We start from the raw sequence: 57396 nt of genomic DNA, 5'->3' as shown, positions 1-57396 counted from the left end.
CCAGGGCGGGGACGACGAAGCGATCCTCGTCGACCTGCAGCGCGTCCCGGTCCACATCGACCAGATCGTCTTCACCGTCAACTCCTTCACCGGCCAGACTTTCCAGGAGGTCCAGAACGCCTTCTGCCGCCTCGTGGACGAGACCAACGGCCAGGAGATGTCGCGGTACACGCTGGACGGCGGCGGTCAGTACACCGCGCAGATCATGGCCAAGGTGCACCGCACCGGCTCCGGCTGGTCCATGACGGCCCTCGGCACGCCCGCCAACGGCCGTACCTTCCAGGACCTGATGCCGTCGATCCTGCCGCTTCTGTAAGGGCGTACGGACGGCCCGTATGGGCGTACGGGCGGTCGGCGAAGACGGTAACTTCCGTCCTGCATACGGGAGTTGACCCGAAGAACAGTGCAACGAGGGGAACGAAGGCGATGACGGCCGAGCTGGTCAGGGGCCAGAACCAGGTACTGCCCCAGACCCGACTGGAGATCCGGGTGTCGGCCGGCAAGCCGATCGTGGCAGGCGCGACGCTCAGCGACGAGCAGGGCAAGGTGCGCGGCGCCGACTGGGTGGCGCATCCCGCGTCCCCCACGATGCCGGGCCTCGAAGTCTCCAAGCAGGCCGCTGCCGACCACCGCTTGGCCGTGGACCTCGGCGCGCTGCCTCCCAGCGCGGACCGGGTCAACATCCTCCTCGCCCTGCCCGTCGCCGACTCCGCCCAGGACGTCGAGGACCGCCCGGCCCGGTTCGGCGCGTTGGCCGCGCCGTTCGTCGCGGTGACCGGACTCGACGGTTCCGAGATCGCCAGCTACACCATCACCGACCTCGACGCCGAGTCGGCGGTGGTCGCCCTCGAGCTGTACCGCAGGCAGGGCGCCTGGAAGGTGCGCGCGGTGGGCCAGGGGTACGCGGGCGGGCTCGCCGCCATGCTGTCCGACCAGGGGCTGTCCGACGGTCCGGCGCTCGCCGCCGAGATTCTGGAGGCGGTGGCGAGCGGTATGGCCCGTTCCGTCGCGCCGCCTCCGCAGCGGATTGCCGAGGCGGACCGGATGCGGCACGCCTCCACGCCGCAGGGCCAGAGCGCGGCGCAGGGCGCGGCTCAAGGCGCGACTCAGGGAGCGGCTCAGTCTCCCGTCCAGCCCATGCAGGAGGCCCAGGTCTCGGCACAGACACAGGCGCAGGCACAGACTGGGGCGGGGGCGGGCGACGCGCATGCTCCGGCGCAGGCCGCCGGGCCCAGGCCCGAGGCGCACACCGAGTCCGTGCCGCACACCGAGGCCGAGGCGCACACCGCGCCCGCGCCGCACACCGCGAGCCCGGGCTCGCCCGCACTGCCCGGTTCCGACCAGCCGGAAGATCCGGCAGACGAGCTCGGCCGCGAGCACATGGACGAGCCCGGGCCCCAGGCCCACGCCGGCCCCGTCGACTACACCCACCCCCGTCGCCGTACCGCCGCCCCGCCCACGCCCGCGCCCGTTGCGCCGCCCGCGCAGGCGGGACAGCCCGCGCAGCCCGTCGCCGGGGACGCGACCGGCTGGTCGATGGAGGAGCGGCTCTACAACCAGGTGTGGGGCATGTTCGAGGACCTGGCCCGCACGGCCGCCGCGTACCGCAGTGCGTGTGACTTCGCCGAGTCCCGTATGGAGCAGGAGCTCGACCAGGTCCTCACCGACCCGCGCAGCCGGATCAGCGGCCAGGGCGACGCCGCGCGTGAGGCCGCCCGCGCCAAGCAGGCGAAATTGGTCGAGCAGGCCAGGGAAGTGCTCGACCGGGACCTCGCGCAGCTGGCCGCCGAGGCCGACGTGGTCGAGCCCGCGCTGCCCCCGTCGTTCGCGTCCTGGGACAACCCGGTCTGGCAGGCGTACCGCGTCCCGATGGAGCCGCCGATGGCGCTGCGCCTGGGCGATCTGCACCTGCCGGAGAGCACCGACCTGCGCATCCCGATGCTGATCCGGCTGCCCCTGGAGCGCGGGCTCTGGATCGACAGCGGGCGTACGGCCTCGTCGGCGACCGCGTCCCTCGCCGACAGCGACGAGCTGCGCCGCCTCGCCATGGACACGGCCGTCGCGCACGCCGCACGGCTGCTCGCCGTGTACCCGCCGGGGGACTTCGCGGTGCACGTCGTCGACCCCGCGGGAGCGGCGGCCGGTTCGCTCGCGCCGCTGCGGGACGCCGGCGTGCTCGCCGAGCCGCCCGCCGCGGGCGCCGAGGGGGTCTCCGAGGTGCTCGCGCGGCTGACCCGGCGCGTGGACCTCGTGCAGATGGCGGTCCGGGCGCGCGCCACGGACTCGCTGCCGCCGGACGTGGACACCGCCGAGCAGCTCCTGATCGTCAACGACTTCCCGCACGGCTTCGATGACCGCGCCGTGACCCAGCTGCGGTACCTCGCCGACGAGGGCCCGCGCGTCGGCGTGCACCTGATGATGGTCGCCGACCGCGAGGACGCCGCGGAGTACGGCCCGATCCTCGACCCGCTGTGGCGCTCGCTCCTGCGCCTCACCCCGGTGCCCGACGACCACCTCGCGGACCCGTGGGTCGGTCACGCCTGGACGTACGAGCCTTCGCTCACGCCTCCCGGCAGCGATGTGCTGAGCGACGTCCTCGCGCGGGTCGCGGACGCGCGCAGAGCCTGGGGGCGCTGAAGGGCGCGCGGGGCGCCTTGGGGTGGGTTTTGCTCGCGGCCTCAACGGCAAAACCCCTCTGACCTGCACTTTTGGTTTGTGCTTTACTTCACTCTTTACCTTCCCTTGGTAATTCGCGTAGTCTTCATCCCGCGGAGGGGAGTACTCCCTGAATGCGGCGTTCCCGTCAGTACGGACCTGGTCGGTCCCGGGGCGTCGGCCCGTGGCGCTGCCGCTGAATGCGGCGCTCGGGTGGAAGAGACCTCCGGCAGCGACGACGCTGTTCGTGCCGTTACGTACTGCCGGAGGCGCAGTGGATGTTTCCGTGACCCTTTGGGTCCTCACCATCGTGGGTCTGTGCGCCCTGATCGGTGCCGACTTCTTCATCGGGCGCAAGCCCCATGACGTGTCCGTCAAGGAAGCCGGAATCTGGACGATCGTCTGGATCGTCCTCGCCGGCCTCTTCGGACTCGGCCTGCTGATCTGGGGCGGCGGCCAGCCCGCGGGCGAATTCTTCGCCGGCTACATCACCGAGAAGTCGTTGAGCGTCGACAACCTCTTCGTCTTCGTCCTGATCATGGGCAAGTTCGCGGTGCCCTCGCAGTACCAGCAGAGAGTCCTGCTGGTCGGCGTCCTGATCGCCCTCGTGCTTCGCGCGATCTTCATCGCCGCCGGCGCCGCGATCATCGCGAGTTTCTCCTGGGTGTTCTACATCTTCGGCGCCTTCCTCATCTGGACCGCCTGGAAGCTGATCCAGGAGGCCCGCGCGGACGAGCCCGAGGAGGAGTACGAGGAGAACAAGCTGCTGAAGGCGGCCGAGAAGCGCTTCGGCGTGGCCGACCGCTACCACGGCACCAAGCTGTGGATCCAGCAGAACGGCAAGAAGGTCATGACGCCGATGCTGGTCGTCATGCTGGCGATCGGTACGACCGACGTCCTCTTCGCCCTCGACTCCATCCCGGCGATCTTCGGCCTGACCCAGGACCCGTACATCGTCTTCACCGCCAACGCCTTCGCCCTGATGGGTCTGCGGCAGCTGTACTTCCTCATCGGCGGCCTGCTGAAGAAGCTGGTCCACCTGAGCTACGGCCTGTCGATCATCCTCGGCTTCATCGGCGTGAAGCTGGTGCTGCACGCACTGCACGAGAGCGGCGTGCACGTACCGGAGATCTCGATTCCGTTCTCCCTGGGCGTCATCTGCGCCGTGCTGATCGTCACGACGATCACCAGCCTGATCGCTTCGAAGAAGCAGGAGAAGCAGGAGGCGCAGGCGGCCGAGAGCGGTGCGGAGCTGACGAAGTCCGAGCCCTCGAAGGCCGACTCCTCGAAGTCCGAGTCCTCGAAGGACGACGTGCAGGCCTGACCCGCGCGGTCGGTCGCTCGGCCGGCCACAGCGGTGACAGCCAAGGAGCCGAGGACAGCCCGCCTTCGCCCCGTACGGGGTGTAGGCGGGCTGTCGCCGATCTGTCGACGCGACGCGAGAGCGTCGGGACATGACCTCGTACGAGACAACTCTCCCGGTCCGATTCCTCCATGTCGTCCGCACGCGACGCCTCACTCCGCGCATGGTGCGCGTGACCCTCGGCGGCGCCGATCTTGCCGACCTCCGCCTCGACGGGCCCGACCAGCAGGTCAAGCTGTACTTCCCGAAGCCCGGCCGACGGCGGCCGCGGCTGCCCGAGCGCGGCGTCGGGGGCGGCGACGTGATGCGCTGGTACGAGGAGTTCAACGCCATTCCCGAGGCCGAGCGGCCCTGGATGCGCAGCTACACCGTGCGCGCCCACGAGCCGGGCCGCGGGCCGGCCGACGCCACGATCGACATCGACTTCGTGCTGCACGGCGACGGCGCCGCCGGTCCCGCCACACGCTGGGCGGCCGGAGCCCGACCCGGCGACGTCCTCGGCATGTTCGGGCCCTCCGCCCACTTCGCCAAGCCGCTCCCGCTCGCCACGGCCGACTGGATGCTCCTCGCCGGGGACGAGACGGCACTCCCGGCGCTCGGCACGATCATCGAGGCCCTGCCCGAGGGGGCGGAGGCGGTCGCGTACATCGAGGTGCAGGACGCGGCCGACGAGCAGGTGTTCACGACGCGGGGCGCGCTGACCGTGCACTGGCTGCACCGCGGCACGGTTCCGCCCGGACGAGCGGGCCTGCTGCTCGAAGCGGTACGGGCGGCGTCGCTGCCGGTGGGTTCCGGTTCTGGTTCCGGTACCGGTACCGGTGGCGGTTCTGGCTCTGGTTCCGGTGGCGGCCCTGGTCACGGCTCCGGCTCTGGCTCCGGTTACGCGTGGTTGGCCGGTGAGGCCGGGGCCGTGCGGGAGCTGCGGCGCCATCTGGTGGGGGAGCGGGGCATGGCCAAGCAGAGCGTCGACTTCGCCGGCTACTGGCGCCTCCGCCTCACCCAGGACGACGCCCCGACGGCGGACGACCTGGCCGACGCCCAGGAACTCTTGGCGCAGGCGCAGGCGCAGACGCGGGGCTAGGTCCAGGAGATCCAGGTCCCGGTCCCGGACCCGGGTGCTGGGCGGGGCGAGGGAGACGGCGCCCCGCCCCGCCTCACACCAACCCCACCTCGCCCTTCACACCAACCCCGCCGCCTCCCGCACCGACAGCCCCGTTCCGCGTGCGTGCGCCGCCTCGTACGCCTCCGAGCCCAGGGCGGCGCGCAGTTCGGCTTCCGCGCGGGCCCGCACGGCCGACGCGTCGGGGAAGGGGCGGAAGCCGAAGCTGCCGCTCAGCCCGTAGCCGTCGTACGCGCCGAGCAGCCGTGCCCCCTCGTCGGCCGCCGTGCCCGTGCCGAGGCGTGCCTTGGCCCAGGCGGCGACGAGGAACTGGTCGGCGACCAGCCACGGCGCGACCAGGTACGCCACGTTCGCCATCGCCCGCACCGCCCGCCCCACCTGGTCCGCGGCCTGCTCGAACCTCCCGTCCAGGCAGTCCAGCCAGGCCCGTTGCCCGGCGAGCGCGCCCTCGAACAGCGCCGACACCCCGCCGGGCAGCGACCGCTCCAGCTCGCGCAGCTCCTCCCGGGCCGACCCGGTCCGCCCGGACGCGCCGTAGTGCTGGACGAGCAGCAGCCGGGCGGTGCTGACCGGCTCGCCGCCGAAGCGGTCCGACTCCAGCGCCGCCTCGCGCAACAGCCGTTCCGCGTCCGCCCGTTCCTGCTCGCCTGCCGCGGTGCGCAGCCGCACGTCGGCCAACCGCGCCTTGAACAGCGGCACTTGGTGGCGCGCGCCGATGCGCTCGGCCTCGGCCATCGCCCGCGCCAGGTCCGCGGCAGCCTCGCCGTACCGACCCCGCCGCGCATGCTGGTCGCCGCGTGCCGCCAGCGACTCGGCGATGCCCCACGGGTCCTCGGCCCGTTCGAAGCACGCGAGGGCCCGGTCGGCGTCACGCTCGGCCGGATCCGGCGACTCCGGCCGGTCGCGCGCAAGCCGCGTACGCATCAGGTACGTGAACCCCAACTCCCAGGCGTGCTCCTCCCGCCAGCGCTCGCCCAAGGACTCGATGTCCCGCACGACCGCGTCCATGGTCTCCTCGACCCCCGCGAACTCGCCCGTCATCAGCCGCGCGAAGTACCACACCGACCCCGGCTGCCGGCCGACCTGAGGCATGCCCGGGCGGTACGCCGACACGACCCGCCGCAGATACGCCTGCGCGTCCGGCCGCGTCAGCGCGTCCGCGTCCCCCTCGGGGCTGGTGGCCCGCACCAGCAGCCGCACCCCGCGCCGGGCCTCCCACAACTGCTCCTCGTCCCAGGGCGGAGGCCGGTCGGTGCACCGCTCCTCCAGCGGTACGGCGACCCGCACCGGATCGTCGAAGGGGTCCGGGCCGAGCGCGGCGACGGCTGCGGACCAGGTGCGGGCGTCCGCCTGGTGGCCCCGCAGCTGCCAGAACCAGCTCATCGACAGCGCCAGGCACAGCCCGTCCTGCTCAGCACCCAGCTCGACGGCCGTGCGCAGCGCCGCGCGCACGTTGTCGTGCTCGCGCTCGAACCGCCGCAGCCAGCCTGCCTGTCGCGGCCCGCGCAGCGCCGGCTCGCCGACACGCATCAGCTCCCGGTACGCGGTCATGTGGTGTCGTACGACGGGCTCCCGTTCCTCGGCCTCGACGAGACGCTCGGCCGCGTACTCGGCGACCGTTTCGAGCAGGCGGTAGCGCATGCCGCCGTGACCGGAGGTGTCTCGCTCGGCGTTCCAGGGGCCGCCCTCCTCTCCTTCCGTTCCCTGCGGCGTCGCCACCACGAGGGACTTGTCGACCAGGGACGCGAGCGCCTCCAAGGTGCCCGCACCGCACACTTCTTCCGCCTGCTCCACCGCACAGCCGCCCGAGAAGACGGACAGCCGGCGCAGCACCGTCCGCTCCGCCTCGTCCAGCAGGTCCCACGACCAGTCCACGACCGCGCGCAACGTCTGCTGCCGGGGCAGCGCCGTCCGGCTGCCGCTGCCCTTGCCGAGCAGCCGGAACCGGTCGTCGAGCCGGTCCGCCAACTGCCGTGGCGTGAGCAACCGCAGCCGCGCGGCGGCCAGTTCGACCGCCAGCGGCAGTCCGTCGAGCCGCAGGCAGACCTCCGCGCAGGCCTCCGGATCGTCCTCGACGCGAAAGCCCGGCCGGGCGGCCGCACCGCGTGCGGCGAGCAGCCGCAGCGCCACGTCCTGCGGCAGCGGATCGACGGGACGCACCACCTCACCGGGCACGGCCAACGGCTCCCGGCTGGTGGCCAGGACCGTCACGTCGGGGCACTCCGTGAGCAGCGCGTACGTCAACTCGGCGGCCGCGCCGAGCAGATGCTCGCAGTTGTCGAGGACGAGCAGCATCCGCCGGCGTCGGCAGTGCTCCACCAGCTGCGCCGACGGGTCGCGGGGCGCGGGCTGCAGCTCCTCGGTGGACGCACCGGGCCCGCGCACCGTCGTCTCGCGGGCGCCGAGGGCCGTGAGCACCGCCTCGGGGACGGTCTCCGCCTCACGCACGGGGGCCAGCTCGGCCACCCACACGCCGTCCGGCCACACCTCCTTCCCCGCTGTCTCGCGCCCTGCCCGGGCTGCTTCCGTCGCCAGTCGCGTCTTGCCGACACCGCCGGGGCCGAGCAGCGTGACAAGTCGCTGCTTCTGCAACTCCCCGGCCAGATCCCGGAGTTCCGACTCGCGGCCGACGAAGGAGGTGAGGGGAGCGCGCAGATTCCCCAGGGCGCGCGCCCCGGGCGCGGGGGCGTACGACGGGTCGCTGGCCGCGGGCCCTGACGACCCCGCGGCACGGAGTGGGTCAGCAGGCGACCGAGCCCCCGCAGGCGACTGAGCCCCCGCAGACCACCGCGCCCCCGCAGGCAACTCCGACTTCGCAGGCCCCGTGGGCCCCGCAGACCCCCCAGGCCCCGTAGGTCGCCCCGGCTCCGCAGGCCGTCGCGGCTGCGCGGCGGGCCGCAGCAACTCCCCGTGCAGCGCCTGGAGTTCAGGCCCCGGATCCGTGCCGAGCCGTTCGGCGAGCCCGACGCGCACCTCCTCGTACGCCGCGAGCGCCTGGGCCGTACGGCCCGCAGCGTGCAGGGCGCGCAGCCGGAGGGCCTGCAGTGGCTCGTCCAGCGGTTCCTCGGCCGCCAGCGCGGTGAGCTCGCCGAGCACCTGGTCGGCGTGACCGAGGGAGACTTGCGCGGCGAGGCGTTTGCGGTGCGTGGTCTCGCGCAGCCGCTCCGTGCGTACTGCCAGCGGGTCCGTCGTACGCCCCGGCAGGTCGAGCAGGGCGGGACCGTTCCAGAGGGCGAGTGCCTCGTCGAAAAGCGTCACCGCGCGTGTGGCGTCGCCCTCGTCCGCTGCGGCCGATCCCGCTGCGGCGAGCCGTTGGAAGCGGTGGAGGTCGACGTCGTCCGGGTCCGCGGCCAACCGGTAGCCGCCCGGCGCCGAGACGACAGCTTCGCGTCCGAGTGTGCGCCGCAGTCTGCCGACCAGCGCCTGCAGGGCCTTGACCGCGTCCGCCGGAGGCTCCTCATCCGGGCCCCACACCTGGGCGATCAGCTGCCCCGTGGTCACGGATCTGCCGCAGTCGGCGGCCAGCGCGGCCAACAGGGCCCGCAGTCGTGCACCGCCCAGAACGGCCTCACCGCCGTCCGAAAGCAGCACACGCGCGGGGCCGAGTACGCGGTAGTGGGGAGTCACCCGACCATTGTCCAAGTCGCCCGGACCCGCTGCCCTCGACGGGCAGAAGCCACCGCCCGAGCCGAGCACTGGGCACTCCGCGCGAGCCGGCCAATGAGCACCACCGCCCGAGCCGAGCCCCAGGCATGACCGCCCGCGACGCGAACCGGCCCCGCCGCGGCAGTGCGCGACGGGGCCGGAGGAGTCAGTTCCGCGGGCGGATCACCAGCCGCGGCCGCGCCACTCCGGAAGATGCGGACGCTCGGCGCCCAGCGTGGTGTCGTTGCCGTGGCCCGGGTAGACCCAGGTCTCGTCCGGAAGCGGAGCGAAGATCTTGGTCTCGACGTCGTCGATCAGGCTCGCGAAGGCCTTCGGGTCGTTGTGCGTGTTCCCCACGCCGCCCGGGAAGAGGCAGTCGCCGGTGAACACGTGCGGGTGACCGTGCGGGTCGTCGTAGACGAGGACGATCGAGCCCGGAGTGTGACCGACCAGATGGCGGGCGGTCAGCTCCACGCGGCCCACCTTGATCGTGTCGCCGTCCTCGACCGCCACGTCCGTCGCGACCGGGATGCCGTCCACGTCGAACCGGCCCGCGTACGTGCGCGCGCCCGTGGCGTCCACGACCTCCTGCAGGGCGCCCCAGTGGTCGCCGTGCCGGTGGGTGGTGACCACCGCGGTGATGCCGCTCGGGCCGATGAAGTCGAGCAGCACGCCCGCCTCCGCAGCCGCGTCGATCAGGAGCTGCTCGCCGGTGGCCCGGCAGCGCAGCAGATACGCGTTGTTGTTCATGGGGCCGACGGCGATCTTGGAGATCATCAGGTCCGCGAGTTCGTGCACGTCCGCGGGTCCGCCGACCTTCACCGCTCCGCTGTACGTCATGGATTCACCCTACAGAGCGGGCAGTACGGGGAGCAGTCCGCCGTCGCAGTCCAGGCCGGTGCCCTCCCGGCGGCCCGCGAGCCAGCCGAGCAGGTCTGCGGACGGGCCGATCACCGAGATCACCCCGCCGTTCGGGCGGCCGGTCGTCCACTGCCCGCCGTCGGTGGCGGTGATCGCGATCTGCGGCACCGTGGAGTTGCCGGAGAAGCGGTCCGCGAGGAACGTGATCTCCCGCTGCCGGAAATCGGCCGGCAGGTCCTCCAGCTCGTAGCCGACGTCCAGGTCGACGTGGTGCAGCTCCACCTCGATCAGACGTCGGAACGGCACCCGCGACGCCGTGTCGGTGACACCGTTGCGGAGCTCGACCGTCCGCGACCAGTCGGCGTCCGCGGCAGCCGCCTCCTGGAACCGCTCGGCGCTCGCGCGCAGGTCGGCCAGCTGCTCCTGCTGCGGGCGCGGGGCGTCCCGCTCGATGTCGCCGTCGCGGGCCTCGGCGCTCGCGTACATGGGGCGGCCCGCGAGGACGTTCACCAGGGCGTCCGCGTTGCGGGAGAGGTGGGCGAGGACGTGCCCGCGGGTCCAGCCCGGGAGCCGTGACGGTGCGGCGATCGCCGCGTTGTCCAGTTTGCCGACTGCGGTCAGGAGACGATCGGTCGCTTCACGCAGAGTCGCCAGGTCACGCACATGATCACTCATGGTCCCGACGATAGTCCCGCCACTCGTACGGGTGAAGGTGCCAGACCGTGGCCTTAAATCGAATGCGCGTGCTATAGCCTGGGTCGAGGCACTCTTGGACTGTAGGAATGCGAAGCGGTGCCGAGGAGTTTCAATCAGTGCAGTCCTTCGCTGTGGTGGCCCCCATAGTCTGTCGAGACGGGGGCCCCGCCCCCGCTTCTCTAGTGAAAGGTGCGGACCGGCGTGGCCGACCGTCTCATCGTCCGTGGCGCGCGCGAGCACAACCTGAAGAATGTCTCGCTCGACCTTCCGCGCGACTCGCTCATCGTCTTCACCGGTCTGTCCGGTTCCGGCAAGTCCTCGCTCGCCTTCGACACGATCTTCGCCGAGGGCCAGCGGCGGTACGTGGAGTCCCTGTCCTCGTACGCCCGGCAGTTCCTCGGGCAGATGGACAAGCCCGATGTCGACTTCATCGAGGGCCTCTCGCCCGCGGTCTCCATCGACCAGAAGTCGACCTCGCGCAACCCGCGCTCCACGGTCGGCACCATCACCGAGGTCTACGACTACCTGCGCCTGCTGTTCGCACGCATCGGCAAGCCGCACTGTCCGGAGTGCGGCCGGCCCATCGCCCGCCAGTCGCCGCAGGCCATCGTCGACAAGGTCCTGGAGCTCCCCGAAGGCAGCCGCTTCCAGGTGCTCTCGCCGCTGGTGCGTGAGCGCAAGGGCGAGTTCGTCGACCTCTTCTCCGACCTCCAGACCAAGGGCTACAGCCGCGCGCGCGTGGACGGGCAGACCGTCCAGCTCTCCGAGCCGCCCAAGCTGAAGAAGCAGGAGAAGCACACCATCGAGGTGGTCGTCGACCGCCTCACCGTGAAGGACTCCGCCAAGCGCCGCCTCACCGACTCCGTGGAGACCGCCCTCGGCCTCTCCGGCGGCATGGTCGTGCTCGACTTCGTCGACCTCCCCGAGGACGACCCCGAGCGCGAGCGGATGTACAGCGAGCACCTCTACTGCCCGCACGACGACCTCTCCTTCGAAGAGCTCGAACCCCGCTCCTTCTCCTTCAACTCGCCCTTCGGCGCCTGCCCCGACTGCACCGGCATCGGCACGCGCATGGAGGTCGACCCCGAGCTGATCGTCCCCGACGAGGAGAAGTCGCTCGACGAAGGCGCCATCCACCCCTGGTCGCACGGCCACACCAAGGAGTACTTCGGCCGCCTGACCGGAGCCCTCGCCGACGCCCTCAGCTTCCGTACGGACACCCCTTGGGCAGCGCTCCCGCAGCGCGCGAAGAAGGCCCTCCTCAACGGCCACAAGACCCAGATCGAGGTCCGCTACCGCAACAGGTACGGCAGGGAGCGGGTCTACACGACGCCCTTCGAAGGCGCCGTCCCGTTCGTCAAGCGCAGGCACAGCGAGGCCGAGAGCGACGCCAGCCGCGAGCGCTTCGAGGGCTACATGCGCGAGGTGCCCTGCCCCACCTGTGACGGCACGCGTCTCAAGCCGATCGTCCTGGCCGTCACCGTGATGGGGAAGTCCATCGCCGAGGTCTCCGCCATGTCGATCGCCGACTGCGCGGACTTCCTCGCCGAGCTGACGCTCAACGCCCGCGACAAGAAGATCGCCGAGCGTGTCCTCAAGGAGGTCAACGAACGCCTCCGCTTCCTGGTCGACGTCGGCCTGGACTACCTCTCCCTGAACCGCGCGGCAGGCACCCTCTCCGGCGGCGAGGCCCAGCGCATCCGGCTCGCCACCCAGATCGGCTCCGGCCTCGTCGGCGTGCTGTACGTCCTGGACGAGCCGTCCATCGGCCTGCACCAGCGGGACAACCACCGCCTCATCGAGACCCTGGTCCGCCTGCGCGACATGGGCAACACCCTGATCGTCGTCGAGCACGACGAAGACACGATCAAGGTCGCCGACTGGGTCGTCGACATCGGCCCCGGCGCCGGTGAGCACGGCGGCAAGGTCGTCCACAGCGGCCCCATGAAGGAGCTGCTGAAGAACGCCGAATCGATGACCGGGCAGTACCTCGCGGGCAAGAAGGCCATCCCGGTCCCCGACATCCGCCGCCCCGCCGACCCGGCCCGCCGCCTCACCGTGCACGGCGCCCGGGAGAACAACCTGCGGGACATCGACGTGTCGTTCCCGCTCGGCGTGCTCACCGCCGTCACCGGAGTCTCCGGATCCGGCAAGTCCACGCTGGTCAACGACATCCTGTACACGCACCTGGCCCGCGAGCTGAACGGCGCCCGCAACGTCCCGGGCCGGCACACGCGCGTGGACGGCGACGACCTCGTCGACAAGGTGGTGCACGTCGACCAGTCACCCATCGGTCGTACGCCGCGCTCCAACCCGGCCACGTACACCGGGGTCTTCGACCACGTCCGCAAGCTGTTCGCCGAGACCACGGAGGCGAAGGTCCGCGGATACATGCCGGGACGGTTCTCGTTCAACGTCAAGGGCGGCCGCTGCGAGAACTGCTCCGGCGACGGCACGATCAAGATCGAGATGAACTTCCTCCCGGACGTGTACGTCCCGTGCGAGGTCTGCCACGGCGCGCGGTACAACCGCGAGACCCTGGAAGTGCACTACAAGGGCAAGTCCATCGCCGAGGTCCTGGACATGCCCATCGAGGAGGCGCTCGACTTCTTCGAGGCGGTCCCGACCATCGCCCGGCACCTCAAGACGCTCAACGAAGTCGGCCTGGGGTACGTGCGGTTGGGCCAGTCCGCGCCGACCCTCTCCGGCGGTGAGGCGCAGCGCGTCAAGCTCGCCAGCGAACTGCAGAAGCGCTCCACGGGCCGCACGGTGTACGTCCTGGACGAGCCCACCACCGGTCTGCACTTCGAGGACATCAGCAAGCTGATCACCGTCCTCTCCGGCCTGGTCGACAAGGGCAACACGGTCATCGTCATCGAGCACAACCTCGACGTGATCAAGACCGCCGACTGGGTCGTGGACATGGGCCCCGAAGGCGGCAGCGGCGGCGGCCTCGTCATCGCCGAAGGCACCCCCGAGGAAGTGGCCGGCGTCCCGGCCAGCCACACCGGCAAGTTCCTGCGGGACATCCTCGGCGCCGACCGGGTCAGCGACGCCACGGTGCCCCCGGCCCGTAAGCGCACCACCAAGAAGGCCGTGAACAACACGGTGGCGGCCAAGGCCCCCGCGCAGAAGACCGTCACGGCGAAAACCGGCACTACAAAGGGAGCGGCGAAGAAGACGACCAAGTCCGCCGCCACCGCCCCCGCCAAGAAGACGGCCCGCACCCGCAAGGCCTGACGCACGGCAACCCCGCCGGGCGGGCTCGTACGCAGCGACAGACGTACGGGCCCGCCCGGCGGCGGTAGGCCGAGGGACCCGTGCGGCCGCGCGCGCCCGGAGGGGCGCCGGGAGGCTCCGCGGGCACGGGCCTGCCCTGCGAGCACCTGGAGGCCCGCCGGTCACCGTGCTGATCTGCACCGGTATCGTCGGGTGTGCGTCACCGACCCGCCGCACGACGCGTGCTGCGCGGTGCCGCACCCCCACCCGCATCGGCCCCCGCCTTCGACGATGTGCGCCGATGCCCCGACCACCCGTGGAGACCCCATGTCCGGCAAGGCCGCCGCCCGTCGTACCGTCCTCAAAGGCGCAGCCCTTGCGGGTACGGCAGGCCTGGGCGCAGCGGCCTGCTCCACCGAGTCCAAGGTCGGTCACGCCAAGAACCCCACGCCCACCGCGCCCGTCGACCTCGGCGACGCGGAGGCGGTGCCGGTCGGCGGCGTCAAGCTCTACCGCGAGCAGCGCCTCCTCGTGACGCGCTCCGCCAAGGGCGAGTACAAGGCGTTCAGCGCCCAGTGCACCCACGCCGGCTGCGTCCTCGACAAGATCGAGAAGGACGAGGGCAACTGCCCCTGCCACGGCAGCAGGTTCAGCGTCCACACCGGCGAAGCCCTCAAGGGCCCGGCCACCGTGCCGCTCCCGAAGGTCCCGGTCAGGACCGAGAACGGCAAGCTGATCGCCGGCCCCGAGGCCTGACCCGGCCGCACGCCGAACACGCACAGCCCGGACCGCGTACGCCCCCGCCGCGCACCATCCCGCCGACGTACGCCCTGCCGTGCACCGCCCCGGCCGTGCACCATCCCGGCCGCGCCCCGCCCCGACGGCGTACCCCTCACTCCCAGTCCCACCCGATCCCCAACAACCCCGCCCGCACCTCCGGCTCCACCAGGTGCACGAAGCGGTGTCTGCCGCTCAACGTGAGGTCCTGCAGACCGCTGCGCCGAGAGCCCGCCGAATGCTGCGCGAAACGGTGGCAGCGCACCGGCAGCGCCTTCGGATGGAACCGGACCTGCAGCGCGTACTGCCCGCCCGCAAAACTGAACCCGCGGACGTACTCGCTGCTCGGGCCCGCCGTGCCGTCCTCGAACGCGTAGTGGAACAGAAACGTGTCCCCGATGCGCAGCCGGGCGTCGAAAAGCAACTCGGTCACGAGAATGCCCGAGTCACGATGCCAACGCACCCGCCCCGTACGGCAGTTCTCCACCGCCCTGACCCGCACCCGCTCCGGAGAGCACCCCGGGTCGCCGTGGTGGATCGCCACATAGCGGTCCACGCCGTCCCGGTGGGCGCGCACGACATGCTGCGAATCCCGCCCCAGCAGCTCCCGCCGAGCGCCGATCCGCACCCGCTCCTGGTGGCCCACGGTGTGCAGCCCGCCGTCCAGCGGCGCCCCGAGGTCACCGAGCAGCGACTCGATCACGCCGGACACGTCGAGCAGTGAGCGGTACGAGCGGGTCGGAGGCCGTTCCGGGGCGGCGCTCGGGTCGAGCAGCCGCAGCAACGACTCCTCCGGCAGCCGCAGCACCTCCTCCAGGGCGCGGACCGCGCGCAGCGACTCGGGGCGCTGCGGCCGACGGGCGCCCTGCTGCCAGTAACACAGGCTCGTCACACCGACGTTCACACCCTTGCCGGCGAGATGGTGCCGGACCCGGTGCAGCGGCAGCCCGCGCACACTGATCGCCGCGCGCAGGGCGACATGGAACGGACCGTCGCGCAGCGCGGACGCCAACTCGGCCGCCTCCGGGGTGTTTTCACCGGTGCTCGGCATGGGCCAGCCCTCCCTGTGAACGTTCACGACGACGCTGTGACCGAGGCACGTGCGGCTGCCATCGGTTCCTGGTCGTCGCGGGGGACGTGTTCACACCCGTACGCCCCCGTTCACGTCCCGTGCCACCCCGCATTGAAGCGGGTTGACCTGCTCCGGACAACACCTGATGCTCCTGCACAGCGTCCGGACGCGCTCCTCCACTCCCCACCCCTGCTCAGGGAGGAACGCGATGCGCAACCGAAAGAGACGGCTGCTCGCCGCCGCCGCGATCGCCGTGACAGCCGTCCTCGGCACCCCCACCGCCCACGCGGACCCCAACGCCCCCACGGCCGCCACAGACCGGCAGAGCGCCGCCACGGCCCCGTCGGACGGCGTCTCCGCGCTCGCCGCGCGCCGGCTCGACATCACGATGCAGGCGCAGCAGAAGTCCAACTGGTGCTGGGCGGCGGCCGGCAACACCATCGCCGCCCACCTGGGCGAGAACTACACGCAGAACCAGTTCTGCAACGCCGCCTTCCACCGCCAACAGGGCACCGACTGCCCCAACGACCAGGCGACGCTGGGCAACGTGCAGAACGCGCTGCGCTGGATGGGCGTCAACCCCGGGTCGTACGTGAACGGCTGGCTGCGCTACCCGACGGTGCAGGGCGAGGTGAACGCCGGACGCCCCGTGGAGACCCGCATCCAGTGGTCGAACGGCGGCGGCCACATGCACGTCCTCTACGGCTACGACGACGCGAACAGCTGGGTCTACTGGGGCGACCCCTGGCCCACCAGCGACCGCTACAACTGGGCCTCGCACGCCTGGTACGTCGACAACAACACCTTCTCCTGGACCCACTCGCTCTACCGGATCGGGGCGTGACCGCGATGAGCCGACCCGTAGCCGTACCCGTACCCCTCAAGGCCGTGCTCGCCGGTGCGGCGGCCACGCTGCTGCTCGGCCTCGGCGCGCCCCGGGCGGCCGCCACTCCCGCACAGGGCGAGACGCCGCCCCCACGGGACGAGACGCCGACCGCCGCCGCACGCGCGGCAGCGCACGAGGCGGCCGTCTCGCCCGGCACCAGGGCGACCCTGTCCCGCTTCTTCGCCCGCGAGGGAACCGTCACAGCGACGGCCGCCGAACCGCGCATCAAGGGTGACGCCGTCCCCGTGTACTACTTGGCGCCGGATTTCGTCGCAGGAAAGAAGGGCGCCCCCGTGGCCCGCCTGGAGTTCCTGGCCAGCAAAGCCGTCTCGTCCGACGGTCAGGAGGCCTCCCTGTGGACGGTGAAGCAGGACGGCGCCTGGAAGGTGGTGAACATCGCCACAGGGGACGACGAGACGCACTACGCGCGCGTGGGCGCCGAGAAGCTCCCCGGAGGCACCGTCTTCCACGAGCCGCAGATCAACGCCTGGTACGTCACGCACCACGCGCGCGTGCTGCCCCTCGACCAGGACGCCGCCCGCGCCATCGGCCCCGACGGGACCTCACTCTCCGCCTACCGCGAGCGAGTTGAGCAGTCCTACGGCGACAAACTGCCCGGCTCGGCGTACGCGAAGTCCGGCAAGGCGGGCGGCTATGCGGCACAGCCCGACGCCGCACCGGAATCCGGCCCTCCGACCGCGACCGCGACCGCAACGGCGACGACGGCGGCCGTGACCGTGGCCTCCACCGCCGCGGGCCTCGGCGCGTGCACGGCCCTCGGCCTGGCCGTCGTACGCACCGTACGGACGCGACGAACCCACCGCCGGGCCGCAGCGGAGAGCTGACTCGTCCCTGAGCTGACTCGTCCATGAGCTGAGCGGCGCGCAAGCTGAGCGACCCGTGATGCCGTCCACACCCGTGGGCGGCATCACGGTGCACGGCCCCGGCTGTCGGTCCCCGCCAGTAGGGTGAGAGTCATGGCTGACCCCTCCACCTACCGCCCCAAGCCGGGACAGATCCCCGACTCCCCGGGGGTCTACAAGTTCCGCGACGAGCACCGCCGGGTGATCTACGTCGGGAAGGCCAAGAGCCTGCGCCAACGGCTCGCCAACTACTTCCAGGACCTGGCGAGTCTGCACCCGCGCACCCGCTCGATGGTCACGACGGCCTCCTCCGTCGAGTGGACCGTGGTGACGACCGAGGTCGAGGCGCTCCAGCTCGAGTACACGTGGATCAAGGAGTTCGACCCGCGGTTCAACGTCAAGTACCGCGACGACAAGAGCTACCCGTACCTGGCGGTCACCCTCAACGAGGACTACCCGCGGGTCCAGGTCATGCGCGGCGCCAAGAAGAAGGGCGTGCGCTACTTCGGCCCGTACGGACACGCGTGGGCCATCCGCGAGACGGTCGACCTGATGCTCCGCGTCTTTCCGGTGCGCACCTGCTCGGCGGGCGTCTTCAAGAACGCCGCCCGCACCGGCCGCCCCTGCCTCCTCGGGTACATCGGCAAGTGCTCGGCGCCCTGCGTGGGCCGCATCAGCGCCGAGGACCACCGCGAACTGGCCGAGGACTTCTGCGACTTCATGGCCGGCCGCACGGGTGCGTACCTCCGCCGCCTGGAGAAGGAGATGGCCGCCGCGGCCGACGAGATGGAGTACGAGCGGGCGGCCCGCCTGCGCGACGACATCGAGGCGCTGCGCCGCGCGATGGAGAAGAGCGCGGTCGTCCTCGCCGACGACACCGACGCGGACCTGATCGCCCTGGCCGAGGACGAGCTGGAGGCGGCGGTGCAGATCTTCCACGTCCGCGGCGGCCGGGTCCGCGGCCAGCGCGGCTGGGTCACCGACAAGGTCGAGGCCGTCACCACGGGCGACCTGGTCGAGCACGCCGTGCAGCAGCTCTACGGCGAGGAGAGCGGGGACGCCGTCCCCAAGGAGGTCCTCGTCCCGGCCCTGCCCGACCCGGTGGCGCCCGTGCAGGCGTGGCTCGCCGAGCGCCGCGGCAGCGGGGTCGACCTGCGTGTGCCGCAGCGGGGCGACAAGCGCGCCCTGATGGAGACGGTCCAGCGCAACGCCCAGCAGGCCCTCGTGCTGCACAAGACGAAGCGGGCCTCCGACCTGACGACCCGCTCCCGCGCCCTGGAGGAGATCGCCGCGGCGCTCGACCTGGACAGCGCGCCGCTGCGCATCGAGTGCTTCGACATCTCGCACCTCCAGGGGGACGACGTCGTCGCGTCCATGGTGGTCTTCGAGGACGGCCTCGCCCGCAAGAGCGAGTACCGCCGGTTCCAGATCAAGGGCCGCGTCGGCGACACCCAGGTCTGGCACGGCGAGGGCCAGGACGACGTCCGCTCGATGCACGAGGTGATCGCCCGCCGCTTCAAGCGGTACATCGCCGAGAAGGAGAAGACCGGCGAGTGGGCAGAGGAGACGACCCCCGAGGAGGCCCTCACCGAGGAGGACGGCCGCCCGAAGAGGTTCGCGTACCCACCGCAGCTCGTCGTCGTGGACGGCGGAAAGCCGCAGGTCGCGGCGGCCAAGCGGGCCATGGACGAGCTGGGCATCGACGACGTCGCGGTGTGCGGCCTGGCCAAGCGCCTGGAGGAGGTCTGGCTGCCGGACGAGGACGACCCGGTGGTCCTGCCCCGCTCCAGCGAGGGCCTGTACCTGCTCCAGCGGGTACGTGACGAGGCGCACCGTTTCGCGATCGCCTATCAGCGAAAGAAGCGGGCCAAGAGGTTCCGGGCGGGGCCTCTCGACGCGGTGCCCGGTCTCGGGGAGACGCGCAAACAGGCGCTCATCAAGCACTTCGGTTCCGTGAAGAAACTGCGGTCCGCCACAATTGAGCAGATCTGTGAGGTCCCCGGGATAGGCCGCAAGACGGCCGAGACGATCGCCGCGGCTCTCGCCGGAGCGGCCCCCGCCGCCCCGGCGGTGAACACGGCGACCGGAGAGATCATTGAAGAAGAGGCACCCGTGACGGCGGAGGCCGCAGAGGCACCCGCGGGCGCCGTGGAGAGACGGGGGCAGGAGACATGACAGAGCGCGAAGAAGACGGAGCACAGGTGAGTACGGGTACGGGCATCGTCGAGCCCGGCGAGGCCGCGGAGGCCGCCATCCCCGAGCTGGTGATCATCTCCGGCATGTCCGGGGCAGGCCGCTCCACCGCGGCCAAGTGCCTCGAGGACCTCGGCTGGTTCGTGGTGGACAACCTGCCGCCCGCGCTGATCCCCACCATGGTGGAGCTCGGCGCCCGCTCGCAGGGCAACGTGGCGCGCATCGCGGTCGTCGTGGACGTCCGCGGCCGCCGCTTCTTCGACAACCTCCGGCAGTCCCTCGCGGACCTGGAGGCGAAGAACGTCACGCGGCGGATCGTGTTCCTGGAGTCCTCCGACGACGCCCTGGTGCGCCGCTTCGAGTCGGTGCGCCGCCCGCACCCGCTCCAGGGCGACGGCCGCATCGTCGACGGCATCGCCGCCGAGCGCGACCTGCTGCGCGAACTGCGCGGCGACGCCGACCTGGTGATCGACACCTCCAGCCTCAACGTCCACGAGCTGCGCGCCAAGATGGACGCCCAGTTCGCCGGCGACGAAGAGCCCGAACTCCGCGCCACCGTCATGTCGTTCGGGTACAAGTACGGCCTGCCGGTCGACGCCGACCTGGTCGTCGACTGCCGCTTCCTGCCCAACCCGCACTGGGTCCCGGAGCTCCGTCCGTACACGGGCCTGAACGAGGAGGTGTCGGGTTACGTCTTCAACCAGCCCGGCGCCAAGGAGTTCCTCGACCGGTACAGCGAGCTGCTCCAGCTGATCGCGACGGGCTACCGCCGCGAGGGCAAGCGGTACGTCACGATCGCCGTCGGCTGTACGGGCGGAAAGCACCGCTCCGTCGCCATGTCGGAGAAGCTCGCCGCGCGCCTCGCCACCGAGGGCGTGGAGACCGTCGTCGTCCACCGGGACATGGGGCGCGAGTGAAACCCCAGCCCCGTCGGGCCCGGCTCAGCCGCCTCAGCCGCAGGCGCTCGGCCCAGCCCAAGGTCGTCGCGCTCGGCGGCGGAATGGGCCTGTCGGCCTCGCTCGCCGCCCTGCGCCGGATCACCGGCGACCTGACGGCCGTGGTCACCGTCGCGGACGACGGCGGCTCCAGCGGCCGGCTCCGCGACGAGCTGGGCGTGCTCCCGCCCGGCGACCTGCGCAAGGCCCTGGCCGCGCTGTGCGGTGACGACGACTGGGGCCAGACCTGGGCCCGCGTCATCCAGCACCGCTTCCAGTCCCAGGGCGAACTGCACGAGCACGCGGTCGGCAACCTCCTGATCGTCGCCCTCTGGGAGCAGCTCGGCGACCATGTCCAGGCCCTCGACCTGGTGGGCAAGCTCCTCGGCGCGCACGGCCGGGTGCTGCCCATGTCCGCCGTGCCGCTCGAACTGCAGGCGCTGGTCAAGGGCCACGATCCGGAGCGGCCGGGCGAGGTGGACACGGTGCGCGGGCAGGCCAATGTGGCGCTGACCCGTGGCGAGGTGCAGTCCGTGCACCTGGTGCCGAACGACCCGCCCGCCGTGCCCGACGCCGTCGCCGCGGTGCTCGACGCGGACTGGGTGGTGCTGGGCCCCGGCTCCTGGTTCTCCTCGGTGATCCCGCATCTGCTGGTGCCGGAGCTGCTCGAGGCGCTCACCGAGACCAAGGCTCGCAAGGTGCTCTCCCTCAACCTCGCGCCGCAGCCCGGAGAAACCGAAGGTTTCTCCCCGCAGCGTCATTTGGAGGTTTTGGGACGACACGCCCCTAAACTCGCCCTGGACGTGGTGCTGGCCGACGAGGCCGCCGTGCCCGACCGGGACAGCCTCACCGACGCCGCCAAGCGTCTGGGGGCGGCGGTCGAGCTGGCGCCGGTGGCCGAGGCCGTGGGTTCTCCGAAGCACGACCCGGAGCTGCTGGCCGCCGCGTACGACCGTATTTTTCGGATGCATGGAAGGATCGGCCCATGGCGATGACGGCAGCGGTGAAGGACGAAATCTCCCGGCTCCCCGTCACCCGGACCTGCTGCAGAAAAGCAGAGGTCTCGGCGATTCTTCGGTTCGCCGGTGGCCTTCACCTGGTCAGCGGCCGCATCGTGATCGAGGCGGAGCTGGACACGGGCGTCGCGGCCCGGCGGCTCAAGAAGGACATCCTGGAGATCTTCGGGCACAGCTCGGAGCTCATGGTGATGGCCGCGGGCGGCCTGCGGCGCGGCTCCCGCTTCGTCGTACGGGTGGTGGCGGGCGGCGACCAACTGGCGCGCCAGACCGGCCTGGTGGACGGTCGCGGCCGGCCGATCCGCGGTCTGCCCCCGCAGGTCGTCTCGGGCGCCACGTGTGACGCGGAGGCCGCCTGGCGCGGCGCGTTCCTGGCGCACGGTTCGCTGACGGAGCCCGGCCGCTCCTCCTCCCTAGAGGTGACCTGCCCCGGCCCGGAGGCGGCGCTCGCCCTGGTGGGCGCGGCCCGCAGGCTGTCCATCGCAGCCAAGGCCCGCGAGGTGCGCGGCGTGGACCGCGTCGTCGTCCGCGACGGCGACGCGATCGGCGCGCTCCTCACCCGGCTCGGCGCGCACGACTCGGTGCTCGCCTGGGAGGAGCGCCGGATGCGCCGCGAGGTCCGCGCCACGGCCAACCGCCTGGCCAACTTCGACGACGCCAACCTGCGCCGCTCGGCCCGCGCCGCGGTCGCCGCGGGCGCCCGTGTGCAGCGCGCCCTGGAGATCCTGGGCGACGAGGTGCCGGAGCACCTCGCGGCGGCCGGCCGGCTGCGCATGGAGCACAAGCAGGCCTCCCTGGAGGAGCTGGGCGCGCTCGCCGACCCGCCGCTGACCAAGGACGCCGTCGCGGGCCGCATCCGCCGCCTCCTGGCGATGGCCGACAAGCGCGCCCAGGACCTCGGCATTCCGGGTACGGAGTCGAACCTGACGGAGGAGATGGCCGACAACCTCGTCGGCTGACCGCCCCGCCTCGTCGGCCGACCACCCTCGGGCGGCCGCTCGTAGCATCCGAAAGCCGTCGGTGTCCGGAGAGATCCGGACACCGACGGCTTTTGCGTGCCGTACGCGCCGGATACGGCCAGGTCGGGCCGCCGCCGGAAACCGTCCCGTCTCACAACCTGAACGCGATCGTCATCCGAAAACCGTCGATCCGGCGTGCACTGGGTGTCACTTGACGTCGTCGGCACTTTCACTCTCGGAGCGCTCCGACCGGCCCCCGAAAGGGTGCGGAGGGTACCTCCGGATGAGCCCCGGAAGGTTGCCCTCCGGAGGCTCGGAGGCGACTTCCGCAGGCCTCGCGCGGTCGTTACGGGGCGTGACAGCGGAGGTGTCGGAGGCGGTCCGGAAGGGCACTCAAATGAGGCCGCTTGCGCCCGTCTGATGGGCCAAGCGCTTGCTTCGCCGCCCTGTTGACTCTGAGTGACGAACGGAGGTCCGTATCCGCAAACACGGTGCGCGCCGCCGCAACTCGTACGGACCCACTCGATGTCACTCGAACGTCTCAGGAGAGGTAGGGTCGAAGGCGGTCGGGGACATCCCATTCAGCTCGCCGGCGCACAGACCGGCGTACCAACGAGGAGATCGGTTCGTGACGATCCGCGTAGGCATCAATGGCTTCGGTCGCATCGGCCGCAACTACTTCCGGGCGCTCCTGGAGCAGGGCGCGGACATCGAGGTCGTTGCCGTCAACGACCTGGGTGACACCGCGACCACGGCCCACCTGCTGAAGTACGACACCATCCTTGGGCGCCTCAAGGCCGAGGTCACCCACACCGAGGACACCATCACCGTCGACGGGCACACCATCAAGGTGCTGTCCGAGCGCAACCCCGCCGACATCCCGTGGGGCGACCTGGGCGTCGACATCGTCGTCGAATCGACCGGCATCTTCACGAAGAAGGAGGACGCCGCCAAGCACATCGCGGGCGGCGCGAAGAAGGTCCTGATCTCGGCTCCGGCCAAGGACGAGGACATCACGATCGTGATGGGCGTCAACCAGGACAAGTACGACCCGGCGCAGCACCACGTCATCTCCAACGCCTCCTGCACCACCAACTGTGTGGCGCCGATGGCCAAGGTTCTCGACGAGAACTTCGGCATCGTCAAGGGCCTGATGACGACGGTGCACGCGTACACCAACGACCAGCGCATCCTGGACTTCCCGCACAAGGACCTGCGCCGCGCCCGCGCCGCCGCGGAGAACATCATCCCGACGACCACCGGCGCCGCCAAGGCCACCGCCCTCGTCCTGCCGCAGCTCAAGGGCAAGCTCGACGGCATCGCCATGCGCGTCCCGGTCCCCACCGGCTCCGCCACGGACCTGGTCGTCGAGGTCTCCCGCGAGGTCACCAAGGACGAGGTCAACGCCGCGTTCAAGAAGGCCGCCGACAGCGGCGACCTGAAGGGCATCCTCTTCTACACCGAGGACCCGATCGTGTCCTCGGACATCGTCAGCGACCCGGCTTCCTGCACGTTCGACTCCTCCCTGACCATGGTCCAGGAGGGCAACTCGGTGAAGATCCTCGGTTGGTACGACAACGAGTGGGGTTACTCGAACCGACTGGTCGACCTCACCACCTTCGTCGGCGGCCAGCTCTGACCCGGATTTGATTCGGACAGGCAATTCGATGTGAGCTACGGGGCTCGGGCAGCGCGATCTCGCGCCGTCCGGGCCCCGTAGCTGTTGCTCGGAAGCTTTCAAGGAGTCCCTGAGAAATGAAGACGATCGACGAACTTCTCGCCGAAGGCGTCGCCGGAAAGCGGGTATTCGTCCGCGCCGACCTCAACGTGCCGCTGGACGGCACCACCATCACCGACGACGGCCGCATCCGCGCCGTGCTCCCGACCGTGAAGGCGCTCGCCGACGCGGGCGCGCGCGTCGTCGTCGCCTCCCACCTGGGCCGTCCCAAGGGCGCACCGGACCCGGCGTTCTCCCTCGCCCCGGCCGCGACCCGGCTCGGTGAACTCCTGGGCGCCGACGTGCAGTTCGCCACCGACACCGTCGGCGACTCCGCCAAGTCCGTCACGTCCGGCCTCGCCGACGGCCAGGTCGCCGTCATCGAGAACCTGCGCTTCAACGCCGGCGAGACCTCCAAGGACGACGCCGAGCGCGGCGCCTTCGCGGACCAGCTGGCCGAGCTCGCCGACCTCTACGTGGGCGACGGCTTCGGCGCCGTGCACCGCAAGCACGCCTCGGTGTACGACCTCCCGGCCCGGCTCCCGCACGCCGCGGGCTACCTCATCGCCAAGGAGGTCAGCGTCCTCAAGAAGCTCACCGAGGACGTCAAGCGCCCGTACACCGTGGTCCTCGGCGGCGCCAAGGTCTCCGACAAGCTCGCCGTCATCGACGAGCTGCTCGGCAAGGCCGACCGCCTCCTCATCGGCGGCGGCATGGCGTACACCTTCCTCAAGGCCAAGGGGCACGAGGTCGGCATCTCCCTGCTGCAGGAGGACCAGATCCCGGCGGTCAAGGAGTACATGGAGCGCGCCGAGAAGAACGGCGTCGAGCTCGTCCTCCCGGTCGACGTCCTGGTCTCCACCGACTTCCCGGACCTGAAGACCAAGGCCCCGGCCGACTTCGACACCGTCGACGCGGACCAGATCCCCGCGGACAAGGAGGGCCTGGACATCGGCCCGAAGTCCCGCGAGCTGTTCGCCTCCAAGATCACCGACGCCGAGACGGTGTTCTGGAACGGCCCCGTCGGCGTCGCCGAGCACCCCGACTACGCTGGCGGCACGACGGCCATCGCGCAGGCCCTGCTGGACAGCAAGGGCTTCACGGTGGTCGGCGGCGGCGACTCGGCCGCCGCCGTCCGCAACCTGGGCTTCGACGAGTCGAAGTTCGGCCACATCTCGACCGGTGGCGGTGCCTCCCTCGAATACCTCGAGGGCAAGACCCTGCCCGGCCTCGCCGCACTGGAGGACTGACCCTTAATGAGCACGCGTACGCCCCTGATGGCGGGCAACTGGAAGATGAACCTCAACCACCTCGAGGCCATCGCCCACGTCCAGAAGCTCGCCTTCGCGCTCGCCGACAAGGACTACGAGGCCGTCGAGGTCGCCGTCCTTCCGCCCTTCACCGACCTGCGCTCCGTGCAGACCCTGGTGGACGGCGACAAGCTCAAGATCAAGTACGGCGCCCAGGACATCTCGGCGCAGGACTCCGGTGCGTACACCGGCGAGATCTCGGGCCCGATGCTGTCGAAGCTCAAGTGCACCTATGTCGCCATCGGGCACAGCGAGCGCCGCCAGTACCACAACGAGAACGACGAGATCTGCAACGCCAAGGTGAAGGCCGCCTACAAGCACGGCCTGACCCCGATCCTGTGCGTCGGTGAGGGCCTCGACATCCGCAAGGCCGGCCAGCAGGTCCAGTACACGCTGAACCAGGTCGAGGGCGGCCTCAAGGACGTCCCCGCCGAGCAGGCCGAGTCCATCGTGATCGCCTACGAGCCGGTGTGGGCCATCGGCACCGGCGAGGTCGCCACCCCCGAGGACGCGCAGGAGGTGTGCGGCGCGATCCGCGGCAAGCTCGCCGAGCTGTACTCGCAGGAGCTGGCCGACAAGGTCCGCATCCAGTACGGCGGTTCCGTGAAGTCCGGGAACGTGGCCGCGATCATGGCTCAGCCCGACGTCGACGGCGCCCTCATCGGCGGTGCCGCGCTCGACGCCGACGAGTTCGTCAAGATCGTCCGATTCCGCGACCAGTGAGACGGCGAACCGTCGAGCACTGAGTATGCGGTAGCGACGTAACGTCGTACCCTTGCGGGGTCCGAGGCTTGCTTTTCTGAGCTTTCCGCTCATTCACGCGAGACTCGGGCCCCGTCGTCGTTCAGATACCGAGGAAGTTGGTCCAGCCGTGGTTATGGGGTTCTCGATCGCCCTGATCGTCTTCAGCGGACTGCTGATGCTTTTGGTGCTCATGCACAAGGGCAAGGGCGGTGGACTCTCCGACATGTTCGGTGGCGGCATGCAGTCCTCCGTCGGCGGCTCCTCGGTCGCCGAGCGCAACCTCGACCGCATCACCGTCGTGGTCGGTCTGCTCTGGTTCGCGTGCATCGTCGTGCTCGGCCTGCTGATGAAGCTCGACAGCTGACTCTTTATCGTCCTGCCGGTTGACGCAGTAACGCCGTACGCCTTTTATAGGCGGCTTATTATGGCCGTGCGTCTCCGGGGCGGGGGAGTGTAACTCCGAACACTGGACGCGCGTTGGGCCTTACGTAGACTGGGGCACCCGCGGCACGGCCGCCGGTGAGCAACGCTGTGCAGCACTGTTACGCAGGGAGTTACGACCGTGGCAAGTGGCAACGCGATCCGTGGAAGTCGGGTCGGAGCGGGGCCGATGGGCGAGGCCGAGCGGGGCGAGTCCGCGCCGCGCCTGCGCATCTCCTTCTGGTGCTCCAACGGGCATGAGACACAGCCGAGCTTCGCCAGCGACGCGTCGGTCCCCGACACCTGGGACTGTCCGCGCTGCGGATTCCCGGCAGGCCAGGACCGGGACAACCCGCCGGACCCGCCGCGCACCGAGCCCTACAAGACGCACCTCGCCTACGTGCGGGAGCGGCGCAGCGACGCCGACGGCGAGGCGATCCTCGCCGAGGCACTCGCCAAACTGCGCGGCGAGATCTAGGAATTGAGACCGGCCGGACACCGCGAGGTGCCCGGCCGGAGCTGTTTCTCCAGCCGCTCCCCAGCCACAGCACCAGCCGCACACCAGCCCCGCACCCAGCCGTTTCCCCAGGTCGCAGGCCGTTCCGCGGCGATTGTCAGTGGCGCCCTCTAAGGTCTTCAGCAGGTCGTCAAACGGCAGGCCGGGAGGGGGAGTTGGCGTGACCACGGGGGCAACAGGGGCAACGGGGGCTGTGGAGACAGCCGATGCGGAAGAGACGCGCGCACCGTCCTGGCGCGGAGGCTTCGGACGCCTCTGGACGGCCGCGATCGTCTCGCGGTTCGGGGACTCCCTGCGCATCGCGGCCCTGCCGCTGCTCGCCGCCTCGCTGACGGACGATCCGCTGCTCGTCGCCCTCGTCACCGCTTCCGGCTATCTGCCCTGGCTCCTCTTCGGACTGCTCGGCGGAGCCATCGCCGACCGCGTCGACCAACGCCGCGCCATGTGGGCCGTCGATCTCGTACGCGGGCTGCTGATCGGCGTGTTCGCCCTCGCCGTCGCCTTCGACCGGTCGAGCATCGCGGTCCTGGTGGCGCTCGCGTTCACGCTCACCACACTCCAGACCCTCTTCGACAACGCGGCCACGGCACTGCTGCCGTCCCTCGTGGAACCCGCGGCGCTCGGCAGTGCCAACGCCCGCCTCCAGACCGGGCAGATGCTCGTCAGCAGCTTCGTCGCCACCCCGGCCGTGCCGCTGCTGCTCGCCGCCGGCGCGGCCGTCCCGTACGCCGCGGACGCCGCCACCTATCTCGTCGCCGCCGCGCTCGTCGCCTCCTTGCGTACGGCGCCGCGCGAGCGGGAGGAGAGACCCAGCGGGCGGACACTGCGGGCCGACATCGCCGAGGGGCTGCGCATCCTGTGGCGCGACCGCACACTGCGTGGCCTGTGCATATCGGCCACGTTGTGCAACATCGGCGTCGGCGGCCTCATCGCCACCCTCGTCCTGCACGTCACGGGCTGGCTCGACGCGGGCGAGACGGCCTACGCGCTGTGCCTGTCCTCGTACGGAGTCGGCAGCGTGGTCGGCGGGTTCTGCGCCAACCGGATCGGGCGGCGCGTCGGGCGGCTGCGCAGCGTGCTCGTCGCCGGGGCGCTGCAGATCGGGCCGCTCGTCGCGATCGGGCTGATCCGCAGCGTGTGGGCGGTCGTCGTGGGCCTGGTGGTGTTCGGCTTCATGGGCATGGTGTGGAACGTCAACGAGGTGACGCTGATGCAGCAGCGCAGCCCCGTCGCGGCGCTCGGGCGGATCAGCGCGGCCTTCCGGACCCTGTCGCTCGGCGGGGCGCCCCTCGGGGCGATGCTCGCCGGCGCAGCGGCCGCCGCGTGGGGGCTCAACACCCCGGCGCTGCTCGCCGCCGGACTGTTCGTGCTGTCCGTCGTCGCGCTGATACCTGCGCTCAAGCCACCCGTCACCGCTCCTTAAGTCGGCCGACAGGGGACAGACAGCTCATACCGCTCACTGATCAATTAGGTTGGTCGGGCAGCGGGGAAGTTGCAGGCTCAGGTAAGAGAGAAGGCTGAAGTCCCAGATGAACGCAGCAAGCCGGACCACCAGGCTCAACCAGTTGCCGGAGTGGGCGGCGCTCGCCAAGCACCGGGAGCAGCTGGGCGAAGCGCACCTGCGGGAACTGTTCGCCGAGGACCAGCAGCGTGCCGGGAAGTACACGGCGCAGGTGGGGGACCTGCACGTCGACTACTCGAAGCAGCTGGTCACCGACGAGACGCTGACGCTGCTGCGCGAACTGGCCGCCGCCACCGACGTGTTCGGGCTGCGCGACGCCATGTTCCGCGGCGAGAAGATCAACACGACCGAGGACCGCGCCGTGCTGCACACCGCGCTGCGTGCTCCGGCCGACGCGGTCATCGAGGTCGACGGCGAGAACGTCGTGCCGAAGGTGCACGCTGTGCTCGACAAGATGGCGGCCTTCGCCGACAAGGTCCGTGCGGGGGAGTGGACCGGCCACACCGGCAAGCGGATCCGCAACGTCGTCAACGTCGGCATCGGCGGCTCCGACCTCGGCCCCGCGATGGCGTACGAGGTGCTGCGCTCCTACACCGACCGCGAGTTGACGTTCCGCTTCGTCTCCAACGTGGACGGCGCCGATCTGCACGAGGCCGTGCGGGACCTGGACCCGGCGGAGACGCTGTTCATCATCGCGTCGAAGACCTTCACCACCATCGAGACGATCACCAACGCCACTTCCGCGCGGAACTGGCTGCTGACCGGGCTGCGGGCGGACCAGGAGGCCGTGGCCAAGCACTTCGTGGCGCTGTCGACGAACGCCGAGAAGGTCGCCGAGTTCGGCATCGACACGGCCAACATGTTCGAGTTCTGGGACTGGGTCGGCGGCAGGTACTCGTACGACTCGGCGATCGGGCTGTCCCTGATGATCGCCATCGGCCCCGAGCGCTTCCGGGAGATGCTGGACGGCTTCCGCCTGGTCGACGAGCACTTCCGCACGGCGCCGGCGGAGTCCAACGTCCCGCTCCTGCTCGGCCTGTTGGGGGTCTGGTACGGCGGGTTCTTCGACGCGCAGTCGCACGCGGTGCTGCCGTACAGCCACTACCTGTCCAAGTTCACGGCGTACCTTCAGCAGCTGGACATGGAGTCCAACGGCAAGTCGGTGGACCGGGACGGGAACCCGGTGGAGTGGCAGACCGGGCCGGTGGTGTGGGGCACGCCGGGGACCAACGGGCAGCACGCGTACTACCAGTTGATCCATCAGGGCACGAAGGTGATCCCGGCGGACTTCATCGGCTTCGCGAAGCCCGTCGAGGACCTGCTGCCCGGCCTGGCCGCGCAGCACGATCTGCTGATGGCCAACTTCTTCGCGCAGACGCAGGCGTTGGCGTTCGGCAAGACGCCGGACGAGGTGCGGGCGGAGGGCGTGCCCGAGGAGCTGGTCGCGCACAAGACGTTCCGCGGCAACCACCCGACGACCACGATCCTCGCGGCCGAGCTGACGCCGTCCGTGCTCGGCCAGCTCATCGCGCTGTACGAGCACAAGGTGTTCGTGCAGGGCGCGATCTGGAACATCGACTCGTTCGACCAGTGGGGCGTGGAACTCGGCAAGGTCCTCGCGAAGCGGGTCGAGCCGGCTCTCACCGAGGGCGCGGAGGTCGAGGGGCTCGACGCCTCGTCCAGGGCGCTGGTGGCCAAGTACCGGGAACTGCGGGGGCGTTGAGCCCAGGCGTACGGAAGGGGCGGGCCCGGGGAGGAAACCCCGGACCCGCCCCGAGCCGAGCCGTGCCGTGCCGTGCCGTGCCGTGCCGAGCCGGAAACCGGCCTTCGGCGGTGGGCCGCTTACGGCGACGCCGGCGGGTACAGATCCCGCGGCAGCTGGGAAGCCGCCGCCGAGTCCAGGAGCCACAGCGTGCGCGAGCGGCCGCGGGCGCCCGCCGCCGGGGCCTGGATCTCGCCCGCGCCCGACAGGGCGATCGCCGCGGCCTGCGCCTTGTCCTCGCCCGCCGCGAGGAGCCACACCTCACGGGCGGAGCGGATCGCGGGCAGCGTGAGGGAGATCCGCGTGGGCGGCGGCTTGGGCGCGCCGTGGACGCCGACCACCATCCGCTCGGTCTCCCGCACCGCGGGCAGCTCCGGGAAGAGCGACGCCACGTGGGTGTCCGGGCCGACGCCGAGGAGCAGCACGTCGAAGGTGGGGACCTCGCCGTGGTTCTCCGGCCGTGCGGCGGCGGCCAGTTCGGTGGCGTACGCCTCGGCCGCCGCGTCCGCGTCGATGCCGTACGGGCCGTCGGAAGCGGGCATGGCGTGCACCCGGGCCGGGTCGAGCGGCACCGAGTCGAGCAGGGCCTCGCGGGCCTGCGTGACGTTGCGCTCCGGGTCGCCGTCCGGCAGGAACCGCTCGTCGCCCCACCACAGGTCGAGGCGGCTCCAGTCGACGGCGTCCCGCGCGGGGGAGGCGCCGAGCGCGGCGAGCAGGCCGTTGCCGTTGCGGCCGCCGGTGAGGACCACCGAGGCGGAACCGCGGGCGGCCTGCGCGTCCACGATCTTCGTGATCAGGCGGGCCGCGGCGGCCTGCGCCATGAGTTCCTTGTCGCGGTGGACGACGAGCTGAGGTGCTGTGCTCACTTCGACGCCGCCTTCGCACCGCGGCCGCCGGACGAGCCCGAACCGGCCTTCTTCGCCGAGGACTTGGAGGCCGAGGCCTTCTTACCGGCCGCCGAGCCCGAGCCCGATCCCGAACCGGACCCCGATCCCGAACCGGACCCCGAAGCCTCCGCCGAGCCCGACCCCGAAGAACCCTCCGAACCCGAAGCAGACCCAGAACCAGACCCAGCCCCCGCCCCGGCCGCCGCCTCCGCAGGAGACAGCACCTCCGGAACCGTCCGTGCCGGATCCGGCTCCGCCAGCCGGTCCACGCCGTACTTCAGCGCCGACGCGTACGTGTCGTCCGGGTCGAGGCGGCGCAGCTCCTCCGCGATCAACTCGGCCGTCTCGCGCCGCTTCAACGCCACCGCGCGGTCCGGCTGGCCCTGCATCGAGAGCGTCGCCAGGGCGCCGTCGGGCCGGTCGAGGACGATCGGACCGCAGTCCGTCTCCATGCGTACGGCGGTCAGGCCGGGGCCGCTGGACAGCGAGCGCGTCACCGGCACGGACAGCCGGTCCGCGAGCCACATGCCGAGCAGCTCACAGCTCGGGTTGAACTCCTCGCCCTCCACCTCGGCCGCGGTGACCTGGCAGGTCACCTGGTCGAGCGCGGCGGCCAGCATGGAGCGCCACGGGGTGATCCGGGTCCAGGACAGATCCGTGTCGCCCGGCGTGTACGTCTCCGCGCGCGAGGCCAGCTCGTGGATGGGCTGCTCGCAGGCGTACGTGTCGGTCACCCGGCGCTGCGCCAGCGCGCCCAGCGGGTCGTTGGCGGGGTCGAGCGGCGCGTGCACCGGCCACCACACCACGACCGGGGCGTCCGGAAGCAGCAGCGGCAGGACCACCGACTGGGCGTGGTTGAGGACGTCGCCGTACAGCCGCAGGATCACCGTCTCGCCGGTGCCCGCGTCGACGCCCACCCGCACGTCCGCGTCGAGGCGCGAGGACGTGCGGTCACGCGGGGAGCGCGCGGCCCGCTTGATGACGACGAGGGTGCGCGAGGGGTGCTCGCGCGAGGCCTCGTTGGCCGCCTTCAGGGAGTCGTACGCGTTCTCCTCGTCGGTGACGATGACCAGCGTGAGCACCATGCCGACGGCGGGTGAGCCGATGGCGCGGCGGCCCTGCACGAGGGCCTTGTTGACCTTGCTGGCCGTGGTGTCCGTGAGGTCGATCTTCATGGGCGGCGCCAGCTCCGTCCGTCTCGTTCGAGCATTTCGTCCGCCTCGACGGGGCCCCAGGTGCCCGACGGGTACTGCGCGGGCTTGCCGCTCACGTCCCAGTGCTGCTCGATCGGGTCGAGGATGTTCCAGGACAGCTCGACCTCCTCGGTGCGCGGGAAGAGGTTGGAGTCGCCCAACAGGACGTCCAGGATGAGCCGTTCGTACGCCTCAGGGCTGGACTCCGTGAAGGACTCGCCGTACGCGAAGTCCATGGACACGTCCCGGACCTCCATCGACGTGCCCGGCACCTTCGAGCCGAACCGCATCGTCACGCCCTCGTCCGGCTGGACCCGGATGACCAGGGCGTTGTGCCCGAGCTCCTCGGTCGCCGTGTGGTCGAACGGGGAGTGCGGGGCGCGCTGGAAGACGACCGCGATCTCGGTGACGCGGCGGCCGAGGCGCTTGCCGGTGCGCAGATAGAACGGGACGCCCGCCCAGCGGCGGTTGTCGATCTCCAGCTTCATCGCGGCGTACGTGTCGGTCGTCGACTGCGGGTCGATGCCGTCCTCTTGGAGGTAGCCGATGACCTTCTCGCCGCCCTGCCAGCCGGCCGCGTACTGGCCGCGGACCGTGTGCTTCGACAGGTCCTTGGGCAGCTTCACCGCGCCGAGGACCTTGGTCTTCTCGGCGGCGAGCGCGTCCGCGTCGAAGGAGGAGGGCTCCTCCATCGCGGTCAGGGCGAGGAGTTGGAGCAGGTGGTTCTGGATGACGTCACGGGCGGCGCCGATGCCGTCGTAGTACCCGGCGCGGCCGCCGATGCCGATGTCCTCGGCCATGGTGATCTGCACGTGGTCGACGTACGACCGGTTCCAGATCGGCTCGAAGAGGGTGTTCGCGAACCGCAGCGCCAGGATGTTCTGGACGGTCTCCTTGCCCAGATAGTGGTCGATGCGGAAGACCTGCTCGGGCTGGAACACCTCGTGCACGATGGCGTTCAACTCCCGCGCGGAGGCGAGGTCGTGGCCGAAGGGCTTCTCGATGACCGCGCGCCGCCAGGAGCCCTCGCTCTGGTCGGCCAGGCCGTGCTTCTTCAGCTGCTGCACGACGTTGGGGAAGAACTTCGGCGGCACCGACAGGTAGAACGCGAAGTTGCCGCCCGTGCCCTGCGCCTTGTCGAGCTCCTCCATCGTCGACTTCAGCGTCTCGAACGCCTCGTCGTCGTCGAAGTCGCCCTGCACGAACCGCATGCCCTGACTCAGCTGCTGCCAGACCTCCTCGCGGAAGGGGGTCCGGGAGTGCTGCTTGACCGCGTCGTGCACCTCCTGCGCGAAGTCCTCGTCCTGCCACTCGCGGCGGGCGAAGCCGATGAGCGAGAAGCCCGGCGGCAGCAGCCCGCGGTTGGCCAGGTCGTACACGGCAGGCATCAGCTTCTTACGGGACAAATCGCCCGTGACGCCGAAGATCACCAGGCCCGACGGCCCCGCGATGCGCGGGAGCCGTCGGTCCAGTGCGTCACGAAGCGGGTTTGCTCCGTCGACAGTGGGGGACAAGATCAGCCTTCCGAAGGAGCGAGGCGCTTGAGCTCCGCCTCAGTCGACTTGAGCAGGTCGTTCCAGGACGCCTCGAACTTGTCGACGCCCTCGTCCTCGAGCAGCTGCACGACCTCGTCGTACGAGATCCCCAGCTTCTCGACGGCGTCGAGCTCGGCGCGGGACTGCTCGTACGTGCCCGCGATCGTGTTGCCGGTGATCTGCCCGTGGTCCTCGGTCGCCTCGAGGGTGGCCTCCGGCATGGTGTTCACCGTGTTCGGCGCGACCAGGTCGTCGACGTACAGGGTGTCCTTGTACGCCTTGTCCTTCACGCCGGTCGACGCCCACAGCGGGCGCTGCTTGTTGGCGCCGGCCTTGTCGAGCGCGGCCCAGCGGTCCGAGGAGAAGACCTCCTCGTACGCCTGGTACGCGAGGCGGGCGTTGGCGAGGCCGGCCTTGCCGCGGGCGGCCTTGGCCTCGTCGGTGCCGAGGGCGTCGATGCGCTTGTCGATCTCGGTGTCCACGCGGGACACGAAGAAGGACGCCACCGAGTGGATCTGCGAGAGGTCCAGGCCCGCGGCCTTCGCCTTCTCCAGACCGGCCAGGAAGGCGTCCATGACCGCGCGGTACCGCTCCAGGGAGAAGATCAGCGTGACGTTGACGCTGATGCCCTTGCCGATGACCTCGGTGATCGCGGGCAGGCCCGCCTTGGTCGCCGGGATCTTGATCAGCGTGTTCGGCCGGTCCACCAGCCACGCCAGCTGCTTGGCCTCGGCGACCGTCGCCGCCGTGTTGTTCGCCAGGCGCGGGTCGACCTCGATCGACACGCGGCCGTCCTTGCCGCCGGTGGCGTCGAAGACGGGGCGCAGGATGTCGGCCGCGTCCCTTACGTCGGCCGTCGTGATCATGCGGACGGCTTCCTCGACGGTGACCTTGCGGGCCGCGAGGTCGGCGAGCTGCTGCTCGTAACCGTCGCCGCCGGAGATCGCCTTCTGGAAGATCGACGGGTTGGTGGTGACGCCCACGACGTGCTGCTGGTCGATCAGTTCGGCCAGGTTGCCGGACGTGATCCGCTTGCGCGACAGGTCGTCCAGCCAGATCGCGACGCCTTCCTCGGAGAGGCGCTTGAGTGCGTCTGTCATGGAAATTGCATCTCCTGCTTGTGATGAGGGGTGAGTCGTCGTGTACCGGCGTCAGCGCTGAGCGGCGGCCAGGGATTCCTTCGCGGCGGCGGTGACGGCGTCCGCGGTGAAGCCGAACTCCTTGAACAGCGTCTTCGCGTCGGCGGAGGCGCCGAAGTGCTCGAGGGAGACGATCCGGCCGGCGTCGCCCACGTACTTGTGCCAGGTCAGACCGATGCCGGCCTCGACCGCCACCCGGGCCCTGACCGACGGCGGCAGGACGCTGTCGCGGTACTCCTGCGGCTGCTCCTCGAACCACTCCACGCACGGCATCGACACCACGCGGGTGGGGACGCCCTCGGCCTGGAGCCGCTCGCGGGCCTCGACGGCCAGCTGCACCTCGGAACCGGTGCCGATGAGCACGACCTGCGGCGCTGCGCTCTGTCCGGAGGACCCTTCGGCGTCGAACAGCACGTAACCGCCCTTCGCCGCCGCCTCGTTGCGCTCGTACGTCGGCACGCCCTGGCGGGTCAGCGCGAGGCCGTGCGGCTGCGAGACGCCGAACTTCTTCTTGCCGCGCTTGAGGATCTCGCGCCAGGCGATCGCCGTCTCGTTGGCGTCCGCGGGCCGGACCAGGTTGAGGCCCGGGATGGCGCGCAGCGAGGCCAGGTGCTCGACCGGCTGGTGCGTCGGGCCGTCCTCACCGAGGCCGATGGAGTCGTGCGTCCACACGTACGTCACCGGCAGGTGCATCAGGGCCGACAGGCGCACCGCGTTGCGCATGTAGTCGGAGAACACCAGGAAGGTGCCGCCGTAGATCCGGGTGTGGCCGTGCAGCGCGATGCCGTTCATGGCCGCGGCCATGGCGTGCTCGCGGATGCCGAAGTGGATCGTCCGGCCGTACGGGTCGGCCTCCGGCAGCGGGTTGCCCTCCGGGAGGAACGAACTCGTCTTGTCGATCGTGGTGTTGTTGGAGCCCGCCAGGTCGGCCGAGCCGCCCCACAGCTCCGGCAGCACCGCGCCCAGCGCCTGCAGCACCTTGCCGGAGGCGGCACGCGTGGCGACGCCCTTGCCGGTCTCGAACTCGGGGAGCTTCTCCTCCCAGCCCTCGGGCAGCTCGCCCGCCTGGATGCGGTCGAACTCGGCCGCGCGCTCCGGGTTGGCGGTGCGCCAGGCGGCGAAGGACTTCTCCCACTCGGCCTTGGCCTGCGCGCCGCGCTCCAGCGCCTCGCGGGTGTGGCCGATGACCTCGTCGGTGACCTCGAAGGTCTGCTCCGGGTCGAAGCCCAGGACGCGCTTCGTGGCGGCCACTTCCTCGTCGCCGAGGGCCGAGCCGTGCGCGGCCTCGGTGTTCTGCGCGCTCGGCGCCGGCCAGGCGATGATCGAACGGGCCGCGATGAACGACGGCTTGTCCGTGACCGCCTTCGCGGCCTGCAGCGCCTCGTACAGACCCTTCGGGTCCAGGTCGCCGTTGGGCAGCTGCTCGACGCGCTGCACGTGCCAGCCGTACGCCTCGTACCGCTTCAGGGTGTCCTCGGAGACGGCCGTCTCCGTGTCGCCCTCGATGGAGATGTGGTTGTCGTCCCACAGCAGCACGAGGTTGCCGAGCTTCTGGTGGCCGGCGAGCGAGGACGCCTCGGCGGCGATGCCCTCCTGCAGGCAGCCGTCGCCCGCGACGACCCACACGGTGTGGTCGAAGGGGGACTCGCCCGCGGGCGCCTGCGGGTCGAACAGGCCCCGCTCGTAGCGCGCGGCCATGGCCATGCCCACCGCGTTCGCGACGCCCTGGCCGAGCGGGCCCGTGGTCGTCTCGACGCCGGTGGTGTGGCCGTACTCCGGGTGGCCGGGGGTCTTCGAACCCCACGTGCGGAACGCCTTCAGGTCATCGAGCTCCAGACCGTAACCGGCCAGGTAGAGCTGGATGTACAGCGTCAGCGACGAGTGCCCCGCGGAGAGGACGAACCGGTCGCGGCCCACCCAGTCGGCGTCCGCCGGGTCATGCCGCATCACCTTCTGGAAGAGGGTGTACGCGGCGGGCGCGAGGCTCATGGCCGTACCGGGATGGCCGTTGCCGACCTTCTGTACGGCGTCGGCGGCCAGGATGCGGGCGGTGTCAACGGCCCGCTGGTCCAGATCGGTCCACTCGAGGTCTGTGGTGGTCGGCTCGGTGCTCACCCTGGGTCAGGGCTCCTCTCCACATGCTCTACATGTCGCACGTCGTCGTCGAACGCCCTCGTCCGCCGTCGTACGTCGACGACTGTCGGCGCCGTCGTGCGCCGGTCGCCGTCGAGCCTACCGTCGCGCGGGCGTGCCTCTTTTCGACTCGTTCCAGACTGCCGGGGCTCCGTCCCCTTCGCCTCCCGAGCCGTTCACCCCGAGTCCGTCCGGGCCGCCGTCCCGAGCCGCCGAACCGGCCGCGAACCGGGCGGCGAACCGGGCCGCGGGGCAACCGGCCCAACACGACCCACCCCCGCGAAGAGCCGGGTATGGCCTACGTCTACAGTGGCGTGGTACGCGCGAGCCTTTACCGGGTCTTCATGTTCAGGTGACACCCAACGGTCGGCTTGCTGGGAGTCTCTTTCAGGGGTGTGCGTGACGGCCGTCGAATCCCGTCCATCAGGCCGGGGCACCGCCAGCGCCGAGGGCGATGCGGGTGAGCTCGGGGCGAACTCCGGCCGTCGGCCGATCGGTCCCCTCGTCAAGGGGTTCGTGGCGCTGACCAAGCCCCGCATCATCGAACTTCTCCTCATCACCACGGTCCCGGTGATGTTCCTCGCCGAACAGGGCGTCCCCGACCTGTGGCTGGTGTTCGCCACCTGCTTCGGCGGCTACCTCTCCGCGGGCGGCGCAAACGCCCTGAACATGTGGTACGACCGGGACATCGACGCCCTGATGGACCGCACCCGGAGCCGGCCGCTGGTCACCGGGCTCATCAGCCCCACCGAGGGCCTGGTCTTCGGCGTCTCCCTCGCCGTGATCTCCACGGTCTGGTTCGGCCTCCTGGTCAACTGGCTCTCCGCCGCCCTCTCGCTGGGCGCCCTGCTCTTCTACGTCGTCGTCTACACGATGATCCTCAAGCGCAGGACCGCGCAGAACATCGTCTGGGGCGGCATCGCCGGCTGCCTCCCGGTGCTCATCGGCTGGTCGTCCGTGACCAACTCGATGTCCTGGGCCGCCGTCATCCTCTTCATGGTGATCTTCTTCTGGACGCCGCCGCACTACTGGCCTCTCTCCATGCGGGTCAAGGAGGACTACGCGCGCGCCCAGGTGCCGATGCTCCCGGTGATCGCCTCCAACAAGGTCGTCGCCAAGCAGATCGTGCTCTACAGCTGGATCATGGTCGGCGTCTCGCTGCTGCTCCAACCGCTCGGCTACACCGGCTGGTTCTACACCGCGGTCGCGCTGCTCACCGGCGGCTTCTGGCTCTGGGAGGCGCACGCGCTGCAGGCCCGCGCGAAGGCCGGGGTGACGGGCGCGAAGCTCAAGGAGATGCGCCTCTTCCACTGGTCCATCACGTACGTGTCGCTGCTCTTCGTGGCGGTCGCGGTGGACCCCTTCCTGCGCTGACCCGAACGATCCGTACGCACTCCGTACACGCTCCGGGCGCCGGGCGGGCTGAACTCCTCAGCCGCCCGGCGCCCGTGTGTCAGGGGCCATTGCCGCCGTCGATTACCCACAAGTAGCATCGCGGTATGGCAGACACCAAGGTCGAAGAGAAGCCCGCGGACGCCCGCGGGGAGCGGCAGGCGGCGAAGCTCGCCAAGCAGATCACCGCCTTCGCGAAGGCGCACGGCGGCGCCGAGGCGCAGGTCGCGTACATCGGGGAGCGCGGCTCCCGCATCGTGCTCGTCGGCGAGGACGGCGGCTGGGGCGACCTCGTCGCGCGCACCGACGCGATCGCCCGCACCGCCGTCGAGAAGTCCGGCGTCACCGTCCACGAGGAGTTCGACGGCGACTTCGCGGCCAAGGTGAAGACCGGGCGGTACGAGTGGTCGCGCATGGCCGGCATCCAGGTCGGAGGCCCGAGCAACACCTGAGGCCGGGTCGGCCCGTTAGGACTGTGGAAGGAACCACGGTCCACGCACGGGAGCCCGGATGATCGAGACACCGCCCCTGGTGGACCAGTACTGCCACGGGGTGCTGCGCACGGAGCTGGGCCTCGGCACCTTCGAGGCCCACCTCGGCCGGGGCGAGGGCCCGCCCGCCCCCGGCACCACCTTCTTCGACACCCAGACCGGCTTCGCGGTGCGCCGCTGGTGCCCGCCGCTGCTCGGCCTCGAACCGCACTGCCAGCCCGCCCGGTATCTGGCCCGGCGCCGCGAGCTCGGCGTGATCGAGGCGGGCCGCCGGCTCCTCAGGGCCACCGGCATCGGCACCTATCTGGTCGACACTGGCCTGCCCGGCGATCTCACAGGACCGCCCGAACTGGCCGCCGCCGGCGGGGCCGAGGCCCACGAGATCGTCCGCCTCGAACTCCTCGCCCAGCAGGTCGCCGACACCTCCGGCACGGTCGAGACCTTCCTCGCCAACCTCGCCGAGTGCGTGCACGGTGCCGCAGCGGGCGCCGTCGCCTTCGCCTCCGTCGGGGGCGCGCACGGCCTCGCCCTCGCGCCCGAGCCGCCCGACGCCGGCGAGGTCCGCGGCGCCGCCGCCCGCTGGCTCGCCGGCCGCCGCGTGGGCGACCCCCTCACCCATCCCGTACTGCTGCGGCACCTCGTCTGGATCGCCGTGGCCTCCGGGCTTCCGCTGCAACTGCACGCGGGTACGGGCGATCCGCAGCGGTACGTGGGGGAGTTCGCGCGGGCGACGGCCGGGCTCGGCACGGACCTGGTGCTGCTGCACGGCTACCCGTACCACCGTCAGGCCGCCCACCTCGCCGGGGCGTTCCCGCACGTCTACGCCGACCTGGGGCCCGCGCTCGTACGGACCGGGGCGCGGGCGGCGACGCTGCTCGCGGAGGTCCTCGAACTCGCCCCGTTCGGCAAGCTGTTGTTCTCCAGCGGCGCACACGGCCTGCCCGAGCTGCACGTGGTCGGCGCGCAGCTGTTCCGGGAGGCGCTGGGGCGGGTGCTCGGCGGGTGGGTGGCCGAGGGCGCGTGGTCGCGGTCGGACGCGGACCGGGTGGCGGGGATGATCGCGTCGGGGAACGCGCGCAGGGTGTACGGGTTGGCCCCGTGAGGGGCGCGGGGGTCAGACCGTCGACAGCTCCGGGTCCGCCTGGGACGGGATGCCCGGCTCCGTGCGCGGGCGCTCGTGCAGGGCCAGCAGAACCCGTACCACCGCGATCCACACCAGGCACGAGCCCAGCATGTGGGCGCCGACCAGGACTTCGGGCAGCTCCGTGAAGTACTGCACGTAACCGATCGCGCCCTGGGCGAGCAGGATCAGGAACAGCGCGCGGGTGCGGGCCAGCGGGCCGGGCGGGGCGTCGACCGCCTTGAGCACGAACCACAGCGCGAACGTCAGCGTGACGACGACCCAGGCGAGCACGGCGTGCAGCTTGGAGACGCCCTCCCAGTCGAGGCCGACGGCCCCGATGTCCATCCGCGGGACGTCGCTGGAGTCGCCGGCGTGCGGACCCGAACCCGTCACCACCGTGCCGATCGCGACGAGCAGCCCCGACGCGACGATCAGGGACCACACCAGCTGCCGCACGGCCTTGCCGACCAGGGGGCGCGGAGTCGCGTCGCCCTCGCCGTCGGCGGTGCGCACCCACATCAGCGTGGCAACCGTGATCAGCGCGGTGGAGAGCAGGAAGTGCGCCGCCACCGTGTACGGGTTGAGGCCGACCAGGACGACGATGCCGCCGAGCACCGCGTTGCCCATCACGATCCAGAACTGGGCCCAGCCCAGCCGGGTCAGGCTGCGGCGGGCCGGCTTCTGCGAGCGGGCCGCGATGATCGCCCAGCCGACGGCCGCGCACAGCACGTACGTGAGCAGGCGGTTGCCGAACTCGATGTAGCCGTGGAAGCCCATCTCGGCGGTCGTGGTCAGCGAGTCGGCCGTGCACTTCGGCCAGGTCGGGCAGCCGAGGCCGGAGCCGGTCAGCCGCACGGCGCCGCCGGTCACCACGATCACGCAGCTCATGACGAGCGAGGTGAGCGCCGCGATCCGGACCGTCCGGTTCTCGGGGGTCCAGCGTTCGGCGATGAAGGCCAGCGGATTGCGCACGGCTTGAGCCGCTGCGGCTCGGGTCAACTTCGGCACGCGCACCATCGTAGAGGGGCCCTTGTGCATCGGTTCACGAGGGGTGCGAACCCGGACGGGCCTACTCCCAGCGGAAGAACCGGGCCGCCGCCCCGAGCCCGAGCACCGCCCACGCCGCGAGGACGCCGAGGGCGCCCCAGGGCAGCCCGGCACCGTCCTGCAGCACGTCCCGCAGGCCGTCGGAGAGCGCCGAGATGGGCAGCAGGCCGAGCACCGACTGGGCCGCGTCCGGGAACTTGTCGAGCGGCACGACCACGCCGCCGCCGACGAGCAGCAGCAGGAACACCAGGTTCGCGGCGGCCAGCGTCGCCTCGGCCTTCAGCGTGCCGGCCATCAGCAGGCCGAGGCCCGAGAACGCCGCCGTGCCGAGGACCAGCAGAAGCAGCACCGAGACCGGGTTCCCGTGCGGGGACCAGCCGAGGGCGAGGGCGATCGCCGTAAGGAGGACGATCTGCAGCACCTCGGTGACCAGCACCGACAGGGTCTTCGCGGTCATCAGCGCCCAGCGCGGCAGCGGCGAGGCGCCGAGCCGCTTCAGGACGCCGTACCGCCGCTCGAAGCCGGTCGCGATGGCCTGGCCCGTGAACGCCGTCGACATCACGGCGAGCGCGAGCACGCCCGGCGCGAGGAAGTCCACGGCCTTGCCCTCGCCGGTGTCGACGATGTCGACCGTCGAGAAGAGGACCAGGAGCAGCGACGGGATCACCACGGTCAGGAGCAGCTGCTCGCCGTTGCGCAGCAGCATCTTCGTCTCCAGGACCGCCTGCGCCGCGATCATCCGCCCGACCGGGGCGGCCCCGGGCCTCGGCGCGTACGTGCCGCTGCGCGCTTCCGTCTGCGTGTCGGCGGTCATCCGCGCAGCTCCTTGCCGGTGAGTTCCAGAAAGACGTCTTCGAGGGTGTGCCGCTCCACCGAGATCTTGTCGGGCATCACCCCGTGCTGCGCGCACCAGGACGTGACCGTCGCGAGCAGCTGCGGGTCGACCGTGCCGGTCACGCGGTACGAGCCCGGGGTGAGCTCGGCCGCCGCGCTGTCCATCGGCAGGGCCTTCAGGAGCGAGGCCACGTCGAGGCCGGGGCGGCCGGTGAAGCGCAGGGTGTTCTCGGCGCCGCCCTTGCAGAGCTGCTCGGGGCTGCCCTGGGCGACGACCTTGCCCTCGTCGATGATCGCGACGTCGTCGGCGAGCTGCTCCGCCTCGTCCATGTAGTGCGTGGTGAGGACGACGGAGACGCCGTCGGCGCGCAGCTCGCGCACCAGCTCCCAGGTCGAGCGCCGGGCCTGCGGGTCGAGCCCCGCCGTCGGCTCGTCCAGGAACACCAGCTCGGGCCGGCCGACCACGGCCATCGCGAGCGCGAGCCGCTGCTGCTGCCCGCCGGAGAGCCGCCGGTAGGTCGTACGGCCGCAGGAGCCGAGGCCGAGGCGCTCGATCAGGGCGTCCACGTCCAGCGGGTGGGCGTGCAGCTTCGCCATGTGGCGGAGCATCTCGTCGGCGCGGGCGCCGGAGTACACGCCGCCGGACTGCAGCATCACGCCGATCCGCGGGCGCAGCGCCCCGGCCTGCGCGACCGGGTCGAGGCCGAGGACGCGGACCTCGCCGGCGTCCGGCCTGCGGTAGCCCTCGCAGGTCTCGATCGTGGTGGTCTTGCCGGCGCCGTTGGGGCCGAGCACCGCGGTGACGCCCGCGTGGGCCGTGAGGTCGAGGCCGTCCACCGCGGTCTTGGATCCGTACCGCTTCACCAGGCCGCGTACCTGGAGGACGCCGCCTGCGACGGGCTCTTCATGCATGCCGGGAAGTCTAGAGAGCGCCGCCGGGTGCCCGGTACGGGGCCTCGGCCCCGGCTGGTGGCTTCGCACGACGGACAGGGCGCGCAGGCCGCCCGGGCCCGTGGAAACGCACAGAAATTAGGTGAACCTTAGTGATCGAGGCCACCGGCGGGTGCCTCTGACCCGGCTTTACGGGGCCGGAGGAATTACGCAACAATGGCGTTGTGAAAAACGTTGGCGAGGCTCTGCAGGAGGAACTCGCGACCGGTGAGCGCAGTACGCGCAACCGTGTCGCGCGGTCCATCCTGGACCACGGCCCGTCCACCGTGGCGGAGCTGGCAGGCAGGCTCGGCCTCACCCAGGCGGCGGTGCGCAGGCACCTCGACGCCCTGGTCGCCGACGACGTAGTGGCACCCCGCGAGCAGCGTGTCTACGGCGCGCGCACCCGAGGCCGTCCGGCCAAGGTGTTCGCCCTCACCGACTGCGGCAGGGACGCCTTCGACCAGTCCTACGACAAGCTCGCCGCCGAGGCGCTCGCCTGGATCTCCCAGGCCGCCGGCGGGGGAGAGCTCGGGGACGCCGCGGTCGCCGCCTTCGCGCGCGCCCGGCTGGCCGCGACCGCGGAGAAGTACCGCGAGCAGCTGGCCGCAGCGGCCCCCGAACAGCGCGCGGAGACCCTGGCCAGGGCTCTCACCGCCGACGGGTACGCTGCTACGGCGCGTAGCGCACCGGTCGGCGAGCAGCTGTGTCAGCACCACTGCCCGGTCGCCCACGTGGCCGAGCAGTTCCCGCAGCTGTGCGAGGCGGAGACGGAGCTCTTCAGCCGACTGCTCGGCACCCATGTGCAGCGGCTGGCCACCATCGCCCACGGGGACGGGGTGTGCACCACCTTCATCCCCGGCACCGAGACCGTCTCGCCACAGCAAGAACCGAAGACCACCACAGCATCTGCAAGCACGGCCGGGAGGAACCCCGCATGACGCTCCCCATCGAGGAGACTGCTCACCCCGAGCTCGAGGGCCTGGGCAAGTACGAATACGGCTGGGCCGACTCCGACGCGGCCGGTGCCGCTGCCAAGCGCGGCCTGAGCGAGGACGTCGTCCGCGACATCTCGGCGAAGAAGAACGAGCCGGAGTGGATGACGAAGCTCCGCCTCAAGGGCCTGCGCCTGTTCGACAAGAAGCCCATGCCGAACTGGGGCTCCGACCTCTCGGGCATCGACTTCGACAACATCAAGTACTTCGTGCGGTCCACCGAGAAGCAGGCCCAGTCCTGGGAGGACCTGCCGGAGGACATCAAGAACACGTACGACAAGCTCGGCATCCCCGAGGCCGAGAAGCAGCGCCTCGTCGCCGGCGTCGCCGCGCAGTACGAGTCGGAGGTCGTCTACCACCAGATCCGTGAGGACCTGGAGGAGCAGGGCGTCATCTTCGTCGACACCGACACCGCGCTGAAGGAGCACGAGGAGCTCTTCAAGGAGTACTTCGGCACCGTCATCCCGGTCGGCGACAACAAGTTCGCGTCGCTGAACACCGCGGTGTGGTCCGGCGGCTCCTTCATCTACGTGCCGAAGGGCGTGCACGTGGAGATCCCGCTCCAGGCCTACTTCCGGATCAACACCGAGAACATGGGCCAGTTCGAGCGGACGCTGATCATCGTCGACGAGGACGCCTACGTCCACTACGTCGAGGGCTGCACCGCGCCGATCTACCAGTCGGACTCGCTGCACTCCGCGGTCGTCGAGATCATCGTCAAGAAGGGCGCCCGCTGCCGCTACACGACCATCCAGAACTGGTCGAACAACGTCTACAACCTGGTCACCAAGCGCGCCGTGGCGTACGAGGGCGCGACCATGGAGTGGATCGACGGCAACATCGGCTCCAAGGTCACCATGAAGTACCCGGCCGTCTACCTGATGGGTGAGCACGCCAAGGGCGAGACCCTCTCCATCGCCTTCGCCGGCGAGGGCCAGCACCAGGACGCCGGCTCCAAGATGGTCCACATGGCGCCGAACACCTCGTCCAACATCGTCTCCAAGTCGGTGGCCCGCGGCGGCGGTCGTACGTCGTACCGCGGTCTGGTCGAGATCGGCGAGGGCGCCCCGGGCTCCAAGTCCAACGTGCTCTGTGACGCCCTGCTCGTCGACACCATCTCCCGCTCGGACACGTACCCGTACGTGGACGTCCGCGAGGACGACGTCTCCATGGGGCACGAGGCCACCGTGTCCAAGGTCTCCGAGGACCAGCTCTTCTACCTGATGAGCCGCGGCATGACCGAGTTCGAGGCCATGGCCATGATCGTGCGCGGCTTCGTCGAGCCGATCGCCAAGGAGCTGCCCATGGAGTACGCCCTGGAGCTCAACCGGCTGATCGAGCTGCAGATGGAGGGCGCGGTCGGTTAAGCACCGACCGCGGGGAGCCGGTCCGCCCGGGTCGGCTCCCCGCGCCTGAATCCCCGCAGCTACACGTCTTGATCCAAGAAAGTGAGCACTACGACAGCCATGGCTGAGGCTCAGAACATCCCGGTGGGTGCCACCACCGCCGGCTCGGTCGCAGTGGCCGCCGAGTCCACCGTCGCGACGCGCATGAGCGCGCCCCCGTCGTTCGACGTGGCCGACTTCCCGGTCCCGCACGGCCGCGAGGAGGAGTGGCGGTTCACCCCGCTCGACCGCCTCAAGGGCCTGCACGACGGCACCGCGAAGGCCGACGGCGCCCTGAAGGCCGAGATCGACGCGCCCGAGGGCGTCACCGTCGAGTCGGTCGGCCGGGACGACAAGCGCATCGGCAAGGCGGGCACGCCCGTCGACCGCATCGCCGCGCAGGCGTTCTCCTCCTTCGAGAAGGCCACCGTCGTCTCGGTCCCCAAGGAGCAGGTCCTCACCGAGCCGGTGCGCGTCGCGCTGCACGGCGAGGGCGGCACGACCTTCGGGCACACCGTCTTCGACATCGGCGCCTTCGCCGAGGCTGTCATCGTCATCGACCACACCGGTGACGCGGTCCGCGCCGCCAACGTCGACTTCATCGTCGGCGACGGCGCCAAGGTCACCGTGGTCTCCGTGCAGGACTGGGACGACACCGCCGTCCACGTCTCCCAGCACAACGCCCTGGTCGGCCGCGACGCGTCGTTCAAGTCCGTCGTCGTGACCTTCGGCGGCGACGTCGTCCGCATCCACCCGCGCGTCAACTACGCGGGCCCCGGCGGCGAGGCCGAGCTGCTCGGCCTGTACTTCACGGACGCCGGCCAGCACCAGGAGCACCGCCTCCTGGTCGACCACAACGTCCCGCACTGCAAGTCCAACGTCGTGTACAAGGGCGCCCTCCAGGGCGACGACGCGCACGCCGTGTGGATCGGCGACGTCCTCATCGAGGCCGCCGCCGAAGGCACCGACACGTACGAGATGAACCGCAACCTCGTGCTGACCGACGGCGCCCGGGTCGACTCCGTGCCCAACCTGGAGATCGAGACCGGCGAGATCGTCGGCGCCGGCCACGCCTCGGCGACCGGCCGGTTCGACGACGAGCAGCTCTTCTACCTGATGGCCCGCGGCATCCCGCAGGTCGAGGCCCGCCGCCTCGTCGTGCGCGGATTCTTCGCCGAGCTGGTCCAGCAGATCGGTGTCAAGGACATCGAGGAGCGCCTCATCGCGAAGATCGAGGCCGAGCTGGAGGCTTCGGTCTGATGAGCTTCGTACGCGCCTGTGGGCTGAGCGAGCTGGAGGAGGACACCCCGAAGCGGGTGGAACTCGACGGCACGCCGGTCTCCGTCGTCCGCACCGAGGGCGAGGTGTACGCGATTTACGACATCTGCTCGCACGCGAACGTCTCCCTCTCCGAGGGCGAGGTGGAGGACTGCCAGATCGAGTGCTGGCTGCACGGCTCCGCGTTCGACCTCCGCACCGGCAAGCCGTCCGGCCTTCCCGCGACGCGCCCCGTCCCCGTATACCCCGTAAAGATCGAAGGGGACGATGTACTCGTCTCCCTCACCCAGGAGTCCTGAGGCACCCATGGCAACGCTTGAAATCCGAGACCTGCACGTCACCGTCGAGGCCGACAACGCCACGAAGGAGATCCTCAAGGGTGTCGACCTGACCGTGAAGCAGGGCGAGACCCACGCCATCATGGGCCCGAACGGCTCCGGCAAGTCGACGCTCGCCTACTCCCTCGCGGGCCACCCGAAGTACACGATCACGTCCGGCTCCGTCACCCTCGACGGCGAGGACGTCCTGGAGATGGAGGTGGACGAGCGCGCCCGCGCCGGCGTCTTCCTCGCGATGCAGTACCCGGTCGAGGTCCCGGGTGTCTCCGTCTCCAACTTCCTGCGCACCTCCGCCACCGCCGTCCGCGGCGAGGCCCCCAAGCTGCGCACCTGGGTGAAGGAGGTCAAGGAGGCCATGGAGCGCCTCAACATGGACCCGTCCTTCGCCGAGCGCAACGTCAACGAGGGCTTCTCCGGCGGTGAGAAGAAGCGCCACGAGATCCTCCAGCTCGAGCTGCTCAAGCCGAAGATCGCGATCCTCGACGAGACCGACTCCGGCCTGGACGTCGACGCGCTGCGCATCGTCTCCGAGGGCATCAACCGCGTCCGCGAGGGCGGCGAGGTCGGCACCCTCCTGGTGACGCACTACACGCGCATCCTGCGCTACATCAAGCCCGACTACGTCCACGTGTTCGCGGGCGGCCGCATCGTCGAGTCCGGCGGCGCCGAGCTCGCCGACCAGCTCGAGGCCGAGGGCTACGACAAGTACGTGAAGGGCGGCGCATCCGCGTGACACAGCTGCCGGGCCTCCTCGACACCGAGGCGATCCGCAAGGACTTCCCGATCCTGGATCGGGTGCTCCACGACGGCAAGAAGCTCGTCTACCTGGACAACGCGGCGACCTCGCAGACGCCGCGCCAGGTGCTCGACGTGCTCACCGAGTACTACGAGCAGCACAACGCCAACGTCCACCGCGGCGTGCACGTCCTCGCCGAGGAGGCCACGGCGCTGTACGAAGGCGCTCGTGACAAGGTCGCCGAGTTCATCAACGCGCCGAGCCGCAACGAGGTGATCTTCACCAAGAACGCCTCGGAGTCGCTCAACCTCGTTGCGAACATGCTCGGTTGGGCCGACGAGCCCTACCGCGTGGACAGCGACACCGAGATCGTCATCACGGAGATGGAGCACCACTCCAACATCGTCCCGTGGCAGCTGCTCGCGCAGCGCACGGGCGCGAAGCTGAAGTGGTTCGGCCTCACCGACGACGGCCGCCTCGACCTGTCCAACATCGACGAGATCATCAACGAGAAGACGAAGATCGTCTCCTTCACGCTGGTCTCCAACATCATGGGCACCGTCAACCCGGTCGAGGCGATCGTGCGCCGCGCCCAGGAAGTCGGCGCGCTGGTCTGCGTCGACGCCTCCCAGGCCGCGCCGCACATGCCGCTCGACGTGCAGGCGCTGCAGGCCGACTTCGTGGCCTTCACCGGCCACAAGATGTGCGGCCCGACCGGCATCGGCGTGCTGTGGGGCCGGCAGGAACTCCTGGAGGACCTGCCCCCGTTCCTCGGCGGCGGCGAGATGATCGAGACCGTCTCGATGCACTCGTCGACGTACGCTCCGGCGCCGCACAAGTTCGAGGCGGGCACCCCGCCGATCTCGCAGGCCATCGGCCTCGGGGCGGCGGTGGACTACCTCACCTCGATCGGCATGGACAAGATCGCGCAGCACGAGCACGCGATCACGGAGTACGCCGTCAAGCGCCTCCAGGAGGTCCCGGACCTCCGCATCATCGGCCCGACCACGGCCGAGGACCGCGGTGCCGCGATCTCCTTCACGCTGGGCGACATCCACCCGCACGACGTGGGCCAGGTCCTCGACGAGCAGGGCATCGCCGTCCGCGTGGGCCACCACTGCGCACGACCGGTCTGCCTGCGGTACGGAATTCCTGCGACCACGCGAGCGTCGTTCTATCTGTACTCCACTCCGGCCGAGGTGGACGCCCTGGTCGAGGGACTGGAGCACGTACGGAACTTCTTCGGCTAGGCCGCGGGACACACGGAATCAGAGACGGACAGGGCTGACTGGTGAAGCTGGACTCCATGTACCAGGACGTGATCCTGGATCACTACAAGCACCCGCACGGACGCGGTCTGCGCGACGGCGACGCCGAGGTGCACCACGTCAACCCGACGTGCGGTGACGAGATCACGCTCCGGGTGAAGTACGACGGCGAGCGCATCGCGGACGTCTCGTACGAGGGACAGGGCTGCTCGATCAGCCAGGCCAGCGCTTCCGTACTGAACGAACTGCTCGTCGGCAAGGAACTGGCCGAGGCGCAGCGGATCCAGGAAGTGTTCCTGGAGCTGATGCAGTCCAAGGGCAAGATCGAGCCGGACGACGCGATGGAGGAGACCCTGGAGGACGCCGTCGCGTTCGCCGGAGTCTCCAAGTACCCGGCACGGGTGAAGTGCGCTCTGCTGAGCTGGATGGCGTGGAAGGACGCGACCGCCCAGGCATTCGGCGAGGACGAGACCACAGCGAGGAAGACCGCATGAGTGACAACGAGACGGCCACGTTGAAGCCGGCCTCCGAGGAGGAGGTCCGCGAGGCGCTGATGGACGTCGTCGACCCCGAGCTGGGCATCGACGTCGTCAACCTGGGCCTGATCTACGGCATCCACATCGACGACGCGAACATCGCGACGATCGACATGACCCTGACGTCGGCGGCCTGTCCGCTCACCGACGTCATCGAGGACCAGGCCAAGTCGGCCACCGAGGGCCTGGTCAACGAGCTGCGCATCAACTGGGTCTGGATGCCCCCGTGGGGCCCGGACAAGATCACGGACGACGGCCGCGAGCAGCTGCGCGCGCTCGGGTTCAACGTCTGAGCCACATCCCGTCGTACGACGCGTAAGGCCCCCGGAGAGTCGCTCTCCGGGGGCCTTTCCGTGTGTGCTCAGCCCGTGCGTGCTCAGCTCTGGTGTGCTCAGCCCGTGCGTGCGCTCAGCCCTGGTACGGCGTGGGCGCCGGGGCCGTCGGGCTCAGCGGGACGCCCGCCGAGTGGGCCAGGGAGACGTCCAGGCTCTCCTTGCGGATGCGCTGGTCGACGTAGAGCAGGCTGAGGGCGAGCTGCGGGAACAGGGCCGTGACCAGCTGGCTGATCAGCGCGCCGACCATGATGAAGAACATGAACACGCCCATGACGGCGAAGACTTCGGCCGGCTCCGGGTCGGGGCCCAGGGAGCCCGCGGTGGGCATCGCCGAGAACATGCCGATCATGTTGAACGGGATCTGGATGAAGTAGCCCGCGATGCCCGCCATCAGGTAGACGAGCAGCGAGATGCCGAAGATCCGCCACCAGGATCCCTGGACGAGCCGGGCCGAGCGGCGCAGCGCGGTGACCGGGCCCGCGGACTCGAAGACGGCGGCGGCCGGGGCGAGCGAGAAACGCACCCACAGCCAGGCCACCAGCGGCATCATCGCGAGCAGCCCGAGGAACCACAGCAGCACGACCGGCCCCGGGTTCGTCGAGTCGCTGACGGTGGCGATCGTGACGGCCATGCCGCCGCCGAGCAGCAGCAGTACCGGGACGGCCACGATCAGCGCGGTGAGCAGTCCGGTGCCGATGACGGCCGGTACCCGCGCCATGGTGCGGCGCCACACCGTGCCGAACACCGACGGCCGGCCGAGCACCGCGTCCTGCAGGGCGGCCGGGCAGACCGCGGAGACCGTCGCGGACGCGACCAGCATCGCGAGCAGCGCGAACACCCACACCGAGATGCCCGCCACCAGCACCGGCAACGTGTCCGTCCAGCGCGGCTCGGAGCCGGTCGGCGTCTCGACGAAGTCGTGGAAGTGGTCGCCGACGAACACGTACGCCAGGCCCACCGCGAGCAGGACGGCGACCAGCGCGCCGCCGTACGCGATCAGGGATATGCCGAACAGTGCCCGCCAGCAGCGGCCGACCGCGGCGAACGTGCCGCTGAGGATGTCGCCGAGCTGCAGCGGCCGCAGCGGGATCACGCCGGGCTTCGGCGCGGGCGGCGGGCCCCAGCCGAATCCGGGCCGGCCCCAGGCCGGGCCGGGAGGGCCGGGAGGGCCGGGGTACGCGGCGTACGTGCCCGGGGCGCCGGGCGGCGGGGGAGTGCCGTACGCGCCGGGGCCGCCCGGTGGTGGAGTGCCGTACGGGCCGGGGCCGCCCGGTGGCGGCGGTGGCGGTGCCTGCGGCGCTCCCTGATCCTGCTGCGCTCCCTGATCCTGTGGAGCTCCCTGGTCCTGCGGTCCCGGCTCGGGGGTCTGCCCGCCGTCCGGTCCCTCGGGCCGCTCGGGCCCGCCCCGCCCCTTGTCCATCGACATGCGCACTCGCTCCTGTTTTCTCTTGTCCCCCCTGGACCGGGACACGGTAGCCGGTCGCCCGCGGACGAGTCGGACCGGCCGGACCCTGCCGGGCTGTGTACGCACGTACACAACGTTGCGTACGCTAGTACACATGGGATACGGACTGCTGGCCGCGGCCATCGCGGCGGAGGTGGCCGGGACGACGGCCATGAAGTACAGCGAGGGCTTCACCCGGCTGTGGCCCTCGCTCGCCACGGTCGCCGGCTATCTGCTCGCCTTCACGCTGCTCGCGCAGACGCTGAAGACGATGCAGGTGGGCACGGCGTACGCGATCTGGGCCGGCGTCGGCACCGCCGCCGTCGCCGTGATCGGCATGCTCTTCCTCGGCGAGTCCACGAGCCTCGCCAAGATCGCGGGGATCGCCCTGGTGATCGTCGGGGTCGTGCTGCTCAACCTGGGCGGTGCGCACTGATGGCGGAGAACAAGGCCGTGCGCAGGTACGACCCCGAGCGGCGGCAGCGGATCATCGACGCCGCGATCCGGGTCGTCGGCGCGAAGGGCATCGCGGGCCTCAGCCACCGCAGTGTCGCCGCCGAGGCGGACGTCCCGCTCGGCTCGACCACGTACCACTTCAAGACCCTCGACGACCTGATGGTGGCCGCGCTGCGCCAGGCCAACGAGGGCTTCGCGAAGGTCGTACGGGAGCACGGCGGCGCGCTCGCCGATCCGGAGGCCGACCTGGCCGCCGAGCTGGCCCGGCTCACCGGCGAGTGGCTGGACGGCGACCGGCCCGGCGTGGAGCTGGAGTACGAGCTGTACCTCGCCGCGTTGCGCCGCCCCGCGCTGCGTCCGGTCGCCGCCGAGTGGTGCGACGAGGTCGCCGAGCTGATCGCCCGCCGCACCGACCCGGTCACCGCCCGCGCGACCGCCGCCCTGATCGACGGCATCTGCCTCCAGGTGCTGCTCACGGGCGGTACGTACGACGAGTCGTACGCGCATGAGGTCCTCGCCCGGGTCATCGACGGGCCCTAGGGGGCGAGGCGGACCGGACGGTGAGACCGGTTCGCCTCGGCGGGGTCGGGCCGGTTAGGTTTCCTGTCATGACCGACACGACTTCCCGCACCACCGGCGCCGTCGCCGCCGGCCTCGCCACCATCACCGCCGACGGCACCGTTCTCGACACCTGGTTCCCCGCCCCCGAGCTCACCGCCGAGCCGGGCCCCGCGGGCACGGAGAAGCTGGCCGCCGACCGCGCCGTCGACCTGCTCGGCGAGGGCGCCGCCAAGGCCATCGGCAAGGACGCCCGCCGCGGCGTCGAGATCGTCGCCGTCCGTACGGTCATCGCCTCGCTGGACGACAAGCCGCTCGACGCGCACGACGTCTACCTGCGCCTGCACCTGCTCTCGCACCGCCTGGTCCAGCCGCACGGCCAGAACCTGGACGGCATGTTCGGCTTCCTCGCCAACGTCGCCTGGACCTCGCTCGGCCCGGTCGCCGTCGACGACCTGGAGAAGGTCCGCCTGAACGCCCGCGCCGAGGGCCTGCACCTCGCGGTGACCTCGGTCGACAAGTTCCCGCGCATGACGGACTACGTGGCGCCGAAGGGCGTGCGCATCGCCGACGCCGACCGGGTCCGCCTCGGCGCGCACCTCGCCGAGGGCACCACCGTCATGCACGAGGGCTTCGTGAACTTCAACGCCGGCACGCTCGGCACGTCGATGATCGAGGGCCGCATCTCCGCGGGCGTCGTCATCGGCGACGGCTCGGACATCGGCGGCGGCGCGTCCACCATGGGCACCCTGTCCGGCGGCGGCAACGTCCGCATCTCCGTCGGCAAGCGCTGCCTGATCGGCGCCGAGGCGGGCGTCGGCATCGCCCTCGGCGACGAGTGCGTGGTCGAGGCCGGGCTCTACGTCACGGCCGGTACGCGGGTCACGATGCCCGACGGCCAGATCGTGAAGGCCCGCGAGCTGTCCGGCGCGTCCAACATCCTGTTCCGCCGCAACTCCGTGACCGGCGCGGTCGAGGCTCGGCCGAACAACGCCGTGTGGGGCGGGCTGAACGAGGTTCTGCACTCCAACTGAGGTTGTTCGAGGGCGACTTGCGGTTTCCGTTGGCTCGGTTGCCGCGAGTCGCCCTTCGGGCTCGTCCTCAAGCGCCGGACGGGCTGGCTTGTCGCCCTTCGGACTCGTCCTCAAATGCCGGACGGGCTGAAATGGCCAGCGTCTCGTAAGCCGCGAGCAACCGCTCCACCCGCTCAGGCCCCGCCGCCCGCAGCGGCGCCCGGACCGGGCCCGAGGGGAGGCCGAGGGCGCCGAGCAGCGCCTTCGTCGTGACCGTGCCCGGCAGACCGTCCGCCATCACCAGCTCCACCAGCGGCAGCGCGAGCCGCTGCAGCAGTGCCGCGCCCCCGGTGTCGCCCGCGTCGAACGCGTCCAGGATCGCGCGCAGCTCCGCGGGGGCGACGTTCGCCACCGTGCTGATGTACCCCGCCCCGCCGATCGCGTACAGCGGCAGGATGAACTCCTCGCAGCCCGTGTAGTACGCCAACTCCGTGCGCGCGAGCACCTGCTGCGTGCCCATCAGGTCGTACGCGCAGTCCTTCACGCCGACGATCCGCGGATGCCCGGCCAGGCGCAGCAGCGTCTCCGGCTCGATGCGGGTGCCGGTGCGGGCCGGGATGTCGTAGAGCAGCACCGGCAGGCCCGTGGTGTCCGCGACCGTGCGGAAGTGCTCCTCGATCGCGTCCTGCGGCGGCCGGCTGTAGTACGGGGTGAGCACCAACAGGCCGTCGGCGCCCGCCTGTTCGGCCTGCCGGGCGAGGCTCTGGGCGTGCGCCGTGTCCGCGCTGCCCACGCCCGCCACGATCGCCGCGCGCTCTCCGACCGCCTCGCGCACCGCACGGATCAGCTCGGCCTTCTCGGCGTCGCTGGTCGTGGGGGACTCGCCGGTCGTGCCGGACAGCACCAGGGCGTCACAGCCGCGGTCGACGAGGCGCACGGCGAGGCGGGCGGCGCCCTCGCGGTCCAGTGCGCCGTCGGCGTCGAAGGGCGTGACCATGGCGCAGAGCGCGCGGCCGAAGGGCGAGGGAGAAGGCGAGGGGGAGGGTGAAGGCGAGGGCGAGGGTGAGGTCATGCGTGCAGTCTCGGTATGCGGTGCGACGGACTCCACTTAATTCTGCTTCAGGGTATGAGTTAGCGGCGCTAAGCGGGCCGCCGTCGGCGGTACGCGCAGCGGCCGGCCAACGCCCTTGACCTGAACCTTGGTTGAAGTTCCACGATGGTGATCACGGCGCCACCCGGGGCCGTACCGGAGAAACGGGAGGTCACCATGTCCGTACAGCGCAGCCTGCTGCCCGATCTGGAGCGGGGCGGGGTCGGGGTCGTGCTCGCCAGCACCTGGAGCGTCGACACGCCCGAGCGGCAGAAGGCGGCCGTCGAGGCGATCACCGAGGCCTGGGAGAGCCGGGAGTGGCCGCACGACGGACTGCTCTCGTACACCGTCCACACCGGCACCGACGGCGACACCCTGCTGCACTACTCGCAGTGGCGCGACCTGGAGACCTACGAGGCGTTCTCCGCCGCGGCCGACGGGCGGGACGCGAGGAACGCCGACATCGACGCCGCCGTGCCCGGCATCCGGCGGCTCGGCCTCGGCAGGTACGAGCTGTACCGCGGGCGTTCGCTGAACCCGAAGGCCGAGGCCGAGCCCGGCTGCATCGTCATCGTCGACATCCCCTTCAAGGGGCCCGACCCGCGGCGGCAGCGCGACTGGGTCGACGCCGTCTTCGACGCGCTCGACGGCGACGAGCCGCACCCGGGCGCGATCTCCGCGCACTTCCACGCCAGCCTGGACGGCACCCGGGTGCTGAACTACGCGCAGTGGGCGAGCGAGCAGGCCCACATCGAGGCGCTCGCCGCCCCCGGCGCGGGCGTCGGCTCGGGCTCCGACGCCTGGCGGCGCGTACAACAGCACCCGGGCCTCGCCGAGGGCGGCAGCGTCAAGCGGTACCTGCCCGCCGTCAGCCTCCGGCAGGGCTGAGCCGCTGCGGCTCGCACGGCCTCACGGGCGGAAGCGCAGCACCTGCGGGTCGTGGTCGCTGTTCTGCTGCGCGAACTCCGCGTTGATGTGCACGCTGTCGTACGCGAACCGCCCGACCCCCGGGCTCGTCAGGATCTGGTCGAGGACCTGCGAATTGCCCTGGTAGACGTACGAGTAACGCTCAGCGGGCGCAAGGGACTTGACGGCCGCGGTGAGGGCGCCGCCGTCCGTGAGGAGCTTCGTGGTCGCGGAGAACTCGAAGTCGTTGATGTCGCCGAGGACCACCACGTCCGCGTCCCGCTGCGCCTTCAGGACCTTCTTCACGAAGGCGTTCACCGAAGCCGCCTGCAGATGCCGCTGCTTCTCCGAGGAGCGGCTCGGCGGCTGGTGGTGGGAGACCAGCGACTCGTCGCCGCCCTTCGAGCCGAAGTGGTTGGCGATCACGAAGACCGTGCGGCCGCGGAACACGAACTCGCCGGCCAGCGGCTTGCGGCTGTTCTGCCAGGCCGCGTCCGCCGGGGCGATCCGGCCGGGGGACAGCGTCAGGGCGGCGCGGCCGCGGTTGCTCACCACGTCCGTGCCCGTCGTGGCGTCCCCGCCCGGCCGGTCCTTGAACGCGACCCGCTCCGGGTTGAAGAGGAACACCTGCCGGATGTTGCCGCCCGGCTCGCCGCCGTCCTTCTTGTCCTCCGGGTCGATCGAGCGCCACTCGTACGCCGGGCCGCCCGCCGCCGCGATCGCCGCCGTGAACTTCTTCAGCGTCTCCTCGGCCGACACCGTGCCGTCGTCCGTCGCGCCGTTGTCGTCCTGGATCTCCTCCAGGGCGAGGACGTCGGGGCTCGCCAGGTTGGTGACGACGGCCTGCGCGAGCGCGTCGAACTTCGCCTGCGGGTCCTTCGGGTCCAGGTTCTCCACGTTGTACGTGGCGACCGCCAGCTCGTCCGACTCCTGCTTGCGGGTCTTCTCCCGGGCCAGGCCCTTGTCGGTGACCTCGCCGAGCGTGCGGGCCGTCAGCGTGTAGCCGCCGAACTGGTTGAAGTCCAGGGGTCCTTCGGTCGTACCGGAGAGGACGTCCCCCACGTTCGCCCTGGGGAACGGTTTCTCCGCGACCGGCGTCAGCGACTGGATCTGCAGCCGCCCGGTGTTCTGCGACGCGTACGAGCCGTACACCGTGCCGCCGCGCCTGCTGGGGTGCTCGTCCGGCTTCACCGTCACCCACAGCTCGTGGTACGGGTCGGTGGCGCCGACCACCCGCGCGTCGCCGACCGAGACGTTCATGCCCTCCAACGACTCGTAGAAGTCCAGGGCGTACGCGTCCGGTTCGAGGGCCAGCTTGTTGATGCTGCCGCCGTCCGCCGCGTCCCCCTCGGGCGTGTACGCCGACGGCACCGCGTCCGCGTCGATCCGCTGCGGCTTCGGCACCGCGCCGCCCGAGGACTCCACCGTCACCGTCGGCCTGGTGATCTGCGTGACCGACTGGTTGCCCGAGTTCGCGCCGCCCGGCACGTACTCCGTGACCGTGCCCGACACCCGCACCACGTCACCGGGCTTCACGGTCGGGGCCGTCGAACCGGTGTGGACGAAGACGCCCTCGCTGGTCGCCGGGTCGCCGTCGGGCGCCGTGTCCTGGATCCAGAAGCCGCGCGCGCCGTACGCACGCACGCCCGTCACGGTGCCGGGCACGTCCGTGACCTGCTCGCCGGCCAGCGGCGAAAGGCGCGTACCGCCCTGGATGTCGTGCACCCGGATCTCGGCCGCCGAGGCGGTGGACGTGGCCGAGACGGTGATCAGGCCGCCCGCGAGCGCGGTGGCGAGCACGGTGGCGACGGCGGTCGATCTGCGGGACGAGCGGGATATGCGCGAGGGCATCGTCTGACTCCAGGAGGGTGTGGGGTGGAGTGGCACAGGCTCTACGCGCGTCAATCTCTTGTGTGGCCAAGGGAGTTGTCAAGGCTCCGCCGGTGTACGCCCGCCGAAGGGACGTCCAAGGGTTCATGAACCGGGTTGCTTGGGTGGAAATCCGTCTACGCTGGGGGCCGCCAAGCCCTGACCGTCCGAGGAGAACCACTCCATGTCCGCAGAACGCCCCACCCTGCCGCCGGTGCGGCTGAACTCCGAGGCGGAACTCGCACGGGACGCGCTCGCCGTTCCGCTGCTCGCCCGCGCCGTGCGGCTCGCCC

Annotated in this window: 50 protein-coding genes (2 of these 50 only partly in view); 35 read left to right on the top strand and 15 right to left on the bottom strand. The window is 70.9% G+C overall.

The annotated features are described in order from the left end of the window. From ACIDOF_RS03720 to ACIDOF_RS03705, 4 genes are all read left to right on the top strand, one after another. On the top strand, window positions 1–316 hold the 3' portion of the coding sequence (locus tag ACIDOF_RS03720; RefSeq protein ID WP_409004178.1) for a TerD family protein. Its footprint begins 263 nt before the window's first position; only the last 316 of its 579 coding nucleotides appear in the window; its start codon lies off the left edge, out of view; the stop codon is at window positions 314–316. A 110-nt stretch (window positions 317–426) separates the two neighbouring features. Further along, complete coding sequence (locus ACIDOF_RS03715; RefSeq protein WP_409004177.1) at window positions 427–2637, top strand: TerD family protein; 2211 nt, start codon at window positions 427–429, stop codon at window positions 2635–2637. A gap of 292 nt (window positions 2638–2929) precedes the next feature. Continuing rightward, complete coding sequence (locus ACIDOF_RS03710) at window positions 2930–3979, top strand: TerC/Alx family metal homeostasis membrane protein (protein ID WP_409004176.1); 1050 nt, start codon at window positions 2930–2932, stop codon at window positions 3977–3979. A 130-nt stretch (window positions 3980–4109) separates the two neighbouring features. Continuing rightward, complete coding sequence (locus tag ACIDOF_RS03705) at window positions 4110–5099, top strand: siderophore-interacting protein (RefSeq protein ID WP_409004175.1); 990 nt, start codon at window positions 4110–4112, stop codon at window positions 5097–5099. 96 nt (window positions 5100–5195) lie between these two features. On the opposite strand, the gene ACIDOF_RS03700 is transcribed toward ACIDOF_RS03705, so the two are convergent. From ACIDOF_RS03700 to ACIDOF_RS03690, 3 genes are all read right to left on the bottom strand, one after another. Then, the gene (locus ACIDOF_RS03700; protein WP_409004174.1) at window positions 5196–8765 is read right to left on the bottom strand and encodes an AfsR/SARP family transcriptional regulator; all 3570 of its coding nucleotides are present in this window, start codon (window positions 8763–8765) and stop codon (window positions 5196–5198) included. 201 nt (window positions 8766–8966) lie between these two features. Continuing rightward, a complete protein-coding gene (locus ACIDOF_RS03695; protein ID WP_409004173.1) occupies window positions 8967–9623 on the bottom strand; it encodes an MBL fold metallo-hydrolase in 657 nt (218 codons plus the stop codon). 9 nt (window positions 9624–9632) lie between these two features. Further along, the gene (locus ACIDOF_RS03690) at window positions 9633–10319 is read right to left on the bottom strand and encodes a maleylpyruvate isomerase family mycothiol-dependent enzyme (protein ID WP_409004172.1); all 687 of its coding nucleotides are present in this window, start codon (window positions 10317–10319) and stop codon (window positions 9633–9635) included. A gap of 222 nt (window positions 10320–10541) precedes the next feature. Here ACIDOF_RS03690 and uvrA point away from each other — a divergent pair, with 222 nt between their 5' ends. Both uvrA and ACIDOF_RS03680 read left to right on the top strand, forming a co-directional pair. Then, window positions 10542–13580 carry an excinuclease ABC subunit UvrA gene (gene uvrA, locus ACIDOF_RS03685; protein ID WP_409004171.1) on the top strand — a complete coding sequence of 1013 codons (3039 nt, stop codon included), beginning with the start codon at window positions 10542–10544 and terminating at the stop codon, window positions 13578–13580. Window positions 13581–13886: 306 nt separating this feature from the next. Next, window positions 13887–14315 (top strand): Rieske (2Fe-2S) protein, encoded by a 429-nt coding sequence (locus tag ACIDOF_RS03680; protein ID WP_409004170.1) that lies wholly within the window; start codon window positions 13887–13889, stop codon window positions 14313–14315. A gap of 136 nt (window positions 14316–14451) precedes the next feature. Here the strand turns inward: ACIDOF_RS03680 and ACIDOF_RS03675 are convergent, their stop codons facing one another. Then, window positions 14452–15387 (bottom strand): hypothetical protein, encoded by a 936-nt coding sequence (locus ACIDOF_RS03675; RefSeq protein WP_409004169.1) that lies wholly within the window; start codon window positions 15385–15387, stop codon window positions 14452–14454. A 229-nt stretch (window positions 15388–15616) separates the two neighbouring features. On the opposite strand from ACIDOF_RS03675, the gene ACIDOF_RS03670 reads away from it, so the two are divergent. The 13 genes from ACIDOF_RS03670 (at window position 15617) to pgi (ending at window position 30153) form a co-directional block, all read left to right on the top strand. Next, window positions 15617–16252 (top strand): papain-like cysteine protease family protein, encoded by a 636-nt coding sequence (locus ACIDOF_RS03670; protein ID WP_409004168.1) that lies wholly within the window; start codon window positions 15617–15619, stop codon window positions 16250–16252. 5 nt (window positions 16253–16257) lie between these two features. Then, window positions 16258–17139, top strand: coding sequence for a hypothetical protein (locus ACIDOF_RS03665; RefSeq protein WP_409004167.1), 882 nt, complete (start codon window positions 16258–16260; stop codon window positions 17137–17139). A gap of 132 nt (window positions 17140–17271) precedes the next feature. Next, window positions 17272–19332 carry an excinuclease ABC subunit UvrC gene (uvrC, locus tag ACIDOF_RS03660; protein WP_409004166.1) on the top strand — a complete coding sequence of 687 codons (2061 nt, stop codon included), beginning with the start codon at window positions 17272–17274 and terminating at the stop codon, window positions 19330–19332. After that, window positions 19329–20267, top strand: coding sequence for an RNase adapter RapZ (gene rapZ / locus ACIDOF_RS03655; RefSeq protein WP_409004165.1), 939 nt, complete (start codon window positions 19329–19331; stop codon window positions 20265–20267). Before uvrC ends, rapZ begins: the two co-directional genes overlap by 4 nt. After that, window positions 20264–21280 (top strand): uridine diphosphate-N-acetylglucosamine-binding protein YvcK, encoded by a 1017-nt coding sequence (gene yvcK / locus ACIDOF_RS03650; RefSeq protein ID WP_409004164.1) that lies wholly within the window; start codon window positions 20264–20266, stop codon window positions 21278–21280. The genes rapZ and yvcK overlap by 4 nt, the downstream gene beginning before the upstream one ends. Continuing rightward, complete coding sequence (whiA, locus tag ACIDOF_RS03645; RefSeq protein ID WP_409004163.1) at window positions 21271–22260, top strand: DNA-binding protein WhiA; 990 nt, start codon at window positions 21271–21273, stop codon at window positions 22258–22260. Before yvcK ends, whiA begins: the two co-directional genes overlap by 10 nt. Before the next feature lie 628 nt (window positions 22261–22888). Beyond that, the gene (gene gap, locus ACIDOF_RS03640; protein ID WP_409004162.1) at window positions 22889–23899 is read left to right on the top strand and encodes a type I glyceraldehyde-3-phosphate dehydrogenase; all 1011 of its coding nucleotides are present in this window, start codon (window positions 22889–22891) and stop codon (window positions 23897–23899) included. A gap of 116 nt (window positions 23900–24015) precedes the next feature. Continuing rightward, complete coding sequence (locus ACIDOF_RS03635) at window positions 24016–25227, top strand: phosphoglycerate kinase (RefSeq protein ID WP_409004161.1); 1212 nt, start codon at window positions 24016–24018, stop codon at window positions 25225–25227. Between the two features lie 6 nt (window positions 25228–25233). Then, a complete protein-coding gene (gene tpiA, locus ACIDOF_RS03630) occupies window positions 25234–26010 on the top strand; it encodes a triose-phosphate isomerase (protein WP_409004160.1) in 777 nt (258 codons plus the stop codon). Window positions 26011–26164: 154 nt separating this feature from the next. After that, a complete protein-coding gene (gene secG / locus ACIDOF_RS03625) occupies window positions 26165–26395 on the top strand; it encodes a preprotein translocase subunit SecG (RefSeq protein WP_282542781.1) in 231 nt (76 codons plus the stop codon). Between the two features lie 198 nt (window positions 26396–26593). After that, on the top strand, window positions 26594–26929 hold the full coding sequence (locus ACIDOF_RS03620) for an RNA polymerase-binding protein RbpA (RefSeq protein WP_409004159.1): 336 nt from the start codon (window positions 26594–26596) through the stop codon (window positions 26927–26929). A gap of 232 nt (window positions 26930–27161) precedes the next feature. Further along, window positions 27162–28391, top strand: a complete 1230-nt coding sequence (locus ACIDOF_RS03615; RefSeq protein ID WP_409004158.1) for an MFS transporter — start codon at window positions 27162–27164, stop codon at window positions 28389–28391. Between the two features lie 106 nt (window positions 28392–28497). After that, window positions 28498–30153 (top strand): glucose-6-phosphate isomerase, encoded by a 1656-nt coding sequence (gene pgi, locus ACIDOF_RS03610; RefSeq protein ID WP_409004157.1) that lies wholly within the window; start codon window positions 28498–28500, stop codon window positions 30151–30153. A gap of 119 nt (window positions 30154–30272) precedes the next feature. On the opposite strand, the gene pgl is transcribed toward pgi, so the two are convergent. Genes pgl through tkt form a run of 5 tightly spaced genes read right to left on the bottom strand, consistent with a single transcriptional unit; the run spans window position 30273 to window position 37061 of the window. Further along, on the bottom strand, window positions 30273–31013 hold the full coding sequence (gene pgl, locus ACIDOF_RS03605; RefSeq protein ID WP_409004477.1) for a 6-phosphogluconolactonase: 741 nt from the start codon (window positions 31011–31013) through the stop codon (window positions 30273–30275). A 41-nt stretch (window positions 31014–31054) separates the two neighbouring features. Next, window positions 31055–32254, bottom strand: a complete 1200-nt coding sequence (gene opcA / locus ACIDOF_RS03600) for a glucose-6-phosphate dehydrogenase assembly protein OpcA (RefSeq protein ID WP_409004156.1) — start codon at window positions 32252–32254, stop codon at window positions 31055–31057. Then, the gene (gene zwf / locus ACIDOF_RS03595) at window positions 32251–33786 is read right to left on the bottom strand and encodes a glucose-6-phosphate dehydrogenase (RefSeq protein WP_409004155.1); all 1536 of its coding nucleotides are present in this window, start codon (window positions 33784–33786) and stop codon (window positions 32251–32253) included. Before zwf ends, opcA begins: the two co-directional genes overlap by 4 nt. Window positions 33787–33788: 2 nt before the next feature. Next, entirely contained in the window at window positions 33789–34907 is a 1119-nt protein-coding gene (gene tal / locus ACIDOF_RS03590) for a transaldolase (protein ID WP_409004154.1), read from the bottom strand. 51 nt (window positions 34908–34958) lie between these two features. Next, on the bottom strand, window positions 34959–37061 hold the full coding sequence (gene tkt, locus ACIDOF_RS03585) for a transketolase (protein ID WP_409004153.1): 2103 nt from the start codon (window positions 37059–37061) through the stop codon (window positions 34959–34961). Window positions 37062–37478: 417 nt separating this feature from the next. Here tkt and ACIDOF_RS03580 point away from each other — a divergent pair, with 417 nt between their 5' ends. The 3 genes from ACIDOF_RS03580 to ACIDOF_RS03570 all read left to right on the top strand — a co-directional run bounded on the left by ACIDOF_RS03580 (window position 37479) and on the right by ACIDOF_RS03570 (window position 40064). After that, on the top strand, window positions 37479–38453 hold the full coding sequence (locus ACIDOF_RS03580) for a heme o synthase (protein WP_409004152.1): 975 nt from the start codon (window positions 37479–37481) through the stop codon (window positions 38451–38453). Window positions 38454–38578: 125 nt separating this feature from the next. Next, window positions 38579–38923: a hypothetical protein gene (locus ACIDOF_RS03575; RefSeq protein ID WP_409004151.1), complete on the top strand. Its 345-nt coding sequence runs from the start codon at window positions 38579–38581 to the stop codon at window positions 38921–38923. 58 nt (window positions 38924–38981) lie between these two features. Further along, entirely contained in the window at window positions 38982–40064 is a 1083-nt protein-coding gene (locus ACIDOF_RS03570; protein ID WP_409004150.1) for an amidohydrolase family protein, read from the top strand. Between the two features lie 12 nt (window positions 40065–40076). On the opposite strand, the gene ACIDOF_RS03565 is transcribed toward ACIDOF_RS03570, so the two are convergent. The 3 genes from ACIDOF_RS03565 to ACIDOF_RS03555 are packed head-to-tail and all read right to left on the bottom strand — an operon-like array spanning window position 40077 to window position 42878. Continuing rightward, the gene (locus tag ACIDOF_RS03565) at window positions 40077–41123 is read right to left on the bottom strand and encodes a COX15/CtaA family protein (RefSeq protein ID WP_409004149.1); all 1047 of its coding nucleotides are present in this window, start codon (window positions 41121–41123) and stop codon (window positions 40077–40079) included. Window positions 41124–41154: 31 nt separating this feature from the next. After that, window positions 41155–41946 carry an ABC transporter permease gene (locus ACIDOF_RS03560; protein WP_409004148.1) on the bottom strand — a complete coding sequence of 264 codons (792 nt, stop codon included), beginning with the start codon at window positions 41944–41946 and terminating at the stop codon, window positions 41155–41157. Further along, window positions 41943–42878 carry an ABC transporter ATP-binding protein gene (locus ACIDOF_RS03555; protein ID WP_409004147.1) on the bottom strand — a complete coding sequence of 312 codons (936 nt, stop codon included), beginning with the start codon at window positions 42876–42878 and terminating at the stop codon, window positions 41943–41945. Before ACIDOF_RS03555 ends, ACIDOF_RS03560 begins: the two co-directional genes overlap by 4 nt. Window positions 42879–43081: 203 nt before the next feature. Between ACIDOF_RS03555 and ACIDOF_RS03550 the strand changes: the two genes are divergently transcribed. The 8 genes from ACIDOF_RS03550 to ACIDOF_RS03515 all read left to right on the top strand — a co-directional run bounded on the left by ACIDOF_RS03550 (window position 43082) and on the right by ACIDOF_RS03515 (window position 49725). Then, entirely contained in the window at window positions 43082–43837 is a 756-nt protein-coding gene (locus ACIDOF_RS03550) for a helix-turn-helix transcriptional regulator (protein WP_409004146.1), read from the top strand. Beyond that, window positions 43834–45258, top strand: coding sequence for a Fe-S cluster assembly protein SufB (sufB, locus tag ACIDOF_RS03545; protein WP_409004145.1), 1425 nt, complete (start codon window positions 43834–43836; stop codon window positions 45256–45258). Before ACIDOF_RS03550 ends, sufB begins: the two co-directional genes overlap by 4 nt. A gap of 99 nt (window positions 45259–45357) precedes the next feature. Further along, the gene (gene sufD / locus ACIDOF_RS03540) at window positions 45358–46536 is read left to right on the top strand and encodes a Fe-S cluster assembly protein SufD (protein ID WP_409004144.1); all 1179 of its coding nucleotides are present in this window, start codon (window positions 45358–45360) and stop codon (window positions 46534–46536) included. Then, window positions 46536–46853 carry a non-heme iron oxygenase ferredoxin subunit gene (locus ACIDOF_RS03535; RefSeq protein ID WP_409004143.1) on the top strand — a complete coding sequence of 106 codons (318 nt, stop codon included), beginning with the start codon at window positions 46536–46538 and terminating at the stop codon, window positions 46851–46853. The genes sufD and ACIDOF_RS03535 overlap by 1 nt, the downstream gene beginning before the upstream one ends. 7 nt (window positions 46854–46860) lie before the next feature. Further along, window positions 46861–47625, top strand: coding sequence for a Fe-S cluster assembly ATPase SufC (gene sufC / locus ACIDOF_RS03530; protein WP_409004142.1), 765 nt, complete (start codon window positions 46861–46863; stop codon window positions 47623–47625). Then, window positions 47622–48878: a cysteine desulfurase gene (locus tag ACIDOF_RS03525; RefSeq protein ID WP_409004141.1), complete on the top strand. Its 1257-nt coding sequence runs from the start codon at window positions 47622–47624 to the stop codon at window positions 48876–48878. The genes sufC and ACIDOF_RS03525 overlap by 4 nt, the downstream gene beginning before the upstream one ends. Window positions 48879–48919: 41 nt before the next feature. Then, window positions 48920–49390: a Fe-S cluster assembly sulfur transfer protein SufU gene (gene sufU, locus ACIDOF_RS03520; protein WP_409004140.1), complete on the top strand. Its 471-nt coding sequence runs from the start codon at window positions 48920–48922 to the stop codon at window positions 49388–49390. Beyond that, window positions 49387–49725: a metal-sulfur cluster assembly factor gene (locus ACIDOF_RS03515; protein WP_409004139.1), complete on the top strand. Its 339-nt coding sequence runs from the start codon at window positions 49387–49389 to the stop codon at window positions 49723–49725. The genes sufU and ACIDOF_RS03515 overlap by 4 nt, the downstream gene beginning before the upstream one ends. Before the next feature lie 115 nt (window positions 49726–49840). Here the strand turns inward: ACIDOF_RS03515 and ACIDOF_RS03510 are convergent, their stop codons facing one another. Then, window positions 49841–51193 carry a hypothetical protein gene (locus ACIDOF_RS03510; RefSeq protein ID WP_409004138.1) on the bottom strand — a complete coding sequence of 451 codons (1353 nt, stop codon included), beginning with the start codon at window positions 51191–51193 and terminating at the stop codon, window positions 49841–49843. Between the two features lie 133 nt (window positions 51194–51326). Between ACIDOF_RS03510 and ACIDOF_RS03505 the strand changes: the two genes are divergently transcribed. The 3 genes from ACIDOF_RS03505 (at window position 51327) to dapD (ending at window position 53259) form a co-directional block, all read left to right on the top strand. Beyond that, a complete protein-coding gene (locus ACIDOF_RS03505; RefSeq protein ID WP_409004137.1) occupies window positions 51327–51647 on the top strand; it encodes a DMT family transporter in 321 nt (106 codons plus the stop codon). Beyond that, complete coding sequence (locus ACIDOF_RS03500; RefSeq protein WP_409004136.1) at window positions 51647–52207, top strand: TetR/AcrR family transcriptional regulator; 561 nt, start codon at window positions 51647–51649, stop codon at window positions 52205–52207. The genes ACIDOF_RS03505 and ACIDOF_RS03500 overlap by 1 nt, the downstream gene beginning before the upstream one ends. Before the next feature lie 68 nt (window positions 52208–52275). Continuing rightward, window positions 52276–53259: a 2,3,4,5-tetrahydropyridine-2,6-dicarboxylate N-succinyltransferase gene (dapD, locus tag ACIDOF_RS03495; protein WP_409004135.1), complete on the top strand. Its 984-nt coding sequence runs from the start codon at window positions 52276–52278 to the stop codon at window positions 53257–53259. Between the two features lie 67 nt (window positions 53260–53326). Here the strand turns inward: dapD and dapA are convergent, their stop codons facing one another. After that, window positions 53327–54310: a 4-hydroxy-tetrahydrodipicolinate synthase gene (gene dapA / locus ACIDOF_RS03490; protein ID WP_409004134.1), complete on the bottom strand. Its 984-nt coding sequence runs from the start codon at window positions 54308–54310 to the stop codon at window positions 53327–53329. Window positions 54311–54505: 195 nt separating this feature from the next. Here dapA and ACIDOF_RS03485 point away from each other — a divergent pair, with 195 nt between their 5' ends. Beyond that, window positions 54506–55216 (top strand): antibiotic biosynthesis monooxygenase, encoded by a 711-nt coding sequence (locus ACIDOF_RS03485; protein ID WP_409004133.1) that lies wholly within the window; start codon window positions 54506–54508, stop codon window positions 55214–55216. 21 nt (window positions 55217–55237) lie between these two features. Here ACIDOF_RS03485 and ACIDOF_RS03480 read toward each other — a convergent pair whose 3' ends face one another. After that, complete coding sequence (locus ACIDOF_RS03480) at window positions 55238–57085, bottom strand: endonuclease/exonuclease/phosphatase family protein (protein ID WP_409004132.1); 1848 nt, start codon at window positions 57083–57085, stop codon at window positions 55238–55240. A 202-nt stretch (window positions 57086–57287) separates the two neighbouring features. Between ACIDOF_RS03480 and ACIDOF_RS03475 the strand changes: the two genes are divergently transcribed. Continuing rightward, on the top strand, window positions 57288–57396 hold the start of the coding sequence (locus tag ACIDOF_RS03475; RefSeq protein ID WP_409004131.1) for a hypothetical protein. It continues 1346 nt past the right edge of the window; only the first 109 of its 1455 coding nucleotides appear in the window; the start codon lies at window positions 57288–57290; the stop codon falls past the right edge of the window.

Origin of the sequence: Streptomyces sp. Da 82-17, assembly GCF_046098215.1 — a bacterium.
Classification (GTDB): domain Bacteria; phylum Actinomycetota; class Actinomycetes; order Streptomycetales; family Streptomycetaceae; genus Streptomyces.
This window is presented reverse-complemented; position numbering and strand designations above follow the sequence as displayed.

Excerpts from the sequence above, each read along its gene's own strand:
- ACIDOF_RS03505 (WP_409004137.1), top strand. The coding sequence starts at position 51,327 with ATGGGATACGGACTGCTGGCCGCGGCCATCGCGGCGGAGGTGGCCGGG.
- ACIDOF_RS03695 (WP_409004173.1), bottom strand. The coding sequence starts at position 9,623 with ATGACGTACAGCGGAGCGGTGAAGGTCGGCGGACCCGCGGACGTGCAC.
- ACIDOF_RS03535 (WP_409004143.1), top strand. The coding sequence starts at position 46,536 with ATGAGCTTCGTACGCGCCTGTGGGCTGAGCGAGCTGGAGGAGGACACC.
- opcA (WP_409004156.1), bottom strand. The coding sequence starts at position 32,254 with ATGAAGATCGACCTCACGGACACCACGGCCAGCAAGGTCAACAAGGCC.
- ACIDOF_RS03665 (WP_409004167.1), top strand. The coding sequence starts at position 16,258 with ATGAGCCGACCCGTAGCCGTACCCGTACCCCTCAAGGCCGTGCTCGCC.
- tpiA (WP_409004160.1), top strand. The coding sequence starts at position 25,234 with ATGAGCACGCGTACGCCCCTGATGGCGGGCAACTGGAAGATGAACCTC.
- ACIDOF_RS03560 (WP_409004148.1), bottom strand. The coding sequence starts at position 41,946 with ATGACCGCCGACACGCAGACGGAAGCGCGCAGCGGCACGTACGCGCCG.
- sufC (WP_409004142.1), top strand. The coding sequence starts at position 46,861 with ATGGCAACGCTTGAAATCCGAGACCTGCACGTCACCGTCGAGGCCGAC.
- ACIDOF_RS03515 (WP_409004139.1), top strand. The coding sequence starts at position 49,387 with ATGAGTGACAACGAGACGGCCACGTTGAAGCCGGCCTCCGAGGAGGAG.
- ACIDOF_RS03565 (WP_409004149.1), bottom strand. The coding sequence starts at position 41,123 with ATGCACAAGGGCCCCTCTACGATGGTGCGCGTGCCGAAGTTGACCCGA.
- sufB (WP_409004145.1), top strand. The coding sequence starts at position 43,834 with ATGACGCTCCCCATCGAGGAGACTGCTCACCCCGAGCTCGAGGGCCTG.
- dapA (WP_409004134.1), bottom strand. The coding sequence starts at position 54,310 with ATGACCTCACCCTCGCCCTCGCCTTCACCCTCCCCCTCGCCTTCTCCC.
- rapZ (WP_409004165.1), top strand. The coding sequence starts at position 19,329 with ATGACAGAGCGCGAAGAAGACGGAGCACAGGTGAGTACGGGTACGGGC.
- sufD (WP_409004144.1), top strand. The coding sequence starts at position 45,358 with ATGGCTGAGGCTCAGAACATCCCGGTGGGTGCCACCACCGCCGGCTCG.
- ACIDOF_RS03715 (WP_409004177.1), top strand. The coding sequence starts at position 427 with ATGACGGCCGAGCTGGTCAGGGGCCAGAACCAGGTACTGCCCCAGACC.
- dapD (WP_409004135.1), top strand. The coding sequence starts at position 52,276 with ATGACCGACACGACTTCCCGCACCACCGGCGCCGTCGCCGCCGGCCTC.
- pgl (WP_409004477.1), bottom strand. The coding sequence starts at position 31,013 with ATGGCGCAGGCCGCCGCGGCCCGCCTGATCACGAAGATCGTGGACGCG.
- ACIDOF_RS03670 (WP_409004168.1), top strand. The coding sequence starts at position 15,617 with ATGCGCAACCGAAAGAGACGGCTGCTCGCCGCCGCCGCGATCGCCGTG.
- secG (WP_282542781.1), top strand. The coding sequence starts at position 26,165 with ATGGGGTTCTCGATCGCCCTGATCGTCTTCAGCGGACTGCTGATGCTT.
- ACIDOF_RS03485 (WP_409004133.1), top strand. The coding sequence starts at position 54,506 with ATGTCCGTACAGCGCAGCCTGCTGCCCGATCTGGAGCGGGGCGGGGTC.
- uvrC (WP_409004166.1), top strand. The coding sequence starts at position 17,272 with ATGGCTGACCCCTCCACCTACCGCCCCAAGCCGGGACAGATCCCCGAC.
- ACIDOF_RS03510 (WP_409004138.1), bottom strand. The coding sequence starts at position 51,193 with ATGTCGATGGACAAGGGGCGGGGCGGGCCCGAGCGGCCCGAGGGACCG.
- whiA (WP_409004163.1), top strand. The coding sequence starts at position 21,271 with ATGGCGATGACGGCAGCGGTGAAGGACGAAATCTCCCGGCTCCCCGTC.
- ACIDOF_RS03575 (WP_409004151.1), top strand. The coding sequence starts at position 38,579 with ATGGCAGACACCAAGGTCGAAGAGAAGCCCGCGGACGCCCGCGGGGAG.
- pgi (WP_409004157.1), top strand. The coding sequence starts at position 28,498 with ATGAACGCAGCAAGCCGGACCACCAGGCTCAACCAGTTGCCGGAGTGG.
- ACIDOF_RS03690 (WP_409004172.1), bottom strand. The coding sequence starts at position 10,319 with ATGAGTGATCATGTGCGTGACCTGGCGACTCTGCGTGAAGCGACCGAT.
- ACIDOF_RS03480 (WP_409004132.1), bottom strand. The coding sequence starts at position 57,085 with ATGCCCTCGCGCATATCCCGCTCGTCCCGCAGATCGACCGCCGTCGCC.
- ACIDOF_RS03635 (WP_409004161.1), top strand. The coding sequence starts at position 24,016 with ATGAAGACGATCGACGAACTTCTCGCCGAAGGCGTCGCCGGAAAGCGG.
- tal (WP_409004154.1), bottom strand. The coding sequence starts at position 34,907 with ATGACAGACGCACTCAAGCGCCTCTCCGAGGAAGGCGTCGCGATCTGG.
- ACIDOF_RS03680 (WP_409004170.1), top strand. The coding sequence starts at position 13,887 with ATGTCCGGCAAGGCCGCCGCCCGTCGTACCGTCCTCAAAGGCGCAGCC.
- ACIDOF_RS03555 (WP_409004147.1), bottom strand. The coding sequence starts at position 42,878 with ATGCATGAAGAGCCCGTCGCAGGCGGCGTCCTCCAGGTACGCGGCCTG.
- ACIDOF_RS03500 (WP_409004136.1), top strand. The coding sequence starts at position 51,647 with ATGGCGGAGAACAAGGCCGTGCGCAGGTACGACCCCGAGCGGCGGCAG.
- ACIDOF_RS03570 (WP_409004150.1), top strand. The coding sequence starts at position 38,982 with ATGATCGAGACACCGCCCCTGGTGGACCAGTACTGCCACGGGGTGCTG.
- ACIDOF_RS03675 (WP_409004169.1), bottom strand. The coding sequence starts at position 15,387 with ATGCCGAGCACCGGTGAAAACACCCCGGAGGCGGCCGAGTTGGCGTCC.
- ACIDOF_RS03705 (WP_409004175.1), top strand. The coding sequence starts at position 4,110 with ATGACCTCGTACGAGACAACTCTCCCGGTCCGATTCCTCCATGTCGTC.